Annotated in this window: 47 protein-coding genes and 5 pseudogenes (1 of these 52 running past the window's edge); 27 read left to right on the plus strand and 25 right to left on the minus strand. The window is 63.4% G+C overall.

From position 1 onward, the window contains the following. Positions 1-2,002, minus strand: a 2,002-nt coding sequence (locus ACWDKQ_RS13600) for an ATP-binding protein (RefSeq protein ID WP_450139065.1), incomplete at its 3' end; no start/stop codon positions are given. A 183-nt stretch (positions 2,003-2,185) separates the two neighbouring features. Here ACWDKQ_RS13600 and ACWDKQ_RS13605 point away from each other — a divergent pair. The 5 genes from ACWDKQ_RS13605 to ACWDKQ_RS13625 all read left to right on the plus strand — a co-directional run bounded on the left by ACWDKQ_RS13605 (position 2,186) and on the right by ACWDKQ_RS13625 (position 6,972). Beyond that, entirely contained in the window at positions 2,186-2,632 is a 447-nt protein-coding gene (locus tag ACWDKQ_RS13605) for a hypothetical protein (RefSeq protein ID WP_450139066.1), read from the plus strand. A gap of 837 nt (positions 2,633-3,469) precedes the next feature. Next, on the plus strand, positions 3,470-4,489 hold the full coding sequence (locus ACWDKQ_RS13610) for a response regulator transcription factor (protein WP_450139067.1): 1,020 nt from the start codon (positions 3,470-3,472) through the stop codon (positions 4,487-4,489). Positions 4,490-4,669: 180 nt separating this feature from the next. After that, complete coding sequence (locus ACWDKQ_RS13615; protein WP_450139068.1) at positions 4,670-4,918, plus strand: hypothetical protein; 249 nt, start codon at positions 4,670-4,672, stop codon at positions 4,916-4,918. Beyond that, positions 4,918-6,465 carry a sodium:solute symporter family protein gene (locus ACWDKQ_RS13620; protein ID WP_450139069.1) on the plus strand — a complete coding sequence of 516 codons (1,548 nt, stop codon included), beginning with the start codon at positions 4,918-4,920 and terminating at the stop codon, positions 6,463-6,465. Before ACWDKQ_RS13615 ends, ACWDKQ_RS13620 begins: the two co-directional genes overlap by 1 nt. A 225-nt stretch (positions 6,466-6,690) precedes the next feature. Next, the gene (locus tag ACWDKQ_RS13625; protein ID WP_450139070.1) at positions 6,691-6,972 is read left to right on the plus strand and encodes an acetyl-coenzyme A synthetase N-terminal domain-containing protein; all 282 of its coding nucleotides are present in this window, start codon (positions 6,691-6,693) and stop codon (positions 6,970-6,972) included. 19 nt (positions 6,973-6,991) lie between these two features. On the opposite strand, the pseudogene ACWDKQ_RS13630 reads toward ACWDKQ_RS13625, so the two are convergent. Then, positions 6,992-7,135: pseudogene (locus tag ACWDKQ_RS13630) on the minus strand (AMP-binding protein); the annotation flags it as partial. A 124-nt stretch (positions 7,136-7,259) separates the two neighbouring features. Here ACWDKQ_RS13630 and ACWDKQ_RS13635 point away from each other — a divergent pair. The 9 genes and pseudogenes from ACWDKQ_RS13635 to ACWDKQ_RS13675 all read left to right on the plus strand — a co-directional run. Continuing rightward, positions 7,260-7,528, plus strand: a pseudogene (locus ACWDKQ_RS13635) (AMP-binding enzyme); the annotation flags it as partial. Between the two features lie 78 nt (positions 7,529-7,606). Beyond that, a complete protein-coding gene (locus tag ACWDKQ_RS13640; protein WP_450139111.1) occupies positions 7,607-8,275 on the plus strand; it encodes an SDR family oxidoreductase in 669 nt (222 codons plus the stop codon). 98 nt (positions 8,276-8,373) lie between these two features. After that, positions 8,374-8,679 carry a hypothetical protein gene (locus ACWDKQ_RS13645; protein WP_450139071.1) on the plus strand — a complete coding sequence of 102 codons (306 nt, stop codon included), beginning with the start codon at positions 8,374-8,376 and terminating at the stop codon, positions 8,677-8,679. An 11-nt stretch (positions 8,680-8,690) separates the two neighbouring features. Next, complete coding sequence (locus ACWDKQ_RS13650) at positions 8,691-10,955, plus strand: N,N-dimethylformamidase beta subunit family domain-containing protein (RefSeq protein ID WP_450139072.1); 2,265 nt, start codon at positions 8,691-8,693, stop codon at positions 10,953-10,955. Between the two features lie 132 nt (positions 10,956-11,087). After that, complete coding sequence (locus ACWDKQ_RS13655; protein WP_450139073.1) at positions 11,088-11,465, plus strand: nuclear transport factor 2 family protein; 378 nt, start codon at positions 11,088-11,090, stop codon at positions 11,463-11,465. A gap of 565 nt (positions 11,466-12,030) precedes the next feature. Then, positions 12,031-12,255 (plus strand): annotated as a pseudogene (locus ACWDKQ_RS13660) (amidohydrolase family protein); the annotation flags it as partial. A 70-nt stretch (positions 12,256-12,325) separates the two neighbouring features. Continuing rightward, the gene (locus ACWDKQ_RS13665; RefSeq protein ID WP_450139074.1) at positions 12,326-13,252 is read left to right on the plus strand and encodes a maleylpyruvate isomerase family mycothiol-dependent enzyme; all 927 of its coding nucleotides are present in this window, start codon (positions 12,326-12,328) and stop codon (positions 13,250-13,252) included. Positions 13,253-13,543: 291 nt separating this feature from the next. Continuing rightward, positions 13,544-13,663, plus strand: coding sequence for a hypothetical protein (locus ACWDKQ_RS13670; protein ID WP_450139075.1), 120 nt, complete (start codon positions 13,544-13,546; stop codon positions 13,661-13,663). 115 nt (positions 13,664-13,778) lie between these two features. Continuing rightward, positions 13,779-15,245 (plus strand): NAD-dependent succinate-semialdehyde dehydrogenase, encoded by a 1,467-nt coding sequence (locus ACWDKQ_RS13675; protein WP_450139076.1) that lies wholly within the window; start codon positions 13,779-13,781, stop codon positions 15,243-15,245. A 1,169-nt stretch (positions 15,246-16,414) separates the two neighbouring features. Here the strand turns inward: ACWDKQ_RS13675 and ACWDKQ_RS13680 are convergent. From ACWDKQ_RS13680 to ACWDKQ_RS13705, 6 genes and pseudogenes are all read right to left on the minus strand, one after another. Beyond that, positions 16,415-17,128, minus strand: a complete 714-nt coding sequence (locus tag ACWDKQ_RS13680) for an IS630 family transposase (protein ID WP_450139077.1) — start codon at positions 17,126-17,128, stop codon at positions 16,415-16,417. A 52-nt stretch (positions 17,129-17,180) separates the two neighbouring features. Next, a pseudogene (locus ACWDKQ_RS13685) lies at positions 17,181-17,423 on the minus strand (winged helix-turn-helix domain-containing protein); the annotation flags it as partial. 1,595 nt (positions 17,424-19,018) lie between these two features. Beyond that, a complete protein-coding gene (locus ACWDKQ_RS13690; RefSeq protein ID WP_450139078.1) occupies positions 19,019-20,308 on the minus strand; it encodes a DUF1116 domain-containing protein in 1,290 nt (429 codons plus the stop codon). Beyond that, the gene (locus tag ACWDKQ_RS13695) at positions 20,305-21,243 is read right to left on the minus strand and encodes an alpha/beta fold hydrolase (protein ID WP_450139079.1); all 939 of its coding nucleotides are present in this window, start codon (positions 21,241-21,243) and stop codon (positions 20,305-20,307) included. The genes ACWDKQ_RS13690 and ACWDKQ_RS13695 overlap by 4 nt, the downstream gene beginning before the upstream one ends. Then, entirely contained in the window at positions 21,240-22,790 is a 1,551-nt protein-coding gene (locus ACWDKQ_RS13700; RefSeq protein ID WP_450139080.1) for a sodium:solute symporter family protein, read from the minus strand. Before ACWDKQ_RS13700 ends, ACWDKQ_RS13695 begins: the two co-directional genes overlap by 4 nt. Continuing rightward, on the minus strand, positions 22,790-23,035 hold the full coding sequence (locus ACWDKQ_RS13705) for a hypothetical protein (protein ID WP_450139081.1): 246 nt from the start codon (positions 23,033-23,035) through the stop codon (positions 22,790-22,792). The genes ACWDKQ_RS13700 and ACWDKQ_RS13705 overlap by 1 nt, the downstream gene beginning before the upstream one ends. Before the next feature lie 282 nt (positions 23,036-23,317). Between ACWDKQ_RS13705 and ACWDKQ_RS13710 the strand changes: the two genes are divergently transcribed. After that, complete coding sequence (locus ACWDKQ_RS13710; protein WP_450139082.1) at positions 23,318-24,580, plus strand: amidase; 1,263 nt, start codon at positions 23,318-23,320, stop codon at positions 24,578-24,580. 390 nt (positions 24,581-24,970) lie between these two features. Further along, positions 24,971-27,283: an ATP-binding protein gene (locus ACWDKQ_RS13715; protein WP_450139083.1), complete on the plus strand. Its 2,313-nt coding sequence runs from the start codon at positions 24,971-24,973 to the stop codon at positions 27,281-27,283. A gap of 285 nt (positions 27,284-27,568) precedes the next feature. On the opposite strand, the gene ACWDKQ_RS13720 is transcribed toward ACWDKQ_RS13715, so the two are convergent. The 9 genes from ACWDKQ_RS13720 to ACWDKQ_RS13760 all read right to left on the minus strand — a co-directional run bounded on the left by ACWDKQ_RS13720 (position 27,569) and on the right by ACWDKQ_RS13760 (position 38,210). Then, positions 27,569-30,136 carry a bifunctional FO biosynthesis protein CofGH gene (locus ACWDKQ_RS13720; protein ID WP_450139084.1) on the minus strand — a complete coding sequence of 856 codons (2,568 nt, stop codon included), beginning with the start codon at positions 30,134-30,136 and terminating at the stop codon, positions 27,569-27,571. Positions 30,137-30,281: 145 nt separating this feature from the next. Further along, complete coding sequence (npdG, locus tag ACWDKQ_RS13725; protein ID WP_450139085.1) at positions 30,282-30,965, minus strand: NADPH-dependent F420 reductase; 684 nt, start codon at positions 30,963-30,965, stop codon at positions 30,282-30,284. A 91-nt stretch (positions 30,966-31,056) separates the two neighbouring features. Next, positions 31,057-31,881 (minus strand): MaoC/PaaZ C-terminal domain-containing protein, encoded by an 825-nt coding sequence (locus ACWDKQ_RS13730; protein WP_450139086.1) that lies wholly within the window; start codon positions 31,879-31,881, stop codon positions 31,057-31,059. A 61-nt stretch (positions 31,882-31,942) separates the two neighbouring features. Continuing rightward, positions 31,943-32,686, minus strand: coding sequence for an enoyl-CoA hydratase/isomerase family protein (locus tag ACWDKQ_RS13735; protein WP_450139087.1), 744 nt, complete (start codon positions 32,684-32,686; stop codon positions 31,943-31,945). After that, positions 32,683-34,080, minus strand: a complete 1,398-nt coding sequence (locus ACWDKQ_RS13740) for an amidase (RefSeq protein ID WP_450139088.1) — start codon at positions 34,078-34,080, stop codon at positions 32,683-32,685. The genes ACWDKQ_RS13735 and ACWDKQ_RS13740 overlap by 4 nt, the downstream gene beginning before the upstream one ends. Beyond that, positions 34,073-34,849 carry an SDR family NAD(P)-dependent oxidoreductase gene (locus ACWDKQ_RS13745; RefSeq protein WP_450139089.1) on the minus strand — a complete coding sequence of 259 codons (777 nt, stop codon included), beginning with the start codon at positions 34,847-34,849 and terminating at the stop codon, positions 34,073-34,075. The genes ACWDKQ_RS13740 and ACWDKQ_RS13745 overlap by 8 nt, the downstream gene beginning before the upstream one ends. Positions 34,850-34,865: 16 nt before the next feature. Beyond that, positions 34,866-35,852 (minus strand): LLM class flavin-dependent oxidoreductase, encoded by a 987-nt coding sequence (locus ACWDKQ_RS13750; protein WP_450139090.1) that lies wholly within the window; start codon positions 35,850-35,852, stop codon positions 34,866-34,868. 22 nt (positions 35,853-35,874) lie between these two features. Continuing rightward, positions 35,875-36,696 carry an alpha/beta fold hydrolase gene (locus ACWDKQ_RS13755; protein ID WP_450139091.1) on the minus strand — a complete coding sequence of 274 codons (822 nt, stop codon included), beginning with the start codon at positions 36,694-36,696 and terminating at the stop codon, positions 35,875-35,877. After that, the gene (locus ACWDKQ_RS13760; RefSeq protein ID WP_450139092.1) at positions 36,693-38,210 is read right to left on the minus strand and encodes an AMP-binding protein; all 1,518 of its coding nucleotides are present in this window, start codon (positions 38,208-38,210) and stop codon (positions 36,693-36,695) included. Before ACWDKQ_RS13760 ends, ACWDKQ_RS13755 begins: the two co-directional genes overlap by 4 nt. A gap of 362 nt (positions 38,211-38,572) precedes the next feature. Between ACWDKQ_RS13760 and ACWDKQ_RS13765 the strand changes: the two genes are divergently transcribed. The 3 genes from ACWDKQ_RS13765 (at position 38,573) to ACWDKQ_RS13775 (ending at position 42,406) form a co-directional block, all read left to right on the plus strand. Next, positions 38,573-39,241, plus strand: coding sequence for a TetR/AcrR family transcriptional regulator (locus ACWDKQ_RS13765; RefSeq protein WP_450139093.1), 669 nt, complete (start codon positions 38,573-38,575; stop codon positions 39,239-39,241). 374 nt (positions 39,242-39,615) lie between these two features. Next, positions 39,616-40,983 (plus strand): MFS transporter, encoded by a 1,368-nt coding sequence (locus ACWDKQ_RS13770; RefSeq protein WP_450139094.1) that lies wholly within the window; start codon positions 39,616-39,618, stop codon positions 40,981-40,983. A 223-nt stretch (positions 40,984-41,206) separates the two neighbouring features. Further along, positions 41,207-42,406, plus strand: a complete 1,200-nt coding sequence (locus ACWDKQ_RS13775; RefSeq protein ID WP_450139095.1) for an NAD(P)-dependent malic enzyme — start codon at positions 41,207-41,209, stop codon at positions 42,404-42,406. Between the two features lie 189 nt (positions 42,407-42,595). On the opposite strand, the gene ACWDKQ_RS13780 is transcribed toward ACWDKQ_RS13775, so the two are convergent. The 5 genes from ACWDKQ_RS13780 to ACWDKQ_RS13800 all read right to left on the minus strand — a co-directional run bounded on the left by ACWDKQ_RS13780 (position 42,596) and on the right by ACWDKQ_RS13800 (position 44,710). Next, positions 42,596-42,736, minus strand: a complete 141-nt coding sequence (locus tag ACWDKQ_RS13780; protein WP_450139096.1) for a hypothetical protein — start codon at positions 42,734-42,736, stop codon at positions 42,596-42,598. Then, positions 42,721-42,924, minus strand: coding sequence for a hypothetical protein (locus ACWDKQ_RS13785; protein ID WP_450139097.1), 204 nt, complete (start codon positions 42,922-42,924; stop codon positions 42,721-42,723). Before ACWDKQ_RS13785 ends, ACWDKQ_RS13780 begins: the two co-directional genes overlap by 16 nt. Continuing rightward, positions 42,921-43,439 carry a tyrosine-type recombinase/integrase gene (locus ACWDKQ_RS13790; protein ID WP_450139098.1) on the minus strand — a complete coding sequence of 173 codons (519 nt, stop codon included), beginning with the start codon at positions 43,437-43,439 and terminating at the stop codon, positions 42,921-42,923. The genes ACWDKQ_RS13785 and ACWDKQ_RS13790 overlap by 4 nt, the downstream gene beginning before the upstream one ends. A gap of 249 nt (positions 43,440-43,688) precedes the next feature. Continuing rightward, entirely contained in the window at positions 43,689-43,973 is a 285-nt protein-coding gene (locus tag ACWDKQ_RS13795; protein WP_450139099.1) for a hypothetical protein, read from the minus strand. A 227-nt stretch (positions 43,974-44,200) separates the two neighbouring features. Continuing rightward, the gene (locus ACWDKQ_RS13800; RefSeq protein ID WP_450139100.1) at positions 44,201-44,710 is read right to left on the minus strand and encodes a transposase; all 510 of its coding nucleotides are present in this window, start codon (positions 44,708-44,710) and stop codon (positions 44,201-44,203) included. Positions 44,711-45,332: 622 nt separating this feature from the next. Here ACWDKQ_RS13800 and ACWDKQ_RS13805 point away from each other — a divergent pair. From ACWDKQ_RS13805 to ACWDKQ_RS13835, 7 genes are all read left to right on the plus strand, one after another. Next, positions 45,333-45,557 carry a hypothetical protein gene (locus tag ACWDKQ_RS13805; protein ID WP_450139101.1) on the plus strand — a complete coding sequence of 75 codons (225 nt, stop codon included), beginning with the start codon at positions 45,333-45,335 and terminating at the stop codon, positions 45,555-45,557. A 68-nt stretch (positions 45,558-45,625) separates the two neighbouring features. Then, complete coding sequence (locus ACWDKQ_RS13810) at positions 45,626-46,972, plus strand: cation:proton antiporter (RefSeq protein WP_450139102.1); 1,347 nt, start codon at positions 45,626-45,628, stop codon at positions 46,970-46,972. 215 nt (positions 46,973-47,187) lie between these two features. Then, positions 47,188-48,285 (plus strand): cytochrome P450, encoded by a 1,098-nt coding sequence (locus tag ACWDKQ_RS13815; RefSeq protein WP_450139103.1) that lies wholly within the window; start codon positions 47,188-47,190, stop codon positions 48,283-48,285. Positions 48,286-48,287: 2 nt separating this feature from the next. After that, positions 48,288-49,373 carry a methyltransferase gene (locus ACWDKQ_RS13820; protein WP_450139104.1) on the plus strand — a complete coding sequence of 362 codons (1,086 nt, stop codon included), beginning with the start codon at positions 48,288-48,290 and terminating at the stop codon, positions 49,371-49,373. Continuing rightward, positions 49,366-50,859, plus strand: coding sequence for an FAD-binding oxidoreductase (locus tag ACWDKQ_RS13825; protein WP_450139105.1), 1,494 nt, complete (start codon positions 49,366-49,368; stop codon positions 50,857-50,859). The genes ACWDKQ_RS13820 and ACWDKQ_RS13825 overlap by 8 nt, the downstream gene beginning before the upstream one ends. Before the next feature lie 118 nt (positions 50,860-50,977). Further along, positions 50,978-53,479: an amino acid adenylation domain-containing protein gene (locus ACWDKQ_RS13830; RefSeq protein ID WP_450139112.1), complete on the plus strand. Its 2,502-nt coding sequence runs from the start codon at positions 50,978-50,980 to the stop codon at positions 53,477-53,479. A 50-nt stretch (positions 53,480-53,529) separates the two neighbouring features. Next, positions 53,530-55,053 (plus strand): tryptophan 7-halogenase, encoded by a 1,524-nt coding sequence (locus tag ACWDKQ_RS13835; protein ID WP_450139106.1) that lies wholly within the window; start codon positions 53,530-53,532, stop codon positions 55,051-55,053. Between the two features lie 34 nt (positions 55,054-55,087). Here the strand turns inward: ACWDKQ_RS13835 and ACWDKQ_RS13840 are convergent, their stop codons facing one another. After that, complete coding sequence (locus tag ACWDKQ_RS13840; RefSeq protein WP_450139107.1) at positions 55,088-56,545, minus strand: UbiD family decarboxylase; 1,458 nt, start codon at positions 56,543-56,545, stop codon at positions 55,088-55,090. Positions 56,546-56,936: 391 nt separating this feature from the next. On the opposite strand from ACWDKQ_RS13840, the gene ACWDKQ_RS13845 reads away from it, so the two are divergent. Next, the gene (locus ACWDKQ_RS13845) at positions 56,937-57,245 is read left to right on the plus strand and encodes a reverse transcriptase domain-containing protein (protein ID WP_450139108.1); all 309 of its coding nucleotides are present in this window, start codon (positions 56,937-56,939) and stop codon (positions 57,243-57,245) included. An 84-nt stretch (positions 57,246-57,329) separates the two neighbouring features. Here the strand turns inward: ACWDKQ_RS13845 and ACWDKQ_RS13850 are convergent, their stop codons facing one another. Next, complete coding sequence (locus ACWDKQ_RS13850) at positions 57,330-57,608, minus strand: hypothetical protein (protein WP_450139109.1); 279 nt, start codon at positions 57,606-57,608, stop codon at positions 57,330-57,332. Further along, positions 57,581-57,671, minus strand: a pseudogene (locus ACWDKQ_RS13855) (non-oxidative hydroxyarylic acid decarboxylases subunit D); its annotated part runs 194 nt beyond the window's last position; the annotation flags it as partial. The pseudogene ACWDKQ_RS13855 and the gene ACWDKQ_RS13850, both read right to left, overlap by 28 nt.

Here is a 57,671-nt window from a genome sequence, read left to right on the forward strand (position 1 = left end):
CAGCTTCCGCGTATAGCTCATTAAAGGCGTAGAAGCCGAACCGAGGGTTACCGATCGGCCGCCACATCGCGTCGCTTGCTCCAAGCAGCCGCGCAGCCTGTGTGACGTCGCCTTCAGCACCGCTGATCACGGCCGCCACGTCGAGACAAGACGGCTGGCCCAACAGATCATCGAGATTGTGCATGATCCCAAGCGCCTCCCGTATGCGTGCGCGTGCTTCGCTGAGGTCGCCGTCGATCAACCGAGCAAAGGAAATCGCCCACAGAGCCCAGGACATTACCCATTGCTCGCCATGGGCTGCGCAGAATTTCTGGCACTCGCGGAAGATATCGGTAGCACTGTCGAGATCTCCTCGGCAGGCGGCGGCCAATGATCGGTGAGGGTACGCAATACCGGTAAGGCAGTTCAGTTCGTTCAACGCCCGATGCTCGGCGAGTGACCGGTCCCACATCATCGTCGCACTCGCGAGATCACCTTTGAACAGGTAGGTCATGCCCAAGAACTGCTTCGCATGCGCCAACACCCGTTCGTCGCCGCTCTGGCGCGCTAGTGCACAACTCTCGTCGAGAAGCACGATGCTCTGTGTGATGTCCCCTTGCAGGCCCGCAATATAGCCATCAATGCAGAGCGCCCAGGCGCGGTCCCGGTCGGGCTGCGCATGTTTCGCGAGTGCTCGTCCCAGCCAGTAACGTCCGTCACGCAGGCAACCGCACGCGACCCAATAATACCACAGCGCCACTGCCATGCGTATCGCGGCGCGAGATTCGCCCGGTTCAGTCAGGCAAAAGTCGAGTGCCCTCCAAAGGTTAGCTCTATCGAGTCTGAGACGTTGGGCCCACTTCTTCTGATCGGGGCCGAAGCAACCGGCGTAAAGCTGCTCCGCGAAACGAAAATAATGATCCCGGTGTTGGCGGCGCACTTCCAGTTCCTTGCCGCTGTCGGCAAGCCGCTCACGTCCGAACTGTCGAATCGTCTCCAACATCCGATACCGTGCCCGAGAGCCTATTCCCTCGTAGCGAGTAAGAACCGACTTTTGCACCAGCCCCGCCACTCCGGTGAACACGTCCTGCGCGTTCATCCCCTCATCCGCGCAGACGCTTTCCGCGGCCTGCAGATCGAATCCCCCGGCGAACACCGACAACCGCGCCCACAAGACCCGCTCCTGCTCCGAGCATAGATCGAAACTCCACTCCACTGCTGCCCGCAACGTCTGGTGGCGAGGCAAAGCGCCTCGATTGCCGCCCGTCAGTAGTCGGTACCGGTCCTCCAATCGGGCCAGAATTTCCTCTACCGACAACACCTGCATCTGCACGGCCGCCAACTCGATAGCCAATGGCAAACCATCCAACCGCTGGCACAGCCGCGTCACGGCAACCTCGTTATCCCCACTCAGCTGGAAACCGGGCAGCACCGCGGTAGCACGTTCCTCAAACAATGCCAGCGACTCGTACTGTGGGCCCTGCCGTGGGATGTTGACAGTCAATTCGCCATTGTTTTTCGTGCTGGTCACATCGGGTACCGACAAGGACGGCACCGGCCACACGTGCTCGCCCGCCACACCCAGTGACTGCCGGCTGGTGACCAAAAATCGCACGCCGGGGGCAGCGGGCAGCAGCCTGCTGACGAGCTCGCTGCAGGCATCGAGCAGATGCTCGCAGTTATCCAAAACGAGAAGCAGACGCTTATCCGCCAAGTACTCGATCAGCACCGCGTCCAACGCGCGCGTCGACTGGTTACGCAACTCCAATGCCTCAAATAGAGCGTGACACAACAACGATGGGTCCTGCAGCTTCGCCAACTCGATCAGCCACACGCCTTGCGGGAAAGCCCGCCGAACATCCCGAGCTACCCGCAACGCGAGCCGCGACTTACCCACGCCGCCAACACCAGTCAACGTCACCAATCGCGACGCCGACATCAATCGCTTAACATCCGCCACAGCCTGCCGTCGGCCCACAAAGCTCGTCAGTTCCCCCGGCAGACCGCCCGACACACTGACCATCAAAACCACCAGAAAATCAAGTTCAAAATTCCATAATACTGAAGGGCGTGGTCAAGTCAATGTCACGCGTTGGCTCATAAAAAGGCCCGCGTGGAGTCGGTGCTTCGCGGACGGATGCCCGCGTACCGGCGTGTCGCCGATCTGCGGTGGTAGGGGTGGCTCATCGCGCTGATGGGATTGACGATGGGTCAGCGTCAGGCGGTGATCAGGCAGAGCGCCACGCGCTACCGGTCAGCATCCAAGACCGGCAAGGCCGCGATCTCGGACGAGTTGTGCGCGTTGACCGCGTGTCACCGTGACCCGCAAGGCGTTGCGGCGGCATTGCGCCCGAAACACGTTGTTCGGCAACGGAAATCATGCCAACCGGTGTACGGGCCGGAGGTGATCGCGGCGTTGACGTTCTGCTGGGCGGTGATGGGCGGTCCGGCGGGTAAGCGCATGGCACCGTTCCTGCCGGAGATCGTCGACCGGCTACGGGCCTGCGGTGAGCTGACCATCACCGACGCGGTGGCTGACCAGTTGGCTGGGATCTCGGCGGCCACCATCGACCGCCGCCTCGCCGATGAACGCAAGAAACTTCAGGTCAACGCCGTTGCGTTAGCTGGGGACGCCGCAGCGAGAGGATCGTAGGCCACCTGGGTTGACCGAGTGCAGGGCCGGGGAGCATGTGCGGGCACGAGGCTGCTTCGTCTCCAAGTAAGGCAGCCGGGTGAACCCGTCGATCCCGTAGGGACATCCCCGTCCCGGCCCCAGCCGACCGGGACAAGCAACCCCGAAACGAAACCGGCGTAACCCCCGTGGCGGCAACGGGCTGCCGACCCGGAGGGCAAGCTGTTCGTCCGGGCCGTGGTCGACGTCAGCCCACCAGCTTGCCCTCGCGGCTTGCTTGAGCCGTGTGCGGCGACGAGTCACATGCATGGTTCTCAGCGGGACCGCCGCAGCAATGCGGCGGTCCTACCCGACCGGGAGGGGAAGTTCCTCCAGGCTACCCGACTCACGTTGGTCTGCTTCAGGTTTCCCGGGTACCGATCATGGTGCATGGTGGCGAGTTGGTGACGGAGGGTGAGATTTCCGGTCTTTCTCGCGGTCGGTCATCGGCGAGCGTTGCAGGGCAGCGAAGACGTGGGCGGCAGTGAGTTGACAAAGCGGACCAGCAGGAGACGCGATCACGCCGGACGGTAAGCCCGTCATACGCCGATGGCTGTTGACCTGCACGGAGCAACTCGCGGGCGCGCCCAGGACTGGAGGTGCGCCGAGGTTCTCGTAATTATGCGTACCCGCTCCGTGACTGCTCTCAAGGCTCAGTCGACGTGTGAAGGCGCCTGGCATGATTCCAAAACGCGAGACCTACCCAGGTCGTGAGCTGGATGGGATAATTGGCCTGAGAAGCCCAGAATCGATCACGTACGGTTAGGTCTCGGAACATCAGTTGTTCCCCGACGTGTTGACGCTGTTCCTAGGGGCACCATGCAGATTGAAGCCATTCTGCCGGCGATGGCTGAAGGAGACTCGGAACGTGCCGTCGACCACGACGACGTGCGAGTGCGTGCACTGACGGCGATGCATGTGCTGCGCGAGTTGATTCCGTGGGATGGGTACGCCTTGTCTGCATGGGATGCCGGGTCGGGAACTCACCGTCATGTCACGCTCGCGAGCGAGGGCTACTCGCCCGAGGTCCAGGACCACATGAACGATGCTTTCGTAGCGCAGAACCCCGGGTTTCAGCTACTGCACACGCGCGTTTCCCGCGCGCTGCGGTGGTCTGACCTGGCTCGCGACTGGCACGTCGCATTCGCGAGTACCTACTCCGCGGAGGAAGTACTGATCCCCGCAGGCTTCAAGGAAGGCGCCACCATGTGCCTGCGCCTTCCCGATGGCCGATACACAGGTGCCTTGCACGTCAGCTGGGCGAACGCCAAGGCCGCCAGTGATGAGGCGCGCAATACCATCGAGAGGTTCCGCCCGCTGCTTGCCACCGCCTGTGACCTGCTTCGCACCGCGCATAGGGGAGTCGACCGGCTGGGGCCCGATGCGCACGCCGTTCTCGTCTCGAGAGACGGGAAGGTTGCCGACATGCCGGGCCGGTCAGCCGGTCCCGTGCTTTCGGACGGAAGCCGCCTGAGGATGCTGCTCGCGCGGCATGCGAACTTGCTTGGTCGTAGACGGTATCTCTGGGCAGACGCGGAGGGCGGCTGTCACCGGGTTGAGACCATTCCCTGTCGCGGTCAGCTGAGTCTCGTCGTTGAACGGCAGATTCGTTGGCCGTTCGGTCTGAGCCAGCGTGAGGCGCAGATCCTCCACCTGATAGCCGAGGGCTACTCGAACCCGAATATTGCGGCGCAACTCTACATCAGTCCGAGAACGGTGTCGACGCACGTCGAGCATATCCTGAGCAAGCTCGGATGCCAGTCGCGGGCGCAGCTCGCGGCGATCGCGGTCAGTGCGGACCTGCTGCTCATCGAGGAAGCGCTCGGCAGCGGACTCTGACCTTCACGCCGGTGACCTGCTCGCCAAGGGATGTCGACCCGTCGAGGCCAGGGCCGCGCTGTGTCTGTGTGGCCGTCGCTCCAACCTCCTTCTGATACGTCGGTTGACGGATGCCCCTGAGGTGGCCGGTGAATAGGGTCACTACATCCGCCAGGTTAACCCGAGCCTAAGGAGTAGAGAATGTCAGAAACCAGGCGTGTTAATGTCGACGCGTCAAGCTCTGGTGCTCGACGCGTGTTCGGTGTTCTCTTCGCCGCCGCGTATCTCCTGGCGCTTCTCCCGCCGGTCTACATCGGTATGACAAAACTTCACGATGTTGTCCTCGGACTGCCGATCTCGGTGTGGTACCTGTTCTTCGTCTGTCTCTTCGCCCTTGGCCTTTGTGCCGTGCTGTACGTCTACGAATCCGCACGTGGGGAGCTGGACTGATGGTTATCACATTCATGGTTCTTGCAGCGTTCTTTGCGGTGATCATCGTTGTACTGCATGTCTCCAAGAAGCGGCAGGACCTTTCCACATTTAGCCACTACGCGGTCGGCGAGCGGTCGTTCAGCAGCTGGTTCGTCGCCATGGCCTACACGAACTCGTGGTGGCCCGGCGCAACGTTCACCGTGTTCTTCGGATTAGGGGTCACCTCCGGCGTCCTCGGACTGTACGCACTCGTCTACACAGTTCTAGGCGTCATGGCGATGTACTTTATGGCGCGGCCGGTGTGGAAGTGGGGTAAGAAGTTCGATCTGCGTACCCAGTCCGACCTGCTCGTCCTCCGCTACAACAAGCGGGCCATCAAGCCGCTTTCCAGCATTATCAGTTCACTCGCACTTTTTCCGTGGCTGGTCCTTGGCCTGCAGGCGATGGGCGCGGTCATTTCGTGGGCATCGTTCGGGAGGATCCCCCTGACGACCTGCATCGTGGTGGGCGTCGGCCTGATCGCGATTCGTCAGTTCTGGACGATCCAGATGGGCATGCGCGGCTTGATTATCTCCGACATGGTCCAAGGCATCGTCGCTTACGTCGGCTCGGCCCTGCTCAGCCTCGGGCTGATCATGTTCTACTTCCACGGCCTCAGTGGTGTGGGTGAGTTGCCGGCAGCGAAGTTAACCCTGCCGGACTTCGACTCGACCGTTGGCGGCTGGTTCTACTTCGGCATCGTCGCTGCGGGGATCATCGGCAGCCTGTGCTGGCCCAACATCATGACCCGCATCTACACGGCCGGAAGTGTCCGACAGGTCAAGAAGGGCGTCATCCAGACGATGGTGATCACCCTGCTCTTCTACGGGCTGATGACTCTCGTCGCGATGGCGGCGATCCCACTCGCCATCGCGGCCGGCAACCCGGAAGCGGCCTGGTTCTCCATCGCGGAGGATGCGGGCGGCACCTGGCTCCTCGCTGCCGCCGTGCTGATCGTATTTGCCGCTGCGATGGGTTTCGTAGATGGAGTCGTTCAGTCCCTCGGTACCCAGATGGCCAACGACATCATCGGCATCATGCGCCCACTCCGCGACAAGCAGGAGATTGTGATCGCGAAGTCCGCGATGGCGGTTTACGTCCTCCTCGCCGCGATTGTGGCCTACCAGACCTACTCTTGGTCCCACCTCATCGACCTCGCCCAGCTCTCTTACCAGGCGATTATCCAGATCGCGGTCCCGCTTTTCGCAGGTCTTTTCTGGCGACGCGGAAACAGTGTGGCTGCGATCGCCGGGATGATGGTGGGGACGGCGGTCGCCATCGGTCTCAGCATTACGTACTTCAGCGAGGCGGGCGCGATTCCTTGGCTGGCGGGCGTCGGCTCTGGCCTCGTGGGCCTCGCCGCGAACCTGGTCCTATACGTCCTGTGCAGCTACCTGGTGCCGACCTCGCAAGCCGAGCGGACGCGTGTCAATGAGCTATTCGAACACGCGCGATCCGGTCGCGTCGTGGTGGAAGCGACGCCTTCCGCCGTGACGTCGGCGGGCAGCGCTCCCGGTGCCCCGTAGCCGCCTGAAAGGTGGAGGCCGTCGCTGCGATCGATCCTGCTGCGGCCTCCACTGCCATCGCCTGCACGTCTGGACATGTTCAGAGTCCAGGGAAGGGATCCGACTTGAGCGCACGAACTGCACTACCGGAGCAGAGTCTGTCGAGCCTGTTGCACGGGGGCCGTCGCTTCGAGCCGCCGGCTGAGCTGGCGGCAAGCGCGAACCTGACCGCGGACGCCTACGAACATGTCACCAAGCATCGGGAGGAGTTCTGGGGCCGAGCAGGCCGAGCGGCTGTCCTGGGCGCAGAAGTGGGACAGGGTGCTGGGCGTGAGTAACCCGCAGTTCGTGAAGGGGTTCATGGGCGCGACGCTGAACGCGGCGTGCAACTGCGTGGACCGGAACGTCGAGTCTGGACGCGGGAATAAGATCGCGTTCCACCGGGTGGGTGAGCCGGAGGGCGACACCCGCGATCTGACCTACACCGACCTGCAGGCGGCTTTAGGTCGAAGACCGCCCAGTGCGTGAACGCCGACCCGGTCGAGTAACCGCCAGTGGTGTGCAGGATTTCCTTCGGCTTGCCGGTCGAGCCGGAGGTGTACATCACGTACAACGGGTGCTGTGCGTCGAACGGCTCCGGCGTGTGTTCGGCCGACGCGCCGTCGACTATTTGGCGCCACCACACGTCCACGCCGTCGTTGCAGGCAACGTCCTGCCCGGTGCCCCGGACGACGAAACCTTCTCCACCGTGCTGGTCTTCAGTGCCTAAATAGTCGACCGCAGGCTTCAGCGCCGAGTCCGTGCCGCGCCGGTGTGCATTCGTGATCCTGCGCGACGACGAGTCAGGCGACGGCGGCCAGAATTTTGTCCAGGAGTTACGTCAGCGCGTCCGCAAACAGATCGGCCCGATCGCCACCCCACATCCCATCATGATCGTACTCGAACTACCCAAGACCTGTTCCGGCAAGCTCATACGCCGTCTACTGCGCGATTTCGCCGAAGGGAGCGAGATTGGCGACCCGGCACCCTCGCCGACTCATCGGTCATGGAACTGATCTCGGTTGGCTTGAGGCGAAATGAATGAAAAGGAGTGACACCGATGTCGAACGTGACTGATCCCGGTCTCCATGGTGACGCGGTCCCTGGACGACGTGCGTTGACCGTGATCGTCGGCGCCCATGGCGGCATTGGCTTGCGCGTGGGTGCCCTGCTGGCTGCACGGGGAGACTGGGTGCGCGGCGTGATCCGGCAGGCTGACCAGGCAGCTGATCTCGCGCGGATCGGGGTGGAGCCGGTCGTAGCTGATCTCGAGTCCGCAACGGTCGCGGAGTTCACCGAGATCGTTGCCGGGGCACGGACCGTGATCTTCACTGCCGGCGCTGGCGGCGGAAGCAGTTGGGAGCGTAAGGACGCAGTGGATCGACGCGGCGTGAGTCTGGTGGCCGACGCCAGCGCCGCCGCCAAGGTTGACCAACTGCTCCTCGTCTCGGCCATGCGCGTGGATCTGGTGCGCGATGGAGCTGAACCGGAAGAGATCTCGCTGCCCTTCGCGGACTATCTTCGCGCCAAACTCGCTGCGGAAGAGGACTTGCGGGCGCGGCAGCAACCCTGGCTGATCCTCCGCCCAGGCCAACTCACCGAGGAACCAGGCACCGGACACGTCACCCTGGCCGATGCCGTACCCCGGGGTCCGGTCTCCCGGGACGACGTCGCGACCGTGCTGGTCGGACTTGCTAACCGAAACGATGTCGTCCATCGGGTGCTCGAGCTAGGGGCTGGCGACACTCCGATCGAACAGGCAGTTGCGTCCCTTGCGCCAACTGACCGTTGAAGCCCTGATCTGCCCATTCTGGAGCAAGCTACCGACGGGCGAAACCGAAGTCAGTCAGGCGGAGCTTCACCCGCAATACATGTACTCGAGGAGCAAAAATGATTCAACCACCGCCGCGGACGCTTGCAGAGGAGTTCCGAACTGATCCCCTGGGACGCCACTCACCGGCACTACAACGACTGCTCTACCTGTTCCGAGGCTCGCCACTTGAGGGCAAGTACGCCCTCGTTCGCGGCAAGCAGAACGGAACCCTGCTGCTGGCTCAGCTCTCGGGCCGTCGTGACAAGGGCATCACCGTCCTGCCCGATCAGCACTTTCACAGCAGAGCCGAGGCCGAGTGGGAGGTCTTCTGCCGCCGGTGGAGCCAGTTCTTCGGCGAAGAACTCGATCGCGAGGGACAGTGAGGAGCGGCATCATGGATCAGCACATTGCCGGCTACGCCGACCAGATCAGCGTGCTGCCCGGAGAATCGATCAATGTGATGCTCAGCTGCGAGGGAGTTGAGGCTTACACGGCCGAGATCGTCAGGATCATCAACGGCGACGTCAATCCGGACGGGCCCGGCTTCAAGACCGAGCGGATCAGCTCGATTGCGTCGATTAGCGGTGTAGCGCGTAATCAGACCATCCATGCCGGTTCTTTCGGGGTAGTCGCCGCAAACTCCATAGTGGAGCTGCCGGACTCCTTTTCGGTTCAGGCCTTTATCTGGCCGACGACGCCCGACAAGGGCGATCAGACGATCATCGGCCGCTTCCACAGTGGAACAAGGCGAGGATATCGGCTGGGTATAGACGAAGCGGGTGCTTTAGCGTTCACTGTCGGCTCGACTGATGGTGCGCCGATCATCGTCTCAACCGGTGTCCCCTTACTTGCCCGCCAGTGGTACTTGGTCGGGGCCTCCTACGACGCGGAGACTCGCGAACTGTCCCTGCACCAGTTGGCTGTCTCGCCGGCCCTGCCGGAGCAACACACGAGTTCGGTGACCGTGACTGCGGACCGACCTGCTGCGATGGATACCGGCAGCGAAGTGCCGCTGATGTTCGCCGCCGACTACGCCGGCACGGTACGCGGAAACACAGTAGGTAATGCTCACTTCAATGGGAAGCTTGAGCGCCCCCGGCTGGCTGCTCGCGCGCTGAACTTCGTTGAGATGCAGGAGTTGGCAGAGGTCACGCCCTCGTCGGCCGCACGTTCGACCGCGCTGGCCATCTGGGATTTCTCGGTCGACATTCCGGGCACGACAATCCTCGACGTTTCGCCCAACCAGCTCCACGGCGAACTGATCCAGCTCCCGGTGCGGGGCGTCACCGGTGCGAACTGGTCCGGTGAGGAGATGTCCTGGCGGCATCGGCCGCACGAGTACGGCGCCATTCATTTCCACGACGACGATCTCTACGACGCGGCTTGGGACGTGGACTTCACCGTCGAGCTGCCAGCAAACCTGCGCAGCGGCTTCTACGCGGTCCACATCTGGCACGGAGAGGTCGAGGACTACGTCCCCTTCGTGGTCAGGGCCAAGAAGCCGAAACAGGGGGCCAGATTGCTCTTCGTCGCGCCGACCGCCAGTTATCTTGCCTACGCGAATGAACACATGGCCACCGATGGACAGTTGACCCAGCTGCTCACCGACAAACTGCATCTGTTCGATGACAACGACCTTTTTTTGGCTGAGCATCGGGAATACGGTAGCTCGACTTACGACACGCACTCCGACGGGAGCGGAGTCTGTTATTCCTCCCGCCTGCGACCGATCCTGAACATGCGCCCGAAGTACGCATCCTGGCTTGGGGGAAACCAATCCTCACTGTGGCAGTTCAATGCCGACACCCATATCGTGGACTGGCTCGAGGCGAACGCCATCGACTACGACGTCATCACCGACGAGGACATTCACCGGGACGGCCTGGCCGCGTTGGCCCCGTACCCCGTGGTCATGACCGGCACTCATCCGGAATACATTTCGACACGGATGCGGCAGAGCTTCGAAGAGTATCTAAATGCCTCGGGCCGGCTGATCTATATGGGCGGCAACGGTTTCTACTGGCGGGTCGCGTTCAGCGCGAGCCTTCCTGGCGTCATGGAAGTGCGGAAGGCCGAGAACGGCGTGCGAGCCTGGGCAGCGCAGCCGGGGGAGTACTACACGGCGTTCACTGGCGAGTACAGCGGACTGTGGCGTAACTCCGGCAAGACTCCACAGCAGTTACTAGGGACGGGGTTTACTGCTCAGGGCTTTGACGTCTCGTCACCCTATTACCGGCGGCCGGAGAGTTGCGATCCGCGTGTGGCGTTCATGTTCGAGGGCATTGACGACGAGGTCCTCGGAGATTTCGGTCTGATCGGCGGCGGCGCTGCGGGCTTGGAGCTGGACCGTGTCGATCCCTTGCTCGGTACACCCGCGCATGCGCTGGTCGTGGCGAGTTCAGCCGGGCACTCCGATGTTTATATGGTGACCAACGACGAGATCCTGGTCAATGCCCCAACTTATACCGGCACGACCTCCGACCTCGTCCGCGCCGATATGACCTTCTTCGAAACACCTAGCGGGGGAGCGGTGTTTTCCGCCAGTTCGATCGCCTTCTCCGGGAGCCTGTCGCACGCCGATTACGACAACAACATCTCGCAGCTGGTGCGCAATGTCGTGAAGCGATTCCTGCACCCGGAGCCGTTTGTCGTGCCGTGATCCAGATCATTGCCGTGCAAAGTCCGTTGATTGACGTATGGCGGCGGAGATGCGGGCATAGCTAACGTGCGGTGTGTGGACGCGGCCATCTGGCCACATTCGCGGCAGGTCCATTCACAGTGAAGGAGCATGATGTCTGAGGAATTGCGGGCAGTGGAAAATGTGTTGGCCCAGTACTTCGATGCGCTGCATTTTGGCGACGGCCCCAAGATGGAGAGTGTCTTCCATCCGCAGGGACGGCTTTTTTCCGCCACTGGCAACAAGTTTGTCGAGCTCAGTGTCGCCGACTACGTCAAAATCCTTGCGGGGCGGCCGTCCTCGGAGAGTCGCGGCGATGCCCGACACGATCGGATCTTGTCGCTGACGCTGTCCAGTCCGACGGCTGTGCACGCTCGAGTTCAGGCGGCGTACTTGCCCAAGCTGTTCACCGATGACCTCACCTTCATCCTGCACGAGGGCGAGTGGCGGATCATCTCCAAGGTCTACGACTGGCAAGAAGTCGGCGTGTGAGTAGGGCGTTGAGGAGTACGTGGAAACGACTTGCATAGTCGCCAACTGATGACTGCGCAACCCGGGCCTGGTTCCGTTCCGTAGCGCAGGACGGAACCAGGCTGCTTCGGTACCTGGCGATGTTTCGTCAGTGGGGTTTAGGCCCAGCCGAGCACGAGGCGCTTGCTCAGCAACGGTCGGATCGACCCCCGTGAGTTCCGCGAAACGGCGGGGGCGGCTGGTCCAGCCGAACACGCTCGGCTTTGCGCAGGTGTCTAACGCGGTGTGCACGTCGGAGAGGATCGGACTTCCTGCCGTTCGCAGAGTTGGTCAGGCAAGCCTTGCCCAGCCACGCGCCCAGGTCATGGCACCGTCCTCCTCGGGTTTCAGCAGCCGCGCCAAGTCTTTTGCGATGATGGCGGCTTGGCGAAACCCACCCAGGCCAGTCTCAGCTGCGGTGATACCGACCCGAAGGGCGAGCCAATGTTGCCCCAGCCGGTCAAGATGCGATCCAGGAAGCTTTGACGCTGGCATTCTACTGGCGGGTTCCTCAGGGCTGCCGGTCGTCGAAAATCTGCGCCAGGGCATGCAATCAGCCGTGGACAGACGGACCGGCGCCGGCTCGACGCTCGCCCCCGCTGAGGCGATCACGCCTGAAGGGGCACTGGGCACGCACACAGAGTGGGCGGCGCGCGCCACGGGACAGATCAGCGACAAGGGCACCCTCGGACGTGGAAAGCTAGCCGACTTCACCGTGTTTTCGGCGTCGCCACTGACCGCAGAGAGCATCGCCGAACTCGACATCGTGGCGACCGTGCTCGGCGACGAGCTGTCTACGACGCGCGGGATCGCGCCAAGTCCGCCGCAGCCTTGGATGCGTCATGACGCAAGGAACTTACACCCACCTTTTGGACCTTGCCGTGTCCTTGCGCATCCGTGCGGGGCGATCGGCGCCGGCCTACACCCTGACATGGTGCTCGCACCTCAAATCGGAGGAGCTCACAATGAATGAACGAAATGACGTTTCACAGCCATTGATCAACACGGATCGAGCGGCGGGGCTGGTTCAAGATCCGGAAATCATCACCGATCTCGCGGATGCGCGTCAGGGCCAAGCGTTCTTCGACCAAAAGCTTCGCGAACTCGGTACCGACGAGCTGCAGCAGCCCTCACTCCTTCCTGGATGGACTCGCGCGCACGTGATCGCACATGTTGGCTATAACGCTCGCGCGCTCGGCCGTCTCGTCACGTGGGCGGAGACCGGCATCGAGTACCCGATGTACGAGTCGGCTGAGGCACGTAATAGTGAAATTGACCGTGGGGCAACTCTCTCCGAACCAGAACTCCGTCAATTATCTGGAGACGAAGCCGGCCAACTTGATAAGGTGTGGCGGGACCTCGCGGAGGACCGCTGGGAGTATCAGGTAAAAAACGCACAGGGCCTCACGATTCCAGTATCGGAGACCGTGTGGATGAGATCACGTGAGCTTTGGTTACATGCGCTCGATCTCAATAATGGCGCGCGCCCCAACGATATCCCTGAATCGGCATTACGTCGAATTCTACAGGATGTCCTCAATACTTGGGCCAGTCGGGACGGCATTGTCTTGCACGCGCGAGTCAACGACTCCGGAGTTGATGTACAACCTCTTGGAGTCCAGGGTAATGACTTCAGCGTAACAAACGTTGTTGGCAACATGCCAGATCTAGTGATGTGGGCGGTTGGCCGACGTCGTCACGGGGTTGTGGAAGTTGATTCCGCGGGCCGCGAAATCTCCGCGGCACCGGAGCCTCCCCGGTGGATCTAGTGCTCCTGGCGTCAAACGTGCGAACGCAGATGCCAGCTCCAATCGAGAGGCCGAGTGTCGGCCCCGGCCTATCCCAGCGGGGAAGGCGCCTGCACTTGTGAAATCGGTACGCTAGAAAGAAAACCCATGTCAGCGACCACAGTTTTCGGCGGCCCGGACCGCGAGAACGCAAGCTCGTCACCAGCGTTCCTGGCCCCACTCGCAGGACCTCATAGCGCGTAAAAACGCCGCCGTTGCCTCCGGTGTGGGAGTCGTTCGGCCTATTACGATTGTCGCCGCGAACGGGAAGTCGTGGTCGACGCTGACGGAAAGTCACTTATTGACTTCGGTTCCGGCACAGCCGTGACTGGCGTCGGCAACGCTGCGCCCGCCGTCATCAAGGCCGTGACCGAGCAGGTGCAGGAAACGTGATTTGTTTCCTGCTGCCGCTCTCGATTTCGAACGAGCTACAACGCGAGGGCTTGCATATTGTCGCCAACGCACTCAAGGGCAACGCCTGATCCCGACCAGAAAGGATACGAGAACCATGGCACTAAAACCTCATGAGCAGGAGCTGATCGACCGCATTCAGGACGGTCTCTGCATCGCTGGATCCTGGGAGCCTGCAGAGTCGGGGGAGAGGTTCGACGTACTGGATCCCGCGACCGGGGAGGTCATCACATCGGTCGCCGACGCTACCGTCGCCGACGCCGTACGTGCGCTCGACGCCGCGGTGGCCGCGCAGGACAGCTGGGCCGCCACCTCAGCTCGTGAGCGCTCGAACATCCTTCGTCGTGCGTTCGATCTGTTGATGTCGCACAAGGAAGACTTCGCGCTCCTCATGAGCATCGAGATGGGGAAACCGATCGCCGAGGCGCGCGGCGAGGTCAACTACGGCGGTGAATTCCTCCGCTGGTTCTCCGAGGAAGCCGTTCGTGTGCGCGGCGACTATCGAGAGAACCCCGAAGGCAGCGGCACCATGCTCGTCTCCCATATTCCGGTGGGACCGTGCTACTTCATCACCCCGTGGAACTTCCCGCTCGCCATGGCGACCCGCAAGATTTCCCCGGCGCTTGCCGCGGGCTGCACCGTGGTAATCAAACCAGCTGAACTCACTCCGCTGACCACGATCTTCTTTGCGCAGCTGCTTGCGGAAGCGGGCCTGCCCGCCGGGGTCGTGAACGTGGTACCGACCTCACATCCCAGCGCACAATCGCAACGGCTGCTGTCGGATTCACGTCTGCGTAAGCTGAGCTTCACCGGTTCCACCCCGGTCGGCAGGTTGCTGCTCGAGGCGGCGGCACCGAACCTGCTGCGTACCTCGATGGAACTCGGTGGCAACGCGCCGTTCATCGTGTTCGAGGACGCTGATCTTGATCGCGCGGTCGAGGGTGTTCTGCTGGCGAAGTTCCGTAACATTGGTCAGGCGTGCACAGCGGCTAACCGCATCATGGTGCATGAGTCAGTCGCAGACGAGTTTGCCCGTCGCGTTGGCGAGAAGGTCGCCGCGATGACGATCGGTCGCGGCGCGGAAGAAGGCAACGACATCGGTGCGCTCGTCGACGAAAGAGCCGTCGCCAAGGCCGCTCGCTTCGTCAAGGATGCAGTAGATACCGGTGCGACCATCGTAATCGGCGGCAAGGTGATCGAGGGCAAGGGAAACTTCTTTCAGCCGACTGTGCTCGACAAGCTCAGCCCGCAGTCCGCGGTGATGCGCGAGGAGGTCTTCGGGCCGATCCTCGGAATCATCCGATTCTCCACCGAGGAGGAGGCCGTCAAAATCGCGAACGACACCGAGTACGGCCTCGTGAGCTACGTGTTCACCGAGAACATCCACCGCGGGCACCGCATGATCGAGAAACTTGAATCCGGAATGATGGGCCTCAACACGGGCCTTGTGTCGAACGCTGCGGCTCCATTTGGTGGCATCAAGCAATCAGGCATCGGCCGAGAGGGCGGCTTCGAGGGAATCCACGAGTTTCTTTCCACGAAGTACACGCTGCTCCCGCGATAGTCGAGTGTAAGTGCGCGGGAGTGTTCCGCTGGGATACGTTAGTTGATCGATTCGCCGAGCCGAAGTTGTACCTAAGCTCAACTCCATGACCAAGATTGAGCAGACGATTGAGATTCCACACCTTTCTGGATCACTAACTACCGCGCGAACTATGCTGGCGACGACGGGCGCCACCGGCTGCGCGTCAGCACGGTGAACCTGCGGGACCGCGACGGGCTCCACGGCAGGCTGGAAGAAGTCCGCTGCCCCATCCTGCCGCTTTGCGGCATCGCACCGGCGGAAGCAGGGCCTTGCGAAGCCGGAGACGTTCGATTTCCTGGGCTGTGCGTCCAGAGACTGGAGGTTGGTCATGTAGACGGCTGATCGCTGGTCGTGCTCGTCGTCGCTTGCCGGTGCAAGTCCGGTCGGGGTAACTGTCAGGAGGCCCCGTAGCAGACTGGCGTTGTCGAGGGGTGACCTTCGGCTGCGAAGCCCAGTGTCGAAAGCCCTGTAAGGGGGAGCAACCGGGCGGTCCGTAGCATCACGCGAAGCCTGCCGCGTCGTGAAAGTCCCGCAGGAAGGCGGAAAGAGGGAGAGCCGAGCCCGGATCCTCGGGGCGAAGGCCATGGAAGCGGCGAAGATCCTGAAGGTGCAGACGCGAGGAACTCCCCGGCGTAAGGGGCTCGGAACGTTCGGATAGTGGCGACGGGAACTGGAAAGGCCCTCCCCGGCCCGGTGACCTGCGTGCAAGACGTCACCGGAAGCTTGCTGCTCTATAACCGGTCCCCGCCGGGAAGTGAGTGGCTGCCGGAAGGGCGTCGGAGGCGGCAATAGTGTGCGCCGGGCGGCGCAGAGAGCTTGCTGGTGAAAGTCCAGCCGGACCGGCCCCAAGCGGGGTCCGTAGCCGAAGGCGGGGGTAATGCCTCGTTGGGCGCTGCTGGGAGGTGGAGGTGATGGCCGTGGTTGATGGCTGTTGTGTCGTGCTGACTGGCGGCGCAGGACAGGGCGCCCATCGTGAGGTGGGGTCTGAAGGGTTTGAGGCGAAACACCGAGCCGTAGCCGAAGATGGCGAACCGGTCGGCCCGATCCAGGTGATGCCGAGCCCGCACTATAGGGGTGAAGGAAGTACGGGCGAAACGCTGGATGGCGAACGCTGCCAGAGACACGCCTTTACGGTGAATACGGCCTGGTCAACCTTCTGCAACTGATTCCCAGCATGCGTGACTACTACCGCAAGAAGGGCTACATCCATTGAGAGCCGCTTGCGGGAAAACTGCACGAGCGGTTCGGCAGGGCGGGCGGAGGTAGCGGACCCCGGTCCGCAGCCTCCCCCGACCCGACACTGATCGAGCCGTGCGGACAACACAACCTGCGGTGATGGGAAGGGCCGCTACTTCGTCGATGCGTAGTGTCTGGCTTGGAGGGCTCGGTGAGTGTCCACAGTGACTAGTCCCGCCGTCGCGGGAAGTTCTCCCGCGGATCCGGTCCGTGCCTTCGACCGCTTTCACGTTGCCCCACACCATTTCCATCGGGTTGAGATCATGGGCGTAACCGGGCAACGGCTCGACGCGCAACCACCGCCGCTGGGTGGCCAGCCATGCCGTCATGCCCGCCGACCGATGTGCGGGCAGCCCGTCCCAGATCAACGTGACCGGTTGCCCGCCCAGATGCTCCCGCAGGTCGGTGAGGAACTCGATCAGCGATTCGGTGTTGTAGGCACCGTGTTTGGTCTGGAACACGAACGTGGCCTGGCTGCGGTCGGGCTGATAGGCCAGCACACCGGCCATCGACATCCGCTTCCAGGAGAACCGGTGGGTCAGCACCGGGGTCTGGCCACGCGGCGCCCAGGTAGCCCTCACCACTGGCAGCAGCGAGAACCCGCTCTCGTCCTGAAAGCAGATCACGGCTCCCCGGCGCCGGGCGCTTTTTTATGCGCGGCCACTCATTTTTCACCCACCTGTTGATGGCCTCATCGTCGCGTTCGACCGCGCGCCGGGCCGGGCGCTGTCTGCTCCAGCCCAGCCGCTCGCGCAGGATCGTCCAGGTCTGGGTGGTCGAGTACCGCACTCCGGTCACGTGTTCGATCACGTCGGCGACCCGCGCCAGCGTCCACATGTCGGTGCCGAACCCGGCTGCCTGCGGTCCCTGGGTGAGCGCGTCCGCCACCTCGGCCACCTGGTCGTCGGACAGCTTGGGCATCCGCCCGGCGCGACCAGCCCCGGCCAATGCCTGCCGGCCACCGGCCGTCACGCCTGGTGCCACCGGGAGGCGGTCTGTGCCGAGACCCCCAATTCCACCACCACATCGACCTGCCGCTTGCCACGGTTGAACATCTCCGCTGCCCGCATCCGGCGCTCTCGCAACGCCTCAAAATCGCGGCGGACAGCTACTTTCTTGCTGCTGCGGGATTTACGGTGTCCGCCTGCTGATCGTGAAGGTTCTGGCACGCCGCGATTGTCCCACCAGGCACGGGGAATCACCCGCAGCGACTCGCCCTATTACCAAAAGATCTTTAAGTGGTGGCTACCCCTGCCCGCACAGCACATCCCAACCCCAGCGTGCGCTTCGCCGCCAGAACCCAAGGCAGGAGCCCGGTGCACTAATTCCGCACGCCGGGATCTGCCCGCGGGCCGCCCGTGAGGGCGGCCCCTACCGGGATTACCTGCGAACCCGCCGAACATGGTGGTGGCTGTGGAGGTGGGGAAAAGGGGGCCGGCCAAGGGGAACACGGCCAGCGAAACACGTGCCGGGCGCAGTGCCGGAACCGACGTGTCCAGTGAGCTGGCTCGTGTGCGTGAAGTGGCACGACGGGACAAGGAGTTACGGTTCGCCTCGCTGCTGCCATGTCCAGGTCGACTCCGGCGGGCGTAGTGGGCGATTCGCCAACGGGCCGCGCCCGGGGTGGATGCAGCGACGTGGACCGAGTATGGGCAAGCCCTGGAGACCAACCTGCGGGATTTGCACGCTCGGGTGCATAGCAGTCGCTACCGGGCCAAGCCGAGCAGGCGCGCCTACATCCAGAAGGCGGACGGGCGACTACGGCCGCTGGGCACCGCCGCGCTGGAGGACAAGATCGTCCAGCGGAGCCGTCGTCGAGGTGCTGGGTGCCGTCTACGAGGCCGATTCCGGTGTTTCTCGTACGGGTTCGGCTCGGGCGGTCCCCACATGATGCGTTGGACGCGCTTGCGAGGGGGATCGGCAGGAAGCGGGTGAATTGGGTGCTGGACGCTGACATCCGTGATTTCTTCGGCCAGCTTGATCGGGCTTGGCTGCGGGGTTTCTGCGGCACCGGATCGTGGACACACGGGTCCTGCGGTTAATCGACAAGTGGTTGGCCGCGGGTGTCATCGAGAATGGGGAATGGTCGGCGACGCCAGGCAGGGTCATCGCAGGGGGCATCGGTATCACCGCTGCTTGCCAACGTTCACCTGCACTACGTTCTCGACCTGTGGGCCGACTGGTGGAGACGCCGCCGTGCGCACGGGACGTGATCACCGTGCGATGGGCTGACGACTTCGTCATCGGGTTCGAGCACGAACAGGATGCGCGGCGGTTCCTCCCTTCAGCACAGACAGCGATCACCACGGTACGGTTCCAGAGGAAGCATCGGCGAATCCCCCGGACAACGGGCGGTTACTAGCAAACGCCGATGCTTCCCCCATCTCCAGGCCATGATCACGCCGCCAGGCCGCACGCCCCCACAAAACTGCGAAACCTCAGGGAGGACCGGAGACAGAAGCAGGGTAACGAGCCAAGAGGGCGAAATAGTGTTCCGTCGTCTGTCCGGGGGGTGATCATGCGGTGAGCGCGGTGTCTGCTTCCCGGAAAGGTTCGATCGGGGCAATCAGGAGGCCGGCGCCAGCGTGACCGCCCTCGCGCAGGGCGGCACCCATGTGAATACGGGGCGTGATGCCCGTCCAGGCCACCAGCGAGGCATCGATACCGCATGGGACGCCTCGAAATCCCAGTGAGGGGACTTTCCATAGTGGATGTTCCGTGGCAGTGATGCGATACATTTCATTGGTGATATGCATCATCGCTTCGGCTGACCCGCCGCTGTAGTCCTGCAGTGAGAAGGCCGCGGCGGCTGCGAGCCCACCAAGGCCCACAGTTTCAGTGATCAGACTTTCGCCGCCCATGAACGCAGTGTCCTCCACGCGGAGTCCCTCGAACAGCTTCGCTCGGAGCTCAGGGATAGGCGCACGGAACCATCTATCGCCTGTGCCGGAGGTTCGTAGGGCAAATTGCTTCTCGTTGAGAGCCATGGCCGTCACGATGCTGCTGTGCGGGATGCCTGTGGCGGCATCGGCGATGCACTTTCCCGTGGCCATGGCGACGTGGAGGAAGAAGAGGTCGTTCTGACTGATGAATGCGAGCACCTCTCGGGTGTCGGCATCGGCACCGTTGGCCCCGAGGAGGGGGTCAACCAACTGCTGAAACAGGACTGCCGTGGCCGCGGTATTCCGGCTGTGAAGGTCGTCTCCCATGCCGAGAGCGCGACGGATGATCGGATTGATCCGCACACCACCCGTTTGCCTAAGGGCGGCGGACAGCCGAGGCGCGAGCACGCGACGGATCCACATCAGCCGGTCATGCACCGTGGCATTCCAGACTCCGTAGGTGAGCCGCTGTCGGTCGCTTCCTTCGTACAGGACGCAATGTCCGCGACGACCGGATGCCGCATCCTGCACCACCAAGACCGGCATGGAGGCCGAGGTGACGCCAGTTACTGAGCCGACGCAGCCGTGGTCATGGCAGGGTCGCACGAGAATTTCGCCAGCGTGCAACAACCGGTCCGCCTCATCGAGGGTTTCAGCCAGACCTTCAAAGAGTGCGGCCCCGAGGATTGCCCTCCGCTGACCTCCGGTGTACTCCCGCCATTCCATGGGCGCGCCTGACGTAAGGATCGTTCGTGGAGTCATTCCCGGCAATGCCTCAAGGGCGGGGGCCACGTTAACGAGCACCGGATCGACGGCGAGCATGGCCGATACCGCGGTCTCGTTGGCGCGCGACCGGAGATCGGCGCCGGCGTCCGTCAAGACAGGGCGTGCAGAGGTCCGGGCGGTGCGGGAAGCCGTGGTCATGCCCACCTCTTTACGAAGTCGAGGATGGCGCTGTCCACTTCGGCCGGCTTGGATGCGCTGAGGAAATGGTGTCCGTCTGGGATCACTTCGAGGCGGGCGTCGAGTGAGCGGGTGAACAATCCGATTTCCTCCTGCGCGTTCGCGACCGAGTACACCTGATCAGCGGAGCCGTGCAACCACAGCACCGGTGCGGTGACGTCGTCCAGCCGACCGTAGAGGCCGTCGCGATCGCGCAGATTGATCGTGCAGAGGCGTAGCCGGTGGCGGCCTTCGTCTCCGGCGAAGTTTTGTCGGTAGGTTGTGAGCCAGAACCGGCGCTCCGTCGATGACAGCCCGCCTAGCGCGGCGTCAAAGGTGTCGTCAACGAACTGGTCGGGCACGACCCAGTCGTCGTCTACAGGCTTGGTGAAGGCGTCGATGAAAGGCGTGCAGAATGCGGGGGCATCCCAACATCCCAGGTCTCGGCTGCGCTGGCTTTCGACATCGAACGAGGTGCCGAGTGGGATCAGGCCCTGCACGACGTCGGGCGCCAGCAGCGCCATGCGAGTGGCAATCCATCCGCCCTGAGAAGTTCCCAATACGAACGCTTCCCCGATGCCCAGCGCAGATAGCACTTGAAGGTTGGCGATTGCGCTATCCCAGTAAGTGAAGTGGGGGTAGGTGGCCCGTGTGCGACCGTGCCCGTAGGGCTCCAACGCGAGCAAGTTGACCGCGGCGTTGAGATCCGGGTCGGCATACTGGGGCCGGTACAGCTCTGCCGAGGTGGTGTAGGAATTGATCAGCACCAACGTTGGGAGCGTCGGATCGTACGGCCTTCCGAAGGTGACTCCGATCGACGATCCGCCGAGATGCGGGACGTCGACGGTTTCATCAACTCTGCTCATGACGTGCCTTTCTGTTGTGGCAAGGAGGGTTGGGGCGGATGTGGCGCTCATACGGCGTCCACAACGGCGTCCGGCACGGCGTCGGGCTCGCGAACCGAAGCGGAGGGCGGGGTGGAACCGCTCTTGGCCGCAAGGAAGAGCTGGTCGACCCGATTCATCTCAGCTTTGCTGCTGGGCCACACCAGACTCGCGACCACGAAGACGACCAAGTTTGCGGCTAGTCCGACCAGCCCCGACGCCAGTCCGCCGAGCCAAGGCACGGCGCCGCCGATGTCCATATAGGGCAGCGTCAGGGCCAGTGCGACAACGGCTCCAACAATCAGACCCGAGATGGCACCGGCGCGATTTCCTCGACGCCAGACGAGCCCACCGAAAATCGGCACGGCGAGCTGGATGATCGCCTGATAAGCGAGCTGCGTAACTCCGGCCAGGTTCGGCGAGTCATAGATCTGGTATGCGATGACCGCGGCGATTACGGCAAAGCCGGCCATGGCACCCTTCGCGAGGTAGAGCTCCTGCTTGTCTTTCAGCGGGCGAATCACACCGACGATGTCGTTCGCGAACTGCGTGCCGATGGCCTGCGTCACGCCGTCAACGAATCCCATGCCAGCGGCGAAGACGATGACCAGTGCGCAGGCGAGAAGCGCGATGCCGCCGGCGTCCTGGGCTACGGCGAAGAAGGCCAACACGGGCTGTTCGGCCGCCAGTGGAAGCGGCGCGGCGCACAGGGCGACGAGCATCAGCAAGACGAAGAATACGAAGCCGATGATCATCGTCTGCAGCGAACCCTTCTTGACCTCACGCACGCTCGCGGCAGTGTAGATGCGGGTGAAGATCATCGGCCAGCACAGGGAGCCGATGATGCCGGCAGCAACGATTCCGAAGTAGAACAGTCCGCCCTCGTGAGCTTCAAAGCCTGGCAGACTGAGCTGTGTCTCGGTCAGCTGGCTGAGGTTGCCCAGCCCGCCGAAGTAGAAGATCAGGAGGCCCAGGCACAAGACGGCCGCGCCGACATACGCGACGATGCCCTGCACCATGTCTGTGACGATGAGGCCGCGCATGCCCATCTGCACGGTCCAGAACTGCCGGATCACAAGCACGACGATGCCAATAAGGATCGATTCGGCAGCCGACAGGTTGCCCAGCGACGCCCACTGGATGACGGTGCCCATCGCAATCAGGCCGAGGATAAGCCAAGGAAGCAGGGCAATCACGCTGATGATACTCGAGACCAGCTTGAGTTTCGGGCTGTTGTAACGCAGCGCGAGCAGATCGGACTGCGTACGCAGGTCGAACTGCTTGCCCCACTTCCATACCGGTCGGGCGATGAAGTACATCGCCAGTACGCCGAGCACGGAGTACACGAGGAAGTACAGTCCGATGATTCCGCTCGCGACAGCCAGGCCGAACACTGCGGTGAAGGTCGAACCGGGCCACCATGAGTTGGTGTAGGCCATCGAGACGAACCAGCTCGAGAACGAGCGGTCGCCGACGGCGTAGTTGCTGAAGGTAGAAACGTCCCGCCGACTCTTGGCGACGTGCAGCACCACGACGATGAGGGCGAAGAACAAGGCGAGTGCGCCAAACGTGATGAGCATCAGTCCATCGCTTTCTGCCGGCGCTCGACGACCCGCAGGGCGTAGGTCAAGGCGATCGCTGCCGCTGACACCAGGAGCATGTACCAGATCGACACCGGGATCCCGGCGATTGGTTCGTGATTCTGCGTGGCGCCGATGTACACGGTGGGCACGAGGGCCACCGCATAGACCAGAGCGAACAGTATCCCCAGGACCCGCTGTGCTGTGTTCTTTCTATTGTCATGATTTTTTTGGATGCTCGCCATGGACCTTCACCTCGCCTACTTCGTCGTAAACGTCGACAGAATGTCGCTCACCGATCGTAGAAAGCGCTGCGGGAGTCGAGACATCCGTCAGCTGACGTATTTCTCCTCGAAGATGCCTGGAGGGGTGCCGCAGGATCCAGCCGACTGAGTACAGTCGCCGCGTCGCGTGCCACGTACGCGCGCACCGAAGGAGCTAACGTGCCATCATCCTTGGGAGTCGAACCGAGCCCGCACCTCCCCGGGTATTCCGCTGACGCTGATGTTGCTGGCCTCGCCGCCGCGTTGCGGTCCGGACGTCTTTCCGCAGTCGACCTCACGGAAACCGCGATCGGCGAAGCGACGCGTTGGCAGCCGGCGATTAATGCCTTCGTTGCACTCGACGAATCGGGCGCTCGCGCCGCAGCGGTCGTCGCGTCCCGAGAGCTGGCTAACGGCGTGGACCGTGGTCCGCTACACGGCATCCCGATCGCGGTGAAGGACATGATTCACGTGCAGGGTTTGCCGACGACCGCAGGATCCCGGCATCTGACTGCTCACGTCGCTCAGCGCGATGCGGAGTGTGTCCGGCGGTTACGCGCCGCGGGCGCAGTGGTGATCGGCAAGACCACGACGCACGAGTTCGCGAACGGTCCGACAGGCGATCGCTCCGCCACCGGAGCCACACGCAATCCACACGCCCTGGAACGCATGGCAGGCGGATCGAGTAGCGGCTCCGCCGCCGCGGTGGCGGCCGGCATCGTGCCCCTGGCGCTCGGCACGGATACCGGCGGCTCAGCGCGGATCCCGGCGGCGTTTTGCGGTATTTTCGGGCTAAGGCCGACTCACGGCGCTCTCAGCACCGACGGTGTCCTGCCACTGGCTCCGTCCCTCGACACCATCGGCCTGCTCGCTAGATTCCCCGAGGACGTGAGCGCGCTCTGGACCGCGCTGACCGGTGAGGCGCGAACGCCCACACGACGGCCGCTCGTCGGCTGGATCCCGCCCGACTCCGTGCATCCGACCGCGCCCGAGATCGCACATGCGGCACGCGAATTCGCTGACGTCCTTGTTGCCGAGGAGGTCGTCGTGCCCGAGGCAGACGAGCTTCGGTCCGCCTACCGTGTCATCCAGGGACGCGAGGCCTTTGCCGAGCACGCGGAGCGGCTAAGTCGCGCGCCCGAGTTGTACGACCCAGAAGTGCACGACCGCCTCCATGCCGGCGGTACCGTGACCGCGACCGAATACGACGTCGCCCTCTCGGTACGCGATCGCGTGCGCGAGCGAGCGCTCGCTCTGCTCCGACGCTTCGATCTGCTCGCTTTGCCGACAGTGCCCCTTCTCCCGCCGCTCATCGACCAGCGTGTAGGCGAGGTGCGCGGCGCGCCGGTTGACGTGCGAACGGCGCTTCTGGCACTTACGAGCCCGTGGAGTGTGCTGGGTCTGCCGGCGATCTCAGTTCCCGTGCCCAGCAGCGACGGGATCCCGATGGCGCTGCAGCTCGTCGGGCCGCCGGGGGCCGAAGTCGAGTTGATCGGGGCCGCTGCCCGGCTAGTCCCAAGGCCGTGAAGTTTTGCGGTGCGTCGACGCATCGGCGCGTCGTCGCTCGAGCATCGTCGCCGCCATTCGCCGCCGCAAGGGCGTATCGATGCGGGCGGGGCAGATCGAGTTGACTGTGACTCGCGGTGCCAGTTTGAACGAGAGGGTCTTGGAGAAGGCCAAAGGTCGCGCCCTCGCCTTGCGTCATGCCTGGTCAACGAACCGCCGCAGCCCTCACATCGACTTTGCACACGCCTTGGGCCAAGCAGCCTGGCCAAGAACAACACCTGAAACGATCGCGTGGCTCGACCACATTGCGACCACGAACCGCCCACAACGAAACCAATGGTTCGACCTTAACCAGGATGCCCCGCGGGCCAGGGTGACAACGCAGGCTTTCCCGCCTAGTCTACGGTCGTGGTGGCGGCAACACCCGTCTACAACTTTCCTCCCGCGCCGTCAGCCGAGCTAACGAGCTTTGTCTCGCGTCGGGCGGAGGTAAATGACGTCAAGCGCAAGCTGTCAAGCTCCAGGGTTGTCACATTGACGGGTGTCGGAGGCGTCGGCAAAACACGCTTGGCGACACGGGTCGCCTGGCAGGTGCGCCGCACCTTTACGGACGGGGTCTGGCTGGTCGACCTCGCCGCTTTAAAAGACGCGGGACTTCTCGCTCAAGCGGTCGTGACGGCTCTAGGACTGCGTGATCAAGCCATACGATGGACCCCGGAGACACTCGCCCAGCACGTAGCAGACCGGCACCTTCTCCTTGTGTTCGACAATTGTGAGCACCTTATAACGGGGTGCGCCGACCTCGTGGCTACCCTCCTGCGAGCCTGCCCGAACCTCCGCGTCATGGCCACCAGCCGACAACCGCTCGGGATCAGTGGCGAGCATATCCTGCCCGTACCCCCACTAACCTTCCCCGACGCGGAGACGACCGTTCCCAGGCGCAGATTCATGAACTTTGCGGCAGTGCAACTGTTTGTGGACCGTGCGGCGGCGGTGGTCCCGGACTTCACGATCGACGATCGCAATGCGTCAGCCATCTCCGGGATATGCCGACGGCTCGACGGAATTCCCCTCGCTATCGAACTTGCCGCCAACAAGGTCCGCGTGCTCTCGCCGGAACAGGTGCTCCGTCACCTGGATGATCGGTTCGGGCTGCTCACGTCCGGCGATCGCGCGGCCCTACCGCGTCAACAAACTCTTCGCGCGCTCATTGACTGGAGCTTCGAGCTATGTACCGAGAAGGAAAAGCTCCTCTGGGCACGATCCTCAGTCTTCGCCGGCAGCTTCGATTTGGAGGCAGCCGAGCAGATCTGCGCCGACGACAGCCTGACCAGTACAGAGGTACTGAACGCGCTCACCGGGCTGATCGAGAAGTCCATTTTGGTCAGAGAGAAGGACCCGGACCACGCACGTTACCGTCTGTTGGAGACAACCCGCCAGTACGGTCGAGAGATCCTGCGCCGAACGGGACAGGAAACAACATGGCGCAGGCGGCACCGTGACTGGTGCCAACAGTTAGCCGAGCAGATGCGGGATCACTGGTTCGAACCGGACCAGGCCGACTGGTCCCACCGAGTGCGTCGAGAACATGGCAACATCCGCGCGGCCCTCGAATTCTGCCTTGCCGAGGACGGTGAGAGTCCTAACGGCATGCGGTTGGCCGATGCTCTCCGCGAGTACTGGAGAGTAAGCGGTTTCACAAGTGAGGGCAGATGGTGGTTCGATCGGCTGCTCGCACAGCGCGACGGTACGAACATTCTCCGGCTCAACAATCTTGGGGCTGCGAGCTACCTGGCACTTCTGCAGAGCGATGTGAACACAGCGACACGTTTCATCGCGAAAGGTCGGCAGCTTGCCAGTGCACTTGAAACAAGCGCTGCCGTACCAGCGCTGACATTGTCCGAGGCATTGGTCGCGATGTTGCGCCATGACTTCCAGCATGGAAACGCGCTGTGCGAGCAGGGCATCATCGAATTCCGGCGGACACGGGACTTGCCGCGCTTGTCTCACGCACTGACCCTGCTCGGCGTTTGCCTGTCGTTTCTTGGCGAAGCCGATCGAGCCACGGCTTGCTGGAAAGATCTGCTCGCACTCTGCGAAGAACATGGCGAGAAATGGCGCCGGTCGTACGCGCTCTGGGGCCTAGGTGTGGAGGCATGGCGCCAGGGTGACTACAAACAGGCCGAAGAGTTGGAGCGGAACAGCTTGGCGTTGCAACGCGACTTTCGCGACCAGATCTGCATGGGGCTCTGTCTGGAGGCATTAGCCTGGATCGCGGCGACCGACGGTCGTTGCGAGGAAGCGGCCAGACTGTTCGGAATGGCAGAGGCGATCCATCGAGAATCTGGTGGGCCGTTGTTCGTTTACTTCATCCGATATCACGACGAGTGTGCCGATCGGGTACGACGCGCGCTCGGCGATCGGGCTTACGAGGACGCTATTGACCAAGGCGCGAGCCTGACGCTGGAACAGGCCGTAGACGAGGTGCTCGGCGCGTCTAAAATGACAGCAGTGCTGTCGGCTGAGCCCATGGCCCGGCTTACCCCACGCGAGCGCGAGATCGCCGAACTGATCGCACAAGGCATGAGCAACAGGGAAATTGCCGAGACTCTCGTGATTGCCCGGAGGACAGCCGAGGCCCACGTCGAACACATTCTTGTCAAACTTGGGTTCACCTCTCGAGCCAAGATCGCGGCGTGGTTCCAGAAGGAGCAGTCAACTTAATGATCTAGTGTCCACAACGGACGGCCAAACCGTTGCCACTCAACCGGGACCAGCACACTCCCAGCAAAGGCGGGGATTTGCCTGAGCCAGGATGTCTCGCGCGCTCTGATACCAAGCCGCGGTCCGTACTCCGAGCCCGAATTTCTCAGCGTCGACGAAGTCTCGACACCGCGGCCGTTCTGGTCGCGGCGGATCGAAGCGCCGCGGTCACCGATGCGAGTGCGCTGGGGGCATCAGGAGGCGTCATCTGGTCGGAACTTCCTTGATTTCGGGCCTTGGGAGACATCAAGGTGTCCGTTTCGGCATTTCTGCGGTGTTCGGCGGCGTTGAGTAAGTGGTGGTGCGCTGAACGAGAGGCCGTCCCGCACGCGCGGCGATGTCGGCGAGTTGGTCGGCGGTGCGTGCCGAACCGTGTGTGGAGCCAGCCATCCGGCTGATGGTCTCCTCCATGAGAGTGCCGCCGAGATCGTCGGCGCCGCCTTGCAGGATCTTGGCGGTGAGTTCGTCGCCGAGTTTGACCCACGAACATTGAATGTGGTCGATGCGGCGGTGCAAGGCTAAGCGCGCGAATGCGTGCACCGCGCGGTTGTCGCGCACGGTTGGCCCCGGGCGCGCAATTCCGCCCAGGTAAATGGGCGCATTGCGATGTATGAATGGCAGTGCGACGAACTCGGTGAAGCCAGCGTTGCCGTGCTCGTGGGCGAGGTCCTGCACCTCGGCGAGGGTCCGTAGATGCGCCAGCCAGTGGGTGGGGTGGTCCACGTGGCCGTACATCATCGTAGAGCTGGACGGGATGCCGAGCCGATGCGCTGTGGTGATTACTTCGACCCACGTCGAGGCGGGCAGTTTGCCCTTGGTGAGGATCCATCGCACGTCGTCGTCCAGGATTTCCGCTGCCGTGCCGGGCATGGAATCCAGGCCCGCTTCACGCAGGCCCGTCAGCCATTCCTCGATGCTCACGCCGGCCTTCGCGGCAGCGGTGACCACTTCCATGGGGCTGAAAGCGTGGACGTGCATCGACGGGACTCTTGACTTGACTGCACGGATGAGGTCGAGGTAACCCGACACAGGCATCGCGGGATCGATGCCGCCTTGCATGCAGACCTCGGTGGCGCCTCGCTCGGCTGCTTCGGCAGCGCGGTCGGCGACCTCTATGGCCGAAAGCCTGAAGGCGTCGGCATCACGCTCGCGCTGCGCGAACGCGCAGAACCGGCATCCGACGTAACAGATGTTGGAGAAGTTGATGTTGCGATTGACGACGTAGGTGACATTGTCTCCTACCACCTGGGCACGATAGCCGTCAGCGAGAGTGCACAGCGCTTCGAGGGCGTCACCGTCGGCGGTCAGCAGTGCCATCGCCTCGTCAGTGTGCGACGGATCCAGAAGCGAGGCCGGTTTGAGTTCGGCTCGACGCAGCGCCGCTGAGGCCGTCGTGTCGGTTGCCGTGGCAAGGTGCGCGAGCCGTCTCGTTTCAGGTGATGCGGAGATCGCTTGGGGCCGCAGTTCTTCCCAGGCACCGTAGACGGAATCGAAGTCGCTGCGGCGGTCGGCGGTGCGGCCCACCGTGTCGATCGTGGTTTCCAGGTCGGTACGTCCGGTCGATTCCCAGCCACCGTCGGGTTCCTGCCACGGCCGTCCAACTGGGAGCGCATCGTTGGCGAGCCCGTTTTGAGCGGCCAACGCAGCGACGTGGGGAGCCACGCGCGGGTCGATCCATGGTGCCCCCGCCTGCGCGTAGCGCGGGTAGAGGGTCAATCTCGGGGAGAGGCTGAATCCTGCCGCGGCGGTGACCTCGCGCAGGTTCTCCAGCGCCGGCCAGGGCCGCTCCGGGTTGACGTGATCTGGGGTAACCGGCGAGAGACCGCCCCAGTCGTCGATTCCGGCGCGCAGCAGCAGTGCCTGGTCTCGATGGACGCTGTCGCAGTTGGCTTCGCCGGTTTCCCCGGCGAGGTTGGGCGGAGCCTGGATGCTGACTCCCGGTGGCAGAATGAGTCGGGCTACAGCCACCGCCGCGATGAACTCGTCGAAATCGACTTCCGGTGCGCCGCGCATTGCGGTGTCCGGCTTGGCGCGGAAATTCTGGACGATGACCTCTTGGAGGTGGCCGTATCGCCGAGTCGCCGACCGCAGTGCGAGCAGCGATTCCGCGCGTTCGGTGAAGTCCTCCCCAATACCGACGAGGATTCCCGAGGTGAACGGGATCGCGAGCCTGCCCGCATCGTCTATCACCCTCAGCCGTGCGACGGGGTCTTTGTCCGGCGATCCGTGATGGGGACCGCCGGGGCGGGTCAGCCGCGTGGAGGTCGACTCCAGCATCATCCCCATCGACGGTGCGACCGGCCTGCATCGCGCGAGTTCCTCCCAACTCATCACTCCGGGGTTGAGGTGCGGGAGCAATCCGGTCTCTTCGAGAACTGCCACCGCACACGCGCGGAGATAGTCGATGGTGGAGCCGTAGCCGCGGGCGCCGAGCCAGTCACGAGCTGCTTGCCAGCGTCGCTCTGGGCGGTCACCGAGCGTGAAAAGCGCCTCGAGGCAGCCTTGTGCGGCGCCGGCTCGGGCGATTTCCACGACCTCCTCGCGTTCGAGGAACGCGGCAGGAAGTCGGTGCGGAACGGTGGCGAAAGTGCAGTAGTGGCAGCGGTCGCGACACAGCCGGGTCAACGGCACGAAGACCTTCGGGCTGTAGGTGATCAAGCCTGCTCGACCTTCGGACTCCAGATGCGCATCGCGTCGGGACGCCGCAACACGTAGCAGTCTCGCCAAGTCCTCGTCGCGGGCGGCAAGCAGCGTTGCGGTCTCGATGACGTCCAAGTTCGCCGCGTTTTCGGCCCGCCGCAGTGCGCGCCGCATCGCAGAACTCGATGGCTGCGCACTGCGCTGATCGGCTGCCGAGGCGGTCGTCACTCGAGAATCGCGCTTCACGGCTGGTATCTCCTCAAGTCTGTTTGTGCCTGGCAGAAGGTCTCCGTCTTCGCTTCGGCTACGCCACAGGGGGTCAGGCTGATCGTTTTGCTTCTGGAAGGCCGGCGATGGAGATTCCCGAACGCACCTTGTGGCGGCTGTTGATCGAGATCAACACCGCGGTCAGCGGTTCGAGCTGACGAGCCAGACGCAGCGGTCCGACGTCCACGCCCGGTCTGCCGGTCACGACCCGGGCGATTTCCTGGGTGACGCGTTTGGCTTCCTGGTCATCGCCGCAGACGAGCACGTCCTCGTGGCCCGCACTCGCCTTTTCACTCCACAGCGTGCCGGCGGATACATGGTGGAAGGCGCCGACGACCCGACTGTCCGGTAGCAAGACGGCAGCCTGCTCAGCGGCACTGCCCTCGGGTACTTCAAGTCCATAGGGCCCTTGCTCGTCGAAACCGAGTGGATTCACACAGCTGATCACGATCTTGCCGGCCAGTTGCTGCCGCAGCTCCTCAAGGAGTTCCGCGTGACCGTCCCACGGAACGGCGATGAGGACAACATCGCACTTTTCGACCGCTTTCGCATTGGTACACCCCGAAACTGCCGGGTTGCGAGCTGTTCGTGAATTGATCTCGTCGGCTGCCTGCGAGGCCTTGTCCGGGGATCGCGACCCCAGGATGACTTGATGGCCTCCTCGGGAAAATCGGTAGCCGAGCCCTTTGCCCTGCGGGCCAGTGCCGCCAACAATTCCAATGCTGGGATTTCGCATAGTGTACCTCTTTGATCTGGATCTCGATTCTGATTCTCCTGACCCTGCTCGCGCTTCGCGATGATCGAGAACCGTGATGGATGGGGCCGGGTCAATCCGCACTTCCTCCGAAAGCGGCACGACCATGGCTGATCACCCTGGCTTCACCAGCGAGTGCTTCGAAGCCGATGGGGTCCTCATTCGGTTCGGCGGCAAGACGTAGCGTGCTTCCCGGAAGAAAAGGGGAGGCGAACCGAGCCTCGATCATGGTCAGATCGCAGGGATGTGCTTCGGCGGCCTCGGCCAGCATGCGAGCAACGATTCCAAGAGTGCATAGTCCGTGCAGGATAGGCCTGGCAAAACCGTATTCTGCTGCAACTTCCGGGTCAATGTGGACAGGATGGCGGTCGCCGGTGAGGCGGTATAGTACGGCCAACTCATGGCTTGTCGAGTACTCGCCGCGCCACGATGTCCTCGTCTCATGACGGTGCTCGGTCGCCGGACCACGTTCCCCGCCCCAGCCCCCGGCGCCAGGGATCAAGATCGAGTACACGGCGGTGAATTGCGGACAGCTGACCTCGATGTCGACGATGGCGGCTTTCTTCTTATCCCAGACCGCTGCGACCCGCCCATGCAATTCGAGCGTGCATGAGGAAGGTAGCGGGGCATGCACCTCAAGTCGCTGTGCCGCGTGGAGGGAGCGCAGTCGGTCGTACGCGCCAAGACTGCCCGCAGCCTCCACTGCCCAGAGACCGAGCGCGAGGCCATAGGTCGGCAGAACTCGCAACCGGCGTTCGTACACGAGGTCCAGATCAGTGGCGCGGGCCCCTACAGCTATCGCATAGAGGATGGCGTCGGCCTCGGAGTACTCGACAGTTCGAGTACCGAGGTCGTAGTCCACGAGATGGGGGAGTTCCGGCAAGTTCGTCGTGTTCATCGTGGTAACGACCGCCAATCTGCGAGAAGTAACGTACGAGCACAGGCCTGGCAGCCAGGACTCAGGCGTGCTGGCGGCGGGCTGCGGCGACCGCGTTTCGACGCTCGGCAGAGTCGAGCAATTGCGCTCGGACGCGCCGCCAACGTTGCATGTCGACGCTGCCGTCGTCGAGTTCGGACAGCAATTCCTTCGTCCGCGCAAGGGCTTCTGCAGGAACTTGATCGAACCTTCCCGCGATCTCAGTCGCCCTCGTGAGGGTCTCGCCTCGGGGAACCACCTCGTTGATCAGACCTGCGTGAGCTGCCGCCGTCGCCGTGAATCGCTCCCCGAGCACAAGCAATCGGGTCAACGTATCCCGGGGGAGCGTGCGGTGTAGTCGTGCGATCGAGAGGGGGTTGTAGAGGATTCCCATACGCACGGAGGGAAGTTGCAGCCAGGCGTCAGCTCCAGCAACCCGGATGTCGCATGCCAGGGCGATCTCTAGCCCTGCGCCGATGCACGGTCCTTCGACAGCAGCCAAGACGGGGACGGAGGTTGCCCGGATTGCCGCCACGGTTTCTTCCAGATCGTCGTCGAACGACAGATCAGCAGCTGTTCCTGTCAGGTCCGAGAAGTCCGCGCCTGCACTGAACACCCCACCGCCGCCGCTAAGCACGACAGCGTCAGCCCCACCGGATGGGGCATCGGTGAACGCTTCGCGCAACTGGGCGAGAACGTCGCGGGACAGGGCGTTGCGGCGTTGCGGCACCACGATGGACACGAAGTGCACGCCGTTGGTGCTGTTCTGAATCACCTGTCCGCTCATTGGACTGCTCCGCTGACAGGTGACGGCTGCGACCAGCGGGCGACAACGCTCGATGTGTCGAACCCGATCGCGGTCTCCAGTTCTTCCGCAAGGTCGAGCAAGACCTGTTCGCGGTACGGCGCGGCTGCGAGCTGAACGCCGATCGGAAGCCCACCGGCCTGCCCATAGGGGATGGTAATGGCGGGCGTGCCCGCCACGTTGAATGGAGCGGTGAATGGGAAGGCGCCCCACAAAGCGCCCACCGGCCGACCGTCGATGGAGTGAGGCCGGTTCCCGAGTGGGAATGCCGGAACCGCGTTCGTCGGGGTGAGCACAATGTCGAACTCTTCGAACAGGCTCGCCATTCGGCGGCGGTAGCCAACCAATTCCTGATGAGCGGCCTCGACCGTGGCCGGGTGCATCTTGCGCGCCGCCGCCAGTGATGCGACCTCGTAGTCGGTGAGCTGAGAGCTCGCAGCGGACATGAGGTGTCCGCGTTCGCGATGCTCGTCGTCCAGCACGAGCGGGCCGAAAATCCCCTGCCAACCGGAGATTGGCAGCTCTCGTTGCTGCAAGTGGTGTCCTGCGGCCCGCAGCAGGTCCGCCACACGAGCCACCGCCTGGGCGACATCGCGGTCGACCGGGCGGTTCTCCGGGGCAGGACACCACGCGATCCGCAGGCCCTGCGGTGCGGGGCGTCGTTGAAATGCATGGTCGGCGAGCACGCTGAGCACGATTCGCGCGTCGTCGACTCGCCAAGCAAGCGGTCCTGGACTCACGAAGTCGGTCATTGCTCGGAACCCATGTTCGTCCGGGCACAGCCCCCGAGTGGGCTTGAGCCCTACCAGTCCGCAGAACGCGGCCGGGATGCGCACGGAGCCGCCGCCGTCGGAACCTACTGCGACGTTCGCCATCCCTGCCGCCACTGACGCAGCGGCACCTCCGCTCGACCCGCCGGGAGTGCGCGTGGTGTCCCATGGGTTGGCCGTATCTGCCCCGAGCAGGTTGTCCGTCGTGGCCGACTGGCCGAACTCCGCGGTATTGGTTTTGCCTGTGAACACCGCGCCGGCTGCACGTAGGCGCCGTACTACTCCCGAGTCGCGCTTGGCGACTTGTCCGCGGTGCAGGAGTGAACCCAGCGTCGTTTCGACGCCCTGCATGTGGAAAGCGTCCTTGATGGACAAGGGAACACCGAGTAGTGGTCCCGTTTCGCCATCGCGGTACGCCTCCGCCGCCCGTGCCGCTTGTTCACGGGCCACCTCGTGGGTCACCGTGATGTAAGCGTGCAACTGGTCGTCGATGCCCTCGATGCGGTCAAACACATCATCGATGACCTCGGTCGGGCTCAGCGACCGATCGCGAAATGCCCGGATAAGGCGGCGAATCGGCCAATACGCCGGCGAGACCTCAGGCATGAGGGAACACACCTCCACTCACCCCGTACACCTCTCCGGTGACATACCCGGACTCCGGTCCAGCGAGGAACGACACGAGTGCGGCGACATCCGTGGGCTGGCCGACTCGGCCGACGAGCGAACGCTTTTCCGCATAGCCTTCGAAAAAGCTGTCCGGATAGATCTTGCGGAGGAAATCGTTGTAGATCAGTCCGGGAGCGACCGCGTTGACGCGGATGCCGTGCCGGCCATTCTCCGCGGCCGCCACCCGGGTCAACGCCAGTACGCCGGCTTTGGCGGCCGAGTACGCCGCGCCGTGTTCGGTGCTGGCCTCCCAGGCTGCGATGGAGCTGATGTTTACGATCGCGCCCTCGCCTTGCTCGATCATGTGCGGCAGGGCGAAGCGCATGGCGTAGAAGGATCCGTTGAGGTCGACATCCAGGCAGCGGTGCCAGGTGTCGACGTCCATCTCGGCCACAGGCTCGATCTTGCTCCAGCCAGCGTTGTTCACCAGCACGTCCAGACGGCCTCGCTGCTCGACGACGGCGCCCATGACGTCCTCGACGGCCTTCGAGTCGGTCACGTCGAGCTCGCGTGCCAGGAAAGGTCTCCCGTACTCCGAACTCAGCTGGTCAGCGAGTTGTTTGCCGCGGCGCTCGTGCACATCGGTGATGACGACGTCGAATCCGTCTGCCGCCAGTCGGCGCGCCACAGCGGCCCCGATTCCGGCTCCCGCAGCAGCCGTGACGACTGCGACCTTGCGAATCTCCATGGTGATCCTGCTTCCCATCGCGTCTCGTCCGGGGTTAGGCGTTGGCACGCGTCACAGCTGGAATCACGCGCTGCGCCAACTGCTCCAGGCGCCGGCGCCGACCACCGGAGAGCAGCGCAAAGGTGATCCGGTCGATGTCCAGGGAAGCGAGTTCACGTAGTCGCTGGATGCAGCGCTCTTCGGTCCCCACCAGCGCTACCGAACGGACGAAATCGTCGCTGACCAACTGCTTGTGGCCGGCGCGCAGCGACAGGTGATCGACGAGGTGGTAGCCCTGGTTGGCCGCCGAGAATTCCGGCCGGAACCGCTCCCACGCCGGTGGCATGTGCTTCCACACATCAAAGGTGGCGGCCTGGCTAGTAGCCCACGCCCGGACATCCCCTAACGCCTTCTCCTCGTCGTCGTCGATGCTCATCGTCACGACGAGGTCGATCAGCAGTTCTGAGCGATCGCGGCCGGCCTTATCCAAACCTTCGTAGATGTAGTCCAGCTGCCACTGGCAGAACTCGGGATCGGCGGCACCCATCAAGATCGCGCCATCGCACACCTCACCGGACAGCCGCAGCATGCCGGGCTGTGAGACGGCGAGGTAGATCGGGATCTGCCGCCTGGCGGTGGCCAGGTTCAGTCGTGTCCCGTAGAGATCGACCTTCTCGCCGGTGAACAGCTGCCGGAATTCCTCGATTCCACGTCGCAGGTCACCGAGCTTGGAAGGCTGTCCACCGGCTCCGTAGACGGCCGACCAACCCGCGCCGAGCCCGAGCATCGCGTGTCCATCGGAGAGCTCGTCCAGTGCTGCGGTCGCATTCGCCGTCACCGTCGGGTGGCGGGTGACCAAGTTGGTCACGGCTGAACCGATGTGCATGCGCTCGGTGGCCAGCGCGGCGATGTTCATCGCGGCGTAGACGTCCTTCATCCCGAGCTGGAAGTCGATGAACCACATCGCTTCGAAACCGCTCGCTTCCGCTGCTGTTGCCAGGTCTCCGACATTGCGCAGCGGCTCGCGCGGGCTAACTCCCATGGATAAACCCCATCGATCCATGTCAGCTCATCCTTTCCAGTGCGGTTCGCACGACGTTGGTCACCCCGGAGGGGTTGTCGATGTTCATGAGGTGGCCCGCCGCCGGTATTTCCTGGTAGGTAGCGCTTGGAAGAGCTTCTGCGATGATGTCGGCGGCTTTTCGCGGGCAAAACGTGTCCCCGTCAGCACCAACGATTTCGACGGGACAACGCACTGCGGCCAGTACGGGTGTCAGCGGGTTCTCGCGCAAGGAGGCCATGGCGCTCGCTGCGTTGATGTAGCCTGCCCCGCTGCCGATCGCGGACAAGCGCTGCGCGGTGATCGCCGCGACGTCCACGGACGGATCGGTTATGGCAGCGGCGGTATCCTCGTGCAGGGCTTCGACGATCTGGTCCTTGTCACCGGAGCGGGCTAGGTGGATGCGGTCGGCGTAGAAGGCGGCTGCTGCACGACCGACAACGGTCGACGTACCGAGCACGATGGCCCCGGTTACGAGGTCGGGACGTTCGGCGGCTGCGGCGAGCACGAGTGTCCCGCCAAGGGAGAATCCCACGCACAGTGCAGGCCCGGAAATCTTATCGAGGAACGCGATCAGGTCATCACGAAGCTGCGAGACGCTGCCATCGGCGTAGCCGAGCGACGTACCACCGTGCCCGCGCAAGTCGTAGGCAAACGTCCGAAACCCGGTGAGATCGTGCTGTTGGCGCTGCCAGGTGGTGTGGTCCTCGGCCAGACCGTGGACGAGCACCACGGAAGGGCCGTCTCCGGCGCGCCGATAACGCACGTCGATATCGGTGAGACGAACTGCGCCCGCATTGCCCGATGCCGTTGGTTGCGCACTCATGGCAACTCCCTTCTGACTCGTTCCCGCAGATCGGCCTTGCGGATCTTGCCGACAGCGGTCTGCGGCATGTCGTCGACCACGTGCAAATGTTCGGGCCATAGGCGTTGCGGCACTTCGCAGTCACGCAGCCAGTCCAACAACTCGCTCAGAGTAGGCGGATCGCCGGCAGCGGTGATGACCGCGCAAATGCGCTCGCCGAGCCGCTCGTCGGGGATGCCGATCACCGCGACCCGGTGCACGCGCGGATTCGTGGACAGCGCGTTCTCCACAGGCACCGGGGAAATGTTCACCCCGCCCCGGATGATCAAGTCCTTCAGTCGGCCGGTGATCTTTAGGTAGCGGTCCTGCCCGACCCGCGCTAGGTCTCCGGTGCGCAAGAAGCCATCCTCGGTAAGCGACTCGCGATAGAGATCGTCCTGGCCGAGGTACCCGACGAACACGCCTGGCCCACGCATCGCAAGTTCCCCCTCGACCCCGGGCTCTGTGGGCGCACCGCTGGTGTCCAACGTGCGCAGTTGCAGCCCGGGCAAGCCCACGCCGGCTGTGTTGGCAATGCGTTCTGCTGGATCGCCGGGCAGATTCGTGGTCACACCACCCTCGGTCATCCCCCAGAGCGCGCTGACGAAGGTCTCCGGTGAACAGGCGGTCGCCGCATCCAGGAGTGCCGGAGGCACGGGGGAACCTCCGCAGAGGAATGTTTTCATGCCCCCAAACTTGTTGCGATCGTCCGGGCCAGCTTCGATGAGGTCTTTCAAGAATGGTGTTGCTGCAGCGGTAAACGCGCACTTCTCACGTTCGATCAGAGCCAGGGCATGTTCGGGATCCCACCGCTGCTGCAGCAGGAGGGGGGCACCGGTGAACAGGGACAGGCGTGCGCCATGCCAGGCGCCGACACTGTGGCCCAACGGAGATGCCATGAAGATCGGCTCATCGCGGCCGATTCGGAAACGTTCGGCAAACCCCTGATTCACTGCGCCCAGAGTGCCCTCGGTGTGTACTACGGCCTTCGGTTTGCCGGTTGTGCTCGACGTGAACATCAAGTGGGCCATCCCGTCCGGGGCATGTGGGGCCGCAGGACGTTCACCGCGCACGTGTTCCCAGATTTGCGCCTCGTCATCGCCGAGGAGCAAGACGGTCACGTCGATCCCGGCTGTGCGAGCTACCGCCACGATTTCGTCGCCGAGTGCACGAGAGCGGTGTCGGACCGGGGCCACGATCCCGCGGGCGCTGACGAGTTCGCAGAGGTACCCGAGGGTCGCGGCATCAGTCGTCAGTGGAACGGTCGCCGGTACAGCGCCCAGCCGGAGGCAGGCTAGGAAGACCGTCTGCCATTGCGATCGGTTCGGCATGCACTCGATCACAACATCCCCCGGCCGGAGCCCGCGCCGTGACATTTCGCCGGCGAGGCGGCCGGCTTCCTGCCAGAGCTGGCGGCGCGTGAGCGCCGCTCCGCCGTCATCTTTAACGGCCAGCCTCTCGGGCCCGCTGGCCACAAGTCGTTCGAAGCGGGTCAACAGCGTTTCCCCGGACCACCCTGCTCGGCGACCGACATCCTTAGGCGGCGAGGGCGTGCTGCTCGGCCGAATATGCTGCGATGTATCGCTCATCGATTCCCCTCCTTGCTGAGCGTCGGACGTGGGGATCAAGGCAAGGACGCTGACCTGCTGTCGAGCGGTGCGCGTCATGTCGTTGACCTCATCCTGGGATGGCCTCACGGCGAAGTCAAGATAGCGACGTCGCTTTTTTTCGAGGGGTATGTCGCTTCCTGGAGCCCGTCGTCGTAAGATGACTTGGAGTCGCAGTGCCGTGACCGGCGCTGCGGGCTTTACCCGTGAGAGTGCCACCGCACCCGAACTGGAGGTAGTCCGTGCCAGCAATGCCTACGACCCCGAAAGGCAAGCGGACGCGGACGCAGATCATCGAGGCTTCCCGCCGAGTCTTTGCCCGGGACGGCTACGTGGGAGCAACGATGAGCCGGATCGCCGAAGAGGCGGGCGTCTCGCTGGGGGGCCTCTACCGGTACTTCACCAATAAGGAAGACGTTTTTGAGGCGCTCGTCGGTGACATTCACGAAGAGCTGTACCAGGCGAGCGGCACCACCGAGCACAGCTTCCGGAACACGCCCTTCGATGCGCTCCTCGACGCCAACCGTGGGTACCTTGAGCACTACCACGCCAACCGGGACGTGATGCGGGCCTTAATCGAAGCGGCGAACGTCGATGCCCGGTTTCGGGGGTTCTGGTGGAACATGCGCAACCGGCATATCGATCGGTTCGTCGAGGCGCTGCGTGTTCAGCACAACATCAACCAGATCGGTGGTCGGCCGGCCCAGTTGGTCGCGGAGGCGGCCGCATGCATGGTTGAGCAGTGCGCCTATGTTTGGTACGCCCAGGAGCAGGTCCGTCAGCAGGCCGTATCGCTGGACGACGCGGCCCTGATCGTGACTCAGGGCTGGTACGGCATGTTCTTCGGACCCGCACAGCCTGCTGCGCAAGGTGCGCTGCAGGTGGATCACAGCCCCCGTTCCGCACAAGCGCCCAACTAGAAGCTCGATCAGTTCGCCTGGAGCGCTGCCCAAGCGGCTTTCAGCTGCCGGGTAGTCCCTATGCTGTCCAGTTTCGCTGGGTGCGAGCCCGCTGCCCAGGCCGCTCGTCGATGGCAGTCGTGTCGACGTCGTGAGCAGCGGCGCAGGTCGCGGGCGGGCGACTACGGACGCAAGAAGGGGTTTTTAAAAAAAGCGATATCACCCTCTTGACGCACCTGCGCTCCCGCCACAAACTAAGCATCACGTTTGGGTGGGCCCTCGGGCCTACAAATTCTTCGCATGGCCCGGAAGCCGACTGATCCGCTGACGAAAGAAGTGGTCAACGCGGTGGGCCCACGTAGATCTTCTTTGCATCTTCAACTTGCGAGGTGCCCATGGCAGATGAAAGCCATCTCCCTGTCGTCGATACGGATACGCCAGCCGTCACGCTGGCGACAGCACCTGGTGGACCGCACGGACACGCCAAGAAAGCGCTGATCGGTGCCTGGTTCGGCTTCTTTGTCGATTTGTTCGACATTTACCTGCCAGTCGTGGCGCTGGCTCCGGCGATCGGATATTTTATTCACGCCGATCTCGGCGCCAGCGGCATAACCATGGTCAGCGGGATGATTTTTGCTGCAACCCTGATCGGTCGTCCGATTGGCGCGATGATCTTCGGTTGGCTGGCTGATACAGCTGGCCGCAAACGCACGACAGTCATCGCGCTCAGCGGCGCTGGGGTGGCGACGCTGACGCTTGCCCTATTGCCCGGCTATCAGCAAATCGGCATCACCAGCCTGGTCCTCTTCATCGGAATCCGGCTGCTCGGGGGCGTCTTTCTCGGCGGCGTGTACACCGGAGCCAATCCGTTGGCTATGGAAGCGGCGCCGCGGGAGAAGCGCGGTCTGTACGGCGGGATCATCAATACTGGCTTCCCATTGGCCTATGTCGCCGTCTCGTTGATCACCCTTGTCCTCCTCTTTTTGATTCCGTCAGGAGGGTCGGGATCGGACTACGCGCAATGGGGATGGCGGATCCCGTTCGTCATCGGTGGACTGCTGACATTCGCAATGGTCGTGTACTACGTGCGATCGGTGCATGAGCCCGAAGCATTCGCCTCGAACCGGGACAAAAAGTCCTCGCCGATCAAGCAGCTGTTCGCGGGCGACAACGCCAAATCATTCGGGCAGGTTTTCCTGCTCATGACGGGCTTCTGGCTCTCACTTCAGCCGGTCGCCGCGGCGCTGCCGATCCTGCTGGGCGATAAAGGTGTCGGGCTGTCAAGTCGCACGACCACCGTCGTTCTGGTCATCGCGTACCTCTTGCTCGCGCCGGTGGACGTCGTGGCAGCCGTGGTGAGTCAGCGAGTCGGTCGACGACGTTTTCTTATCTGGGCATCGACGCTCATGGCTACCTTCGCAACCATTCTGTACTTTCTCCTTGTGAGCTTTGCGGCAGACAGCACTACCTGGGCTGTCGTCACGAGTATGTTGATCGTTTTCCTCGTGGTGGGACCGTGGGGCGTGCTGCCAGCTTACCTGAACGAGCGATTCCCCACCTCGGTCCGTGCAACCGGTTACGGCCTCGCGTACAGTCTTTCCGTAGTAGCTCCATCATTCTACGCCTTTTACCAGGCCGGGTTGAGCAGTTTCATCCCATTCAATTACACCGGCGGTGTTCTGATTTTCGCCGGTGCGCTCCTCATCTTGTTCGGCGCGGTAGCCGGTCCAGAGACAAGGGACCTCGATTTCGACGAAATCTGAGGGCGTACCGCGCAGCGCGCTCCATAGCATCGGTCACCACGTCGAGACACGCTTGGATGCGGACAGTTTGAGAAGCCGCGTCGGTGCGAGCTGAATTTCCCCACTGCATGCGGCTCGCACCGCTTTTCGAAAGAATTCTGAGGAAATGATGGTCGCCCGCCGACTGCTGGCCGCCAGCGCCGTAACGACGCATGAGAACAGCAAGGGCGACAGGAGGGACGCCGTGACCACCGTGAACGACAGCACCGCGAGCGGAGTCGGTGCCGAATTGACCAACGAGGAGATCTTCGCGGCGCACGAGGGCGGCAAGCTCGCCGTCGGAGTGACCGCGCCGCTGGATTCCGCGCGGGATCTGTCGATCGCTTACACCCCGGGCGTGGCGCAGGTCAGCCGCGCAATCGCCAGCGACCCGGCGCTGGCCGACCGCTACACCTGGACGCAACGGCTGGTGGCCGTGGTCAGCGACGGCACGGCGGTGCTCGGCCTGGGCGACATCGGGCCGCGGGCCTCCCTGCCGGTGATGGAGGGCAAGTCGGCGCTGTTCAAGACCTTCGCCGGACTCGACTCGATCCCGCTGGTGCTGGACACCACCGACGTCGACGAGATCGTGGAGACCCTGGTCCGGCTGCGCCCGTCGTTCGGCGCGGTCAACCTGGAGGACATCTCCGCGCCGCGCTGCTTCGAGCTGGAGCGCCGGGTCGCCGAGGCGCTGGACTGCCCGGTCATGCACGACGACCAGCACGGCACCGCAGTGGTCGTGCTGGCCGCGTTGCGCAACGCCGCCAAGGTCGTCGATCGGGAGCTGGGTTCGCTGCGGGTGGTGATCTCCGGCGCGGGCGCGGCCGGTGTGGCCTGCGCGAAGATCCTGCACACCGCGGGTGTCGAGGACATCATCGTGCTCGACTCGCGGGGGGTGGTCCACTCCGCGCGGGACGGCCTGACGCCGATCAAGCAGGAACTGGCCGAGTTCACCAACCCGCGCGGCATCACCGGCGGGCCCGCGGAGGCGCTGCGCGGCGCCGACGTGGTGATCGGGGTCTCGGTCGGGCAGCTCTCGGAGGAGTTCGTGGCGACGATGTCCGGCGAGGCCATCGTGTTCGCGCTCTCCAACCCGGACCCGGAGATCCACCCGGACATCGCGCGGCGGCACGCCAAGGTGGTCGCCACCGGTCGCAGTGATTTCCCGAACCAGATCAACAACGTGCTGGCTTTCCCCGGCATCTTCAAGGGAGCGCTGGACGTCGGGGCGCGCGAGATCACCGACGGCATGAAGGTCGCAGCGGCCGAGGCGATCGCGGCGGTCGCCGCCGACGACCTCAGCGCGGACCACATCGTGCCCAGCCCGCTGGACCCGCGGGTGGCGCCGGAGGTCAGCGCCGCGGTCGCGAAGGCGGCGCGAGCCGACGACGTCGCCACCGTTTGACGGCAACCCATCCTCCGGGATCGCGACATGAGCCGAAAGTTGCGGCGCAACGAGCGTCCGCACGATAACGGTTGATACGACGCGGGTATGGCCCGGGTGATCGTCGATCCTTAGAGGACAGCTGATCTAGATAGATGGTGTTTTATCCGTTTCAATTGCTCCTGGTAACTTGATCGACTTGATGAAGGACTAGTTGGCCAACGTGGTGGTGACCGCGAAGGAATGCCGCAGGGTCATAGAGCGCAGGTCTGTCGGCGGGATCTCGGTGTGCTCGTCCAGCGTGGCCAGGAAGCGGGCGAACCCTCGCGCGACCGTCAGCGGGCTGCCCACCACTGGGCATCGTTCTCGGCCGGTAGGGTGGCCCACTCCAGCGCCGCCTTGACGGTCAGGCAGGAAGTGCCGCGCTGCTCCAGGAAACCGCTGAACTGGCCGAGCATCCGGCCCTCGACTTTCAGCTTGTAGCCCATGCTCCGGCGGATCGCCAGATACCGCTCGGCGGCTTCGCGCATCCGGTTCATTGGTCGCTTGCCTCCGGCCAGGCGCGCACGACCGAAGCCAGCGCGGTCATGTCGACCTTCGTATAGATCGCCGACGTGTCCTCGCTGTGGTGGCGCAGTAGTTGGGCGACCTCGGCCAGCGACCCGCCACCGGCCAGCACCTGGCAGGCGGCGCGATGCCGTAACTGGTGGGCGGAAACGGCGGGGACGCCAGCGCGGCGCGAGGCACAGCGGGGCACCATGACAACGGACTGGCGGGCCATCGGCGTGTCCGGGCCACAGGTGCGGAGGAAGATCTCCCGGTGCCTGGACGGTCGTCGTCCGCGCTGAAGGTAGTCGGCCAGCGCGGCCCCGACGTCCATGGGAAGCGGTAGTCGGTCGATCCGGACGCCTTTGCCGTGGACCACCAACTCACCGTTGCGCCAGTCCACATCTTCCAGGCGCAGCGCCGCGACCTCCTTCGCGGAGTGCCCAGACGGGCCAGCAACAGGAAAACGGCGAAGTCCCGGCCTCCGACGGCCGTAATCCGATCGCAACCGTCCAACAACGCCGGCAGCACGTCGGCACTCACTGCGGATGGAAGAACACTCAACCGCCACCCAGCCACTGACGGCACCACCTCCGCCAAGTCCCGGTCAACGGCCGCGGTTGCGAACAGGAACGCAGCAGCGACCGCAGTGCCGGAGTCACCGTTTTCATCGACCCGGTCGCATACCGCCTCGACGCTCTCATGACGAACCCGATCACCGACGCCGGCTCCAGTCGGTCGAGCCGCAGACATCCCGTCAACGAGCTGCGCCGAGAGAAACTCGCCGGGCGAAGTCAATACGCAATCGAACCGTGCACTCCGCCAACCACCGCTCGCGCCGCAGATAAACGCGGTAGCGCTCCAACTTCTCGACCGGGCACTCGACCTCGCCAGGTTCCTCGGGCGGGCTCGCGCAGACCTCCCGCAGATAGCCCAACATCATCCGCAACGACCGGCCGGTCACCCAGCGCCGATAACCAGCGGTCTGCCGCGCGGCAACGAAATCATCCAGCTGTGCCGCAGTGAACTCCGACGCGGCCAAGACCTCGCGTTCCAGCTAACGACTAAATGCGCCAGCACGTAGGAGCTGTCCTGCGCTGACCGCGGTGTGAAACCCGTCGAACCAGCTCTAACCGGAACTCATGCACCAGCGGAGCCAACGGCCCCGAAATCCGCACCGGATACCGACCATCCATGACCATGTGCTCGCCTCCTTCAAAACGCAGGAGACCGCACACGTCCGCTTTCACGGCATCGGTTCACCTGATCTTATGGCGGGAAATCACCCCGTTGCACCACCATCAACCAGTCCCTATCCAGCCCGCCCGGCATAACCGACAAACCCAGATAATTGCCCGCGTCAATCCCTTGACTGGATTCACCGACATTGAACGACGTTTTCACGCTCTGGGAGTCGGTGATCGCCGCGGTTGGAGTGGCCGCACGACCTTTCGCAACCCGAGCCCGTTGGCGAAACAGATCATGCACTGTCTCGGTTGTTCCATCGACCTCCCACTTCGCGTAGTAGTCATAGACCGTCTTGTTTGGCGGGCAATCATGTGGCAGGTACGCCCACGCGATGCCGGTCCGGCATACGTACAGGATCGCGTTGACGATCTCGCGAAGATCATGCACCTGCGCCGCTACGCTCGGTCCCCGCCGCGCGGCACGCCAGGCCGTCAACGTCGGCTCGATCAACGCCCACTGGGCATCGGAGAGGTCGCTGGGTAGACACGCCGGACACTTGATCAAATTACCAGGAGCAATTGAAACGGACAAAACACCATCAATTAGATCAAATGCCCTCTAAGGAAACGAGTGAAGTCACTTCCCTGGAAAGACCTTCCCTCCCTGTCGGTGACTCGAGAACGCGGCCACGGCCGCCAGGGCGCCTGCACCCTGAAAGCGACCGAACTCGACACGGGCATCGGGGTTCCCCGGCGCCGCTGAGGTCATGCGACTCGCCCGGACCCACGCCAACCGCAAGACCGGCAAACGAACCCGCGAAACCGCCTACGCCATCACCAGTCTCACCGTCACCGACGCCGGGCCCGAACAGATCGCACATGGTTGCGCGGACATTGGTCGATAGAAAACGGGCTGCACTGGGTCCGCGACGGGACCTACGACGAAGACCGCAGCCAGATCCGCACCGGCCACTCACCCCAGGTGATGGCCAGCCTCCGCAACACCGCCATCAGCCAGCTCCGGCTCGCCGGCCACGCCAACATCGCCGCCTTCCGGCATCACGCGGGACCCTGGCTGCTCGAACACAACCCACCGCCCAAGAGTCCTCAATTATTGGGGGTCCCTCACCGAAATCTCTATGCGCAAGAAGTTGGCAACTCTACCCGAAACGTCAGCCGGCTCCCTGTGAACAGTGCCCAAAAGTACACAGAGAATGCTCTTCTTCACCTTTCTTGAACCGTTGATCGACACCTATGGACTCGCACACTCCCATCCCGTAATGTTCGGCACAATCGCCCAAAACGTGAAAGAGTTGCTCCAGGGCGATCAACCGGGCGTTGACATCGGCGAGCACCAGGGCGCTATGCCCGTACCGCCCGCGAAATTCAATCAGTCTGGCCGCGACACACGGACCAGTTGGTTCGCGCGCGCGGGATAGATTTGAGCGAAGAGCACCAACCCCCCCATCTCCCGCTAATCCCGTTCGCAGCACCATGGAGGGCACCGTTGACGCTCCAAGTGATCCCGGTTTCGGCGGTCCCAAGTCATACGCTGCTCGTGTTTCTGCTGCAAGTGGGACTTTTGCTGTTGCTGGCTTTGGTGCTCGGCAGAGTGGCGATCCGCTGCGGATTGCCCGCTGTAGTGGGCGAATTGGTCGCTGGGTTGGTGTTCGGCCCCTCATTGCTCGCTCACCTCGTACCAGGCTTGTCCGAGTGGTTGCTGCCGCAGCAGCCTGAACAGTTCCATCTCCTGGACGTGGTAGGGCTTATCGGTGCTCTGTTGCTGGTAGGTCTGACAGGGTGCCGACTAGACTTCGGACTGATGCGGAACCGCAGGAACGCTGCCCTGCAAGTCAGCATCGCCGGACTCGTCATCCCGCTCGCACTCGGTATCGCGGTCGGCTTCGTGCTTCCAGAATCGTTGCTCTCGGAGGCGCAAGACCGAACGGTTATCGCGCTGTTCTTCGGAGTGGCCATGGCGGTCAGCGCCATCCCGGTGATGGCGAAAACACTGACCGACATGGGTTTGCTGCATCGCGATATCGGTCAACTGACCCTAGCCGCTGGGACTGTCGATGATGTGGTCGGATGGCTGCTGCTGTCGGTCGTATCCGCGATGGCCACCACTGGCGTTCGGGCGGACGGCGTGCTGCTGTCACTCGCCGGCGTGGCCGCAGTTGTCGTGGTTGCTGTGATCTTGGTTAGGCCACTCGCACGGGTTGCTCTCCGCGTCACCAATCGGTCAGCACACGACACGCCTACGGTCGCCACTGTGGTCGTCATCGTCGTACTGGCTTCCGCCGGCACGCAGGCGATGGGCCTGGAGGCGGTATTCGGCGCGCTGGTCGCCGGAATCACGATCAGTACGACCGGCCAGCTCGACCACGCACGGCTCGCGTCATTGCACACCTCCGTGCTCGCCGTGTTCGCTCCATTGTTCTTCGCCACGGCTGGACTGCGCATGGATCTCACGGTTCTGGCGGTTCCCACGGTTCTGGGCGTGGCAATGCTGGTGCTGACGATAGCGATCGTAGGAAAGTTCGCCGGAGCGTACCTCGGAGCCAGGCTGGCCCGACTTGGGCATTGGGAGGGCATTGCCCTGGGTGCCGGGATGAACGCCCGCGGAGCCATCGAAGTCATCGTCGCGATGACCGGGCTTCGGCTTGGGGTGCTGAACACCGCTACTTACACGGTCGTGATCCTCGTCGCGATCGCGACCTCGGTGATGGCTCCGCCGGTTCTGCGCATCGCCATGCGGCGAGTCGATCAGACCGCGGAGGAGCGGGTTCGCTGGCAGCTGTATGCGCCAACGCCCGGTTCGTCGGCCGATCCCGACAGCCCCAAGTCCCGATAAGCCGGATACATCAACGCCGGAGCCAAACGATGAGGTTACCGATGAGAGTTTCGAGCCAAACACAGTCCACCGTCGACGTACTCACCCAGTTCGCATCGCAGTCGTTCCAGGAAGATCCTTTCCCGCTACTGCGTTGGTTGCGAGAAAACGATCCGGTGCACCGGACGCGGACGGGGATCTACCTGGTAAGCAGACACGCGGACGCGCAACGGGTGTTGCAGGGTAGCGCCAGCGATTTTCCTCGCCCGCAACGCGGTGCGGCGGCAGCGTCTCCGTTGCAGCAGCGACACCGGTCGGCGAACCTGCTGTCCAACACGCTGCTGATGAGAAATCCACCCGAACACACGCGGGTGCGCAAGCAGCTCAACCGGGACTTCACTATGCGACGAGTTGAATCGTTGCGGCCAGGCATCGCCGACTACTGCAATCGTCTTCTGGACGAGCTCGAAGCCCCTCTGCGCGACGGGGAGACCTTGGACATCCACCACGCGATGTCCCTGCCGATGGTCGTTCACGTGCTGTCTGAGCTACTTGGAGTCCCCAAGTCTGATCGCGAATGGCTCCCGGATCTGGTCAACGATGTCCTGGCCGCGCTGATCGGCCAGTCCGAGGAGCTGTTGACTACCGCCGACGCCAACAGCGTGATAATCGAGGACTACTTCCGCCAACTCGTCCGGGAACGACGGCTGCGCCCTCGAGACGACTTGATCTCCGTATTGACCCAGCCACCGGCCGATTATCCTGACCCTCTCACTGACGACGAAGTTGCCGCGCTTCTCTGGGGAATCTGGGCGGCGGGATTCGAAACAGCAGCGGGCGGAGTCGATTTCGGTATCCGAGCGATGTTGCACCATCCGGACGAACGGGTGTGGCTGAGCAGCGGCGAGCGCGCGGTCAACGCGTTCGTCGGCGAGGTCTTGCGCTATGACGCGCCTGTCTTGTTCAGTCCCGGAGCGCGCATTCCCATCCGGGACATCCAGCTCGAGGGCGGGACGGTCCCAGCAGGCTGCGACGTGCGGCCGGTACTGGCCGCGGCCAACCATGATCCGGCCGTGTTTACGAATCCAGAACGGTTCGACCCGAGCCGGGACACCAAGAAGATCCTGACCTTCGGACATGGGATCCACCGCTGCATAGGCGCATACCTCGCCCGTGTCGAAATGGCCGTTTCCCTGCCTCTCATCCACAGACGGTTCCCCACTCTCTGCTCCGCGGGCGAACCCGAATGGAACTGCAACGTTTTCGTCCGCACCGTGAGCACTCTGCCGGTTGCCCTGCAACAGCTTCCAACCCCGCGCACAGCCAGGAGATAGCCGTGGACATCGACCGCGACACGCAAGCAGCAGCGGACATGTTCCGACTGGTCAACAGCGACCTCCTGGCACGCGCGATACACGTGCTCGCGATGCTCGGCATCGCCGATCTTCTCGTTAGCGGGCCACGCACCGCTGACGAGCTCGCCGACGCTGTGGGAGTGCATGGTCCGTCACTGCGGCGCCTACTGCGCGCCACAGCGTGTGTCGGCGTATTCGCGGAACGTCCTGACGGAGCCTTTGAGCTGACAACGCGTGCGCAGTATCTGCGCAGTGACACGCCCGGGACCGCCCGGTATCTGGCGATGTTGCAAGGCGAAGTGGGCAAAGCCAGTGATCATCAGCACTTCCTGCATGCCGTGCGCACCGGCGAACCCGCTTTCCCGCACGCTTACGACGGTATGGATTACTTCACCTTCCTCGAAGCCAACCCCGCAGCAGGCGGGGTGTTCGACAAGGCGATGACCGCGATGAGCGCTGGCCAGAGCACAACGATCGCCGCGGCATACGACTTCGGCAGATTCGATGTGGTAGCCGACATCGGTGGGGGATCGGGGCACCTGCTGGCGACGATCCTCGAGCGGCATCCCGAGGTCCGGGGCGTTCTCTTCGATCGTCCGGCTACGGTGGCCGATGCCGCGAATCTGCTGGACCAGCACGGGGTTGCCGAACGAGCAAATGTCATCAGCGGCGACTTTTTCTACGCGGTGCCGCCGGGGGCGCAGGCGTATGTGCTCAAATCCGTGCTACATGACTGGAATGACGAGGACTGCGTTAGGATTCTGCGCAGCGTCCACGCGGCAATGCGATCGCGGCCGGATTCCCGGCTCATGCTGTGGGAATTCATCGTGCCACCACTGAACGCACCAGATCCCAGCAAGCTGCTCGATCTGCAGATGATGCTCAAGACCGGTGGCAGGGAACGAACGGAGGACGAGTGGCGGTCGTTGCTGCGATCCGCGGGGTTCGGCGACATCGTCACCTCGCAACTCGCCGCACCCTTGTGGCTGATCGAGGCCACGCCGCTGACATCGGGCCTTCCCGATGCCACCTCGGCGTCTACTGTGGCTGGTGACGCTCGTGGCTGACAGCAATCCCGCTGCTGGCGGAGACTGTAGCTGCGACGTTGATCGAGACCTGAATGTGTGGTTGGCCGAGTGCGAGCAGTTGCTTGGTGTCGAGCGAGTAGAGCGGTGCACTCAGCGGTCACTCGCCGAACGCCAACGTCCGAGCAATATAGGTTTCTTCCGTGCCCGGCACATCCCCGCGGTGATGCGTCCCCGGGATGTAAGCGATGTCCAGTCACTCGTTCGCTCACTGCATCACCGGGAGACCAAGGCGGCGCTCTATCCCGTTAGCCAGGGTCGCAACTGGGGCTTCGGCTCGAAAGACCCAGTCCGGGACGACAACGTCGTGCTTGATCTGGGCGACCTGCGGCGGATACGACACCTGGACCTCGACAGCGGTAGTGCGATCGTCGAAACGGGAGTGACGCAAGGTGAGTTGGCGCGGTGCGTGGCGGGAACCCCGTTCATGCTCAACGTGACCAGTTCGTCCCAGCACAGCAGCGTGATCGGCAATGCTCTCGAACGAGGCGTGGGAACACGCCGGCAGCGGTGCGACGACATCGCCGGTCTGGAAATCGTCCTCGCTTCTGGCCAGGCGTTGAGAATCGGGAGTTGGCCGCGTGATGGCCAGGACATCACAGCCTATCGGCACGAACTGGGCCCGGGTCTGATGCCGCTGTTCTTCCAATCCAACTTCGGAATCATCACCGCCGCCGTCGTTCGGCTGCTCCCGCGACCGGACTCGATCCGCGTGCTGCGCCTAGGTTTCGGATACCGAAGTCTTCCCGAAGTGGTAGGCGTACTCCGGGGTTATCACCACCAGGGATTGATCCCGCAGTATCTGAAGATTTTCCTCGACTCGGCCGACGGGCCAGCCGCGGAGCCCAAGTGCCATGCGTTCACCTGTATCGACGGCGACAGCGAACTGGTAAGCGCGGTGACTGAGATCCTGACGCGGCGGGTCCATGCCAGCGGCCTGTTCACCGCGATCGACGAGCTGGATCACGCTCACGCGGATCGCAGCGCCGTGATGGACGCGCTGGTAGGCGATCCTGAGCGCAACGACCAGACGTTGCTGAGAGAATTCGGGACCACCGCCGACGGCATCGACGAGGACGGAGCCGTCGGCTGGTTGTTCTACGCACCGATGATTCGCTTCGAGCCCGACTCGGTGATGCGGGCGCAGAGTTTGCTCCGACAAATAGCGAATGAGACCGGGATCACCTGGCAGGCTCACGCCACAGTGGTGTCAACCGACTTGATCGACTTCGTAGTGGCAATCAAATTCCCCAGAACAGATCCGTGGCCCGAGCGGGCCCACCACGCCCTGGACCTGATGCACGAGCGCTTTCCGCAGTCGGGCTTCCAGCCCTATCGACTCGACATCGACCATATGCACCGTTCGAGCGAGCTGCACCCAGATCCGGCGATCGGAGGTTTTCTGAGCCAGTTGAAAGGCGTCTTCGACCCACGCGGCCTAATCGCGCCAGGCCGCTACCTAGAATAGTCAGGAGTTACCGTTGACGACCATTCACGAGCCCAGATCCGAAACGACGCTTTCGGCGAGCACATTCCCTGAGCTGTTCGAGTCCCAAGTCGCCCGCACACCGAACGCGACCGCGCTGTTGTACCAGGGCGAGTCCACGACGTATGCAGACCTGAACCGCCGGGTCAACCGGCTTGCGAAGATGCTGATCTCCAGGAAGCTGGGGACCGAGCAACTCGTCGCCCTGGCAATTCCCCGCTCCCCGGCGTTGATCACAGCGGCACTGGCAGTGCTCAAGGCCGGGGCGGCATACCTGCCCATCGATCCCAAGCATCCTGCTGACCACATCTCCTACGTGCTGGGCGATGCCAGACCGGTTCTCACCCTGACCACCCGCGACACGATGTTCGCGATCCCGGCCGGTAGGACGCCCCGACTCGTGCTGGACGGCCAGGGTGTGCTCAATGCGCTCGCCCAGCAGCCCGACACTGACCCGACCGACGAGGCTCGCATCCGTCCTCTCTCGCCCTCGAACCTGGCTTACGTGATCTACACGTCAGGGTCGACCGGTAGACCGAAGGGCGTGATGATCGAACACCGCGGCGTGGAAAACCTCGTTGCTAGCCAGATCGAACGGTTCGGGGTCGACCACCACAGCCGTGTTCTGCAGTTCGCGCCGTTCAGCTTCGATGCGGCGTTCTCCGAGTTGGGTATGGCGTTGCTCTCCGGTGCGACACTCGTGCTTGCACCGGACGAGCGTCTGCTACCCGGCGCCCCGTTGACCGATCTCGCGGACGAATGCGCGATCACGCACCTCACCGTGCCGCCAACAGTGCTCGGATCGTTGCCGACGGGAAGCCTGCCACCCGCGACTACCTTGATCGTCGCCGGGGAGGACTGCCCGGCGTCCCTCGTCGACCAGTGGGCACCGGGACGGAAGATGTTCAATGCCTACGGCCCCACTGAGGCGACCGTGTGCGCGACGATGAGCGAACCGCTGACCGGTGGCATGAAGCCGCCCATTGGCCGACCGATCCGCGATACTCGGGTGTACGTTCTCGACGACCAGCTTCAAACTGTCTCGCCAGGTGCTATCGGCGAGTTATGCGTCGCCGGTCCCGGAGTCGCGCGCGGCTACCTCAACCACGATGAGTTGACTGCCGAACGCTTCGTCCCGGACCCTGATGGACCGCCCGGTACCCGCATGTATCGCACAGGCGACCTTGTATGCCAGCGAGTGGACGGCGCCCTGGAGTACGTCGGCCGTGCGGACGAGCAGGTGAAGATCCGCGGCTTCCGCATTGAGCTCGGGGAGATCCGCGCGGTGCTTGCCGAGCATGCGGGCGTGTCCGCCTCCGCAGTCGTCGCCCGTACGCATCCCAGCGGATCCAAATGCCTAATCGCCTACGTTGTGCCCGCGCAAGAAACGAACGATGCTCCGGCCCCGGACGAGACGGCTCTTCGCCAGCACCTCCAGGAGCGTCTGCCCGCGCATATGGTTCCGGCGGCGTTCGTCCTGCTCAATCGGCTGCCGACGACACGCCACGGCAAACTGGACCACACTGCTCTACCCGAGCCCGAGTTCGGATCACACACGCCGAGCACGCCGTTTCTCAGTCCACGCGAAGAGTTGCTATGCGGACTGTTCGCCGAAGTTCTGGGGCTTCCGGCGGTCTCGGAGAAGGACAACTTCTTCGACTGCGGGGGAAACTCGCTCCTGGCGGTCAAGCTGACCATCCGTATCCGTGCCGAGCTGGGGGAAGAACTCTCCATCCGCACACTCCTGGACGCGCCGACGCCACATGAACTGATCGCACGACTCGACGGTGAGACCGACTCACGTGCTCTGGACGTCGTCCTGCCGCTCCGGACAGGTGGCCATAAGACTCCGCTTTTCTGCATCCATCCCGGCATCGGCATCGGGTGGTCCTATGTGCGGCTGCTCCGGCATCTGCCGCCGGACCTGCCGATCTACGGTATCCAGGCACGCGGCCTATCCGGTACGGAACCGATCCACCGCTGCATCGCGGACATGGCCAACGACTACCTGCAACAGATCCGCGCGATCCAACCCGAGGGGAGTTACCGACTTCTCGGCTGGTCGTTCGGCGGCCTCCTCGCGCACGACATCGCCGCGCGGCTGCAACACGAGGGCGACGACGTCGAACTGCTGACCATCCTTGACGCCTACCCCGCCAGTATGAACCTGCCGAAGGAACCCTCGGCGCTAGACCCGGAAACCCTCGTTGCGCTCCTCGAGATCGTTGGCCAGGACACCTCTCGCGTCGACCGCGAGACTCTTCAGCTCCCTGATGTCATCAACGCGCTTCGCACCGCCGACGGCGGGCTTTCCGATTTGACCCCGGAATCGATGGAAGCCCTGATCGAGATTTTCACCGTCAATCTCCGTTTGCAGAACGAGTTCACCCCAGGGAAGTTCCGCGGCGATCTGATTCTCTTCAGCGCCTGCCAACATCAGGGCAATGGATGGCCCTCCCCGGATACCTGGAAACCCTATGTGGACGGTCGGATCGAGCACCACCCGCTCAACAGCACGCACAGCCGAATGCTCGAAGAGGACGCGGTAATGCACATCGCACCGATACTGGCAGCTCGACTGTCCCGGACCGAGGTTTCCTGACACTCCGCCACCGACTTCAACACGGTACCAACCACGGAAGGCTCGCGAACATGAACGAATCACTGGCAAGCGCGGAAACGGTCGACGTCGTCGTCGTTGGCGGCGGTCCCGGCGGATCTACAGTCGCTACGCTCGTTGCCAAGCAGGGGCACCGTGTTCTCCTCCTGGAGAAGGAGCGCTTCCCCCGGTACCGCATCGGGGAGTCCTTGCTCCCGTCGACCGTGCACGGCGTCTGCCGGATGCTCGGCGTGTCCGACGCCCTCCACGACGCAGGATTTGTGGTCAAGCTCGGCGGCACGCTGCGGTGGGGATCAAACCCGGAGCCCTGGCGGTTCAATTTCGCCGTCTCATCCCGGCTAGCCGGTCCCACCGCATATGCCTACCAGGTTGAACGCATGAAGTTCGACCAGATCCTGCTCAACAACGCCAAGGCGTGCGGAGTGGACGTCCGGGAGCAGTGCTCGGTCGTCGACGTTCTGGACGACGGCGAGCGGGTTTCCGGGGTCCGCTACGAGGACGAAAACGGACGCACGCACGAGGTGACCGCGACTTTCGTCGTGGATGCTTCCGGGAACGAAAGCCGTATCTCCCAGAAGATCGGGGGGAAGCGGCAGTACTCGGACTTCTTCCGCAACCTCGCGATGTTCGGGTATTTCGAAGGCGGCAAACGGATGGAGGAGCCCTATGCCGGCAATGTCCTGTCGGCCGCGTTCAAGGACGGCTGGTTCTGGTACATTCCGTTGGGTGACAACCTGACCAGCGTCGGGGCGGTGGTCAGTCGCGACACTCCCGAACTCCTGCGAGGTGACCGGGAGCACGCCTTCCGCAAGCTGATCGATGGTTGCCCGATGGTCCGCGACCTTCTCTCTGACGCGACCAGAATCACCAGCGGGCCCTACGGCGAGATCCGCATCCGCAAGGACTACTCTTACGTGCACAGCCGGTTCTGGCGCCCGGGCATGATGTTGGTCGGTGACGCGGCTTGCTTCGTCGACCCGGTGTTCTCCACGGGTGTCCACCTCTCCACCTATGGCGGATTGCTCGCCGCTCGCTCCATCAACAGTTGCCTCGCCGGACTTGTCGACGAGCAGCGCAGCTTCGAGGAATTCGAAGCGCGCTATCGCAAGGAGTACGGGCTGTTCTACGAGTTCCTCATCGGGTTCTACGACATGAACCAGAACGAGGACTCCTACTTCTGGCAGGCGAAGAAGGTGACCAACTGCCCCGTATCGGAGTTCGAGGCGTTCGTCGAGCTGGTCGGCGGTGTCGCGTCCGGCGAAGCGGCGATCCCCAACGGCGAAACCTTGCGTTCGGAGTTGTCCGCCGTGTCGACTCAGCTATCCAGCGCGATCCAGGGCAGCATCACGCACGCGAGCAACGATGACAACCTCAACCCTCTCCTTGACTCCAGGGGGCTGGAACGGTTCCTGGAAGAGGGAGCCGCCTTGCAGGTCGACGCCGCTCTCGGGAACGCCGCGCACGAGCCTCCGAGAATTCCGGGAGGGCTCCTCACCGCCGCCGATGGCATGCATTGGATGGAGCCCGACACGCTCAAGGCTCATGCGCACGAGTGATCCGGCGTCGCGCCTGCTAGTGGCGACGGCGCAGTCACCACATGTCCAGTACCCGTCGGCGGATTTCTTCCGGATAGGCCGCGGCGAAGGAACTGCGCTGCGGCAGGACATCCATCGGCTGCCCGAAAAGACAGTTGTGCACCACTTTGGTCATCCGGCACCGGCTGCGGTCGGCGTCATCGAGTGAGCCGATCAGTGGAACGGCCGGCTGGTCGGGGAAGAACACGTCCCCGCTGGCCGGCCGCCACCGGGTGGCAAAGGCCCACACCGTCTCGGCGGTGTTGGTGGGGTCGATGTCATCATGCATGACCAGAATTTGCGGAACGCAAATACCGACCTTCGTCGAGAAGATGGCCTCTCCGATGCGGCGCACCAATTCTTCTTCTGCCACACCAAGGCGTTTACGCGCATCGACAGGAACGGTTACGACCAACCAGTGGCACGCGCTTTCGACGGGCATCCATGCGGCGGTTACTGGAATCCCGGCCTCACGTAACGCAACCATCGCTTCAGCAGCGACGCCGATACCAGTGATCGTGTGGTTCTCGTCGGCGGGTTCACCTCCCGCGACCACCGGCAGAATCGGGTCATCCCGATAAGTGACCGCGGTAACCTGGTATACCGGTTGCGGCGCGGACACCGATCCGAGGTATCCAGCGTACTCCCCCATCGGTCCTTCGGCGGCCGTCTCCACCGGATCGACAAATCCTTCCACCACGATTTCCGCGGTAGCCGGCACCTCGAGATCCACCGTTTCGCAGCGAACCACCTCGGCGGGTTCACCGAAGTATCCGCCGACGTGGTCGGCCTCATCGACGCCAGCGGGAAAGGCCATTCCGGACAGGACGGGGATCGCCGGCTCACACCCCTGGGCTATGGCGAACGGCATTGGCTCTCCCCGCTCTTGCCACATCCGGTGAATCATGCCCAGGTGCTGGGAGGGAAAGACCGTGCCGGTCAGACGAGTGCTGTCCAGCGCCATCACCCTAGCCACCGACCAGTTCGTCCAGGAACCATCAGGCGTGCGCACGATCACCGTCCCCCAAGTGTTGAAGTATCTGCCACCGTCGCCTTGGTGGATCAACGGGCTGGGGAATCGAGTGAGATCAAGGTCAGCGCCGACCATCCGATTTTCCTTGCACGGCCCGCTGGATACGATACGTGGTTTGATGGGGTCACTGGAACGGGCGGCGATAAGTGCATCCAAGATCTTCAAAGGCATGGTGTCCGCGGGCAGCCCCAGCGAGACGGCCAAACGCGCCAGGCGTTGCTCCGGGTTGGTGCTCAGCCCAACCGGAGCACCGAGGATTCGGAACCCGGGCGGGCAATCGGCCACATTTGTGAACAACGGAGCGGGGCTGAACGTCTCGTAAGACCGGCGGATTATCGCACCAACTTCCAAGATCGGGTCGACCTGACGGTCTACGATGCGCAACTCCCCGATCTTGTCCAAAGCATCCAAGTAGGAGCGGAAGCTGGTACAACGGTCCACGATACTCTCCTCCATTGGTTCGAAACGAGACCTATACGTTGCGGCCAGGACCTCCGGCCAGCCGACGCGCAACCTTGGTCAAGTTTCCCAGGTTCGCCCCAACAGGGGAAGACGGCGACGGAAAATCCTCACCGGACACAACCGTTAAAGATCTTTTGGTATGCCGTGGTCGGTTCCGCGCTCGGCGATCTCCGATTCGATTCCCTCGGCGCGCAACTCGTCCCGGTGTTTGTCGGATGCGCGCCCCGGTCTGGCCGTCGGTGACGGGGCACCGGGAGGTGGAAAAGGCGCCCGCTAGAGGCGTCAGGTGGGGAGGCGTTGACATCCCGGGATCGGACGGAGTTGGCGGGAGCGATTGCACTGCCATTCTTCACCGTGGCGAGCCCGGTCGGTGAAACGGATATACATACCGAACAGCGATGGGAAACGCAGGCCGTTAGGCATTCTCGCCATCGCCGATCGTGCTCAGCAGAATCGGGTGCGTAACGCCTTGGAGCCTCAGTGGGAGGATCGCTTTGAGTCGCGATCCTACGGATTTCGGCCCGGGCGTGGCTGCCACGACGCGATCGGGGCCGTCTACCAGGTCGCCAAGGGGAAGAATCCCCAGCGGCCGTGGTCTGCGGCTGCTAGGTGGAAGGGGAGAGGGCGCGCCCGATACTGCCGCCCTGGGTTGATGGGGTGGCGAGAGGGAGCTTGGTGAGCGGCTGAACCGCAAGCCAAGTACCTGGCCCCGGCTGTGTGCCCCAGAGCCGAGATGCGGCCGGGACTGGCGGTTGGGAGGTCGTCACTTGCGATAGATGGCGTTTTTGCGGAAGGGCCATTGGTGTACGGCGCGCAGCAGCAGCTCGTCGGGCGGGTCCGGCATGCGGGGCACGGTGCCGGTGGTGTGAGCGATGACCACGACCCGGTCCTCGCCCCCCAGGTAGGTACTGGCGTCGAGACAGCCGGGTTCGGCGAGCAGAGCGAGCACCGCGGTCTGTTCCACCCAGGCGAGCAGTTCATCCCGGCGTCCGGGCTGAGTTCGGGCCTCCCACATCAGGGTGTCGTGTGGCTCGGGTGGCATCTCGCAGCCTCCAAGGAAATGGTCCGCGGGAACCAGGTTCCCGCGGAAGGTGACGGGTCTGGC

It is taken from the genome of Saccharopolyspora sp. NPDC000995, assembly GCF_053599315.1.

Coding starts and splice junctions, on each gene's coding strand:
- ACWDKQ_RS13740 (WP_450139088.1), bottom strand. CDS start 34,080: ATGCCTGAGGTCTCGCCGGCGTATTGGCCGATTCGCCGCCTTATCCGG.
- ACWDKQ_RS13755 (WP_450139091.1), bottom strand. CDS start 36,696: ATGAGTGCGCAACCAACGGCATCGGGCAATGCGGGCGCAGTTCGTCTC.
- ACWDKQ_RS13705 (WP_450139081.1), bottom strand. CDS start 23,035: ATGGCGAGCATCCAAAAAAATCATGACAATAGAAAGAACACAGCACAG.
- ACWDKQ_RS13610 (WP_450139067.1), top strand. CDS start 3,470: ATGCAGATTGAAGCCATTCTGCCGGCGATGGCTGAAGGAGACTCGGAA.
- ACWDKQ_RS13695 (WP_450139079.1), bottom strand. CDS start 21,243: ATGAGCGCCACATCCGCCCCAACCCTCCTTGCCACAACAGAAAGGCAC.
- ACWDKQ_RS13745 (WP_450139089.1), bottom strand. CDS start 34,849: ATGGGAAGCAGGATCACCATGGAGATTCGCAAGGTCGCAGTCGTCACG.
- ACWDKQ_RS13770 (WP_450139094.1), top strand. CDS start 39,616: ATGGCAGATGAAAGCCATCTCCCTGTCGTCGATACGGATACGCCAGCC.
- ACWDKQ_RS13850 (WP_450139109.1), bottom strand. CDS start 57,608: ATGCCACCCGAGCCACACGACACCCTGATGTGGGAGGCCCGAACTCAG.
- ACWDKQ_RS13805 (WP_450139101.1), top strand. CDS start 45,333: ATGCTCTTCTTCACCTTTCTTGAACCGTTGATCGACACCTATGGACTC.
- ACWDKQ_RS13620 (WP_450139069.1), top strand. CDS start 4,918: ATGGTTATCACATTCATGGTTCTTGCAGCGTTCTTTGCGGTGATCATC.
- ACWDKQ_RS13690 (WP_450139078.1), bottom strand. CDS start 20,308: ATGACCACGGCTTCCCGCACCGCCCGGACCTCTGCACGCCCTGTCTTG.
- ACWDKQ_RS13675 (WP_450139076.1), top strand. CDS start 13,779: ATGGCACTAAAACCTCATGAGCAGGAGCTGATCGACCGCATTCAGGAC.
- ACWDKQ_RS13615 (WP_450139068.1), top strand. CDS start 4,670: ATGTCAGAAACCAGGCGTGTTAATGTCGACGCGTCAAGCTCTGGTGCT.
- ACWDKQ_RS13785 (WP_450139097.1), bottom strand. CDS start 42,924: ATGAACCGGATGCGCGAAGCCGCCGAGCGGTATCTGGCGATCCGCCGG.
- ACWDKQ_RS13655 (WP_450139073.1), top strand. CDS start 11,088: ATGTCTGAGGAATTGCGGGCAGTGGAAAATGTGTTGGCCCAGTACTTC.
- ACWDKQ_RS13765 (WP_450139093.1), top strand. CDS start 38,573: ATGCCTACGACCCCGAAAGGCAAGCGGACGCGGACGCAGATCATCGAG.
- ACWDKQ_RS13720 (WP_450139084.1), bottom strand. CDS start 30,136: ATGCGGCGCGCACTGCGGCGGGCCGAAAACGCGGCGAACTTGGACGTC.
- ACWDKQ_RS13835 (WP_450139106.1), top strand. CDS start 53,530: ATGAACGAATCACTGGCAAGCGCGGAAACGGTCGACGTCGTCGTCGTT.
- ACWDKQ_RS13650 (WP_450139072.1), top strand. CDS start 8,691: ATGGATCAGCACATTGCCGGCTACGCCGACCAGATCAGCGTGCTGCCC.
- ACWDKQ_RS13665 (WP_450139074.1), top strand. CDS start 12,326: ATGACGCAAGGAACTTACACCCACCTTTTGGACCTTGCCGTGTCCTTG.
- ACWDKQ_RS13700 (WP_450139080.1), bottom strand. CDS start 22,790: ATGCTCATCACGTTTGGCGCACTCGCCTTGTTCTTCGCCCTCATCGTC.
- ACWDKQ_RS13735 (WP_450139087.1), bottom strand. CDS start 32,686: ATGAGCGGACAGGTGATTCAGAACAGCACCAACGGCGTGCACTTCGTG.
- ACWDKQ_RS13625 (WP_450139070.1), top strand. CDS start 6,691: ATGTCACCAAGCATCGGGAGGAGTTCTGGGGCCGAGCAGGCCGAGCGG.
- ACWDKQ_RS13730 (WP_450139086.1), bottom strand. CDS start 31,881: ATGAACACGACGAACTTGCCGGAACTCCCCCATCTCGTGGACTACGAC.
- ACWDKQ_RS13750 (WP_450139090.1), bottom strand. CDS start 35,852: ATGGGAGTTAGCCCGCGCGAGCCGCTGCGCAATGTCGGAGACCTGGCA.
- ACWDKQ_RS13645 (WP_450139071.1), top strand. CDS start 8,374: ATGATTCAACCACCGCCGCGGACGCTTGCAGAGGAGTTCCGAACTGAT.
- ACWDKQ_RS13605 (WP_450139066.1), top strand. CDS start 2,186: ATGGGTCAGCGTCAGGCGGTGATCAGGCAGAGCGCCACGCGCTACCGG.
- npdG (WP_450139085.1), bottom strand. CDS start 30,965: ATGCGAAATCCCAGCATTGGAATTGTTGGCGGCACTGGCCCGCAGGGC.